This is a genomic window from Lysinibacillus sp. A1 (assembly GCF_000801965.1).
GTDB classification, from domain to species: domain Bacteria; phylum Bacillota; class Bacilli; order Bacillales_A; family Planococcaceae; genus Lysinibacillus; species Lysinibacillus fusiformis.
The window spans coordinates 115343-173013 of sequence record NZ_JSZM01000009.1 but is presented as its reverse complement, the minus strand read 5'-3'; the positions used below and the strand labels follow the sequence as shown (position 1 = coordinate 173013).

68 protein-coding genes (2 of these 68 running past the window's edge) are annotated in these 57671 nt (G+C 36.9%); 7 read left to right on the top strand and 61 right to left on the bottom strand.

The features are described 5' to 3' along the window. The 43 genes from PI85_RS07185 to PI85_RS24400 all read right to left on the bottom strand — a co-directional run. On the bottom strand, positions 1 to 305 hold part of the coding region annotated (locus PI85_RS07185) for a pLS20_p028 family conjugation system transmembrane protein (protein ID WP_039391465.1) (this coding region is incomplete at its 3' end). 1470 nt of the annotated region lie to the left of the window's left edge; 305 of 1775 annotated nt are visible. Positions 306 to 399: 94 nt separating this feature from the next. Further along, positions 400 to 2454, bottom strand: a complete 2055-nt coding sequence (locus PI85_RS07180; RefSeq protein ID WP_036124799.1) for a hypothetical protein — start codon at positions 2452 to 2454, stop codon at positions 400 to 402. Positions 2455 to 2524: 70 nt separating this feature from the next. After that, on the bottom strand, positions 2525 to 3661 hold the full coding sequence (locus PI85_RS07175) for an S-layer homology domain-containing protein (protein WP_036124797.1): 1137 nt from the start codon (positions 3659 to 3661) through the stop codon (positions 2525 to 2527). Between the two features lie 165 nt (positions 3662 to 3826). Continuing rightward, the gene (locus PI85_RS07170) at positions 3827 to 4507 is read right to left on the bottom strand and encodes a Fic family protein (RefSeq protein WP_042737471.1); all 681 of its coding nucleotides are present in this window, start codon (positions 4505 to 4507) and stop codon (positions 3827 to 3829) included. Then, a complete protein-coding gene (locus PI85_RS07165) occupies positions 4485 to 4676 on the bottom strand; it encodes an antitoxin VbhA family protein (protein ID WP_036124795.1) in 192 nt (63 codons plus the stop codon). Before PI85_RS07165 ends, PI85_RS07170 begins: the two co-directional genes overlap by 23 nt. Before the next feature lie 72 nt (positions 4677 to 4748). Next, positions 4749 to 4940: a hypothetical protein gene (locus tag PI85_RS07160; RefSeq protein ID WP_036124794.1), complete on the bottom strand. Its 192-nt coding sequence runs from the start codon at positions 4938 to 4940 to the stop codon at positions 4749 to 4751. 174 nt (positions 4941 to 5114) lie between these two features. Next, the gene (locus tag PI85_RS07155) at positions 5115 to 5855 is read right to left on the bottom strand and encodes a type II secretion system F family protein (protein WP_036124792.1); all 741 of its coding nucleotides are present in this window, start codon (positions 5853 to 5855) and stop codon (positions 5115 to 5117) included. Continuing rightward, complete coding sequence (locus tag PI85_RS07150; protein ID WP_036124790.1) at positions 5852 to 6040, bottom strand: hypothetical protein; 189 nt, start codon at positions 6038 to 6040, stop codon at positions 5852 to 5854. The genes PI85_RS07155 and PI85_RS07150 overlap by 4 nt, the downstream gene beginning before the upstream one ends. A 5-nt stretch (positions 6041 to 6045) precedes the next feature. Then, a complete protein-coding gene (locus PI85_RS07145; protein ID WP_036124789.1) occupies positions 6046 to 7173 on the bottom strand; it encodes an ATPase, T2SS/T4P/T4SS family in 1128 nt (375 codons plus the stop codon). 2 nt (positions 7174 to 7175) lie between these two features. After that, on the bottom strand, positions 7176 to 7415 hold the full coding sequence (locus tag PI85_RS07140) for a YdbC family protein (protein ID WP_036124786.1): 240 nt from the start codon (positions 7413 to 7415) through the stop codon (positions 7176 to 7178). 36 nt (positions 7416 to 7451) lie between these two features. Then, a complete protein-coding gene (locus PI85_RS07135; RefSeq protein ID WP_036124785.1) occupies positions 7452 to 8159 on the bottom strand; it encodes a hypothetical protein in 708 nt (235 codons plus the stop codon). After that, positions 8152 to 10386 carry a VirD4-like conjugal transfer protein, CD1115 family gene (locus PI85_RS07130; RefSeq protein WP_036124782.1) on the bottom strand — a complete coding sequence of 745 codons (2235 nt, stop codon included), beginning with the start codon at positions 10384 to 10386 and terminating at the stop codon, positions 8152 to 8154. Before PI85_RS07130 ends, PI85_RS07135 begins: the two co-directional genes overlap by 8 nt. Before the next feature lie 217 nt (positions 10387 to 10603). Further along, positions 10604 to 10957 (bottom strand): hypothetical protein, encoded by a 354-nt coding sequence (locus PI85_RS23540; protein ID WP_052323477.1) that lies wholly within the window; start codon positions 10955 to 10957, stop codon positions 10604 to 10606. A gap of 85 nt (positions 10958 to 11042) precedes the next feature. Next, a complete protein-coding gene (locus tag PI85_RS23535) occupies positions 11043 to 12224 on the bottom strand; it encodes a hypothetical protein (protein WP_052323475.1) in 1182 nt (393 codons plus the stop codon). Positions 12225 to 12283: 59 nt separating this feature from the next. Then, positions 12284 to 12709, bottom strand: a complete 426-nt coding sequence (locus PI85_RS07115; RefSeq protein WP_036124781.1) for a hypothetical protein — start codon at positions 12707 to 12709, stop codon at positions 12284 to 12286. Positions 12710 to 12729: 20 nt separating this feature from the next. Continuing rightward, complete coding sequence (locus PI85_RS07110; RefSeq protein WP_158499495.1) at positions 12730 to 13995, bottom strand: toprim domain-containing protein; 1266 nt, start codon at positions 13993 to 13995, stop codon at positions 12730 to 12732. Between the two features lie 121 nt (positions 13996 to 14116). Beyond that, positions 14117 to 15094: a hypothetical protein gene (locus PI85_RS07105; RefSeq protein ID WP_036124780.1), complete on the bottom strand. Its 978-nt coding sequence runs from the start codon at positions 15092 to 15094 to the stop codon at positions 14117 to 14119. A 43-nt stretch (positions 15095 to 15137) separates the two neighbouring features. Beyond that, positions 15138 to 15371: a pilin gene (locus PI85_RS07100; protein WP_036124778.1), complete on the bottom strand. Its 234-nt coding sequence runs from the start codon at positions 15369 to 15371 to the stop codon at positions 15138 to 15140. A gap of 3 nt (positions 15372 to 15374) precedes the next feature. Further along, complete coding sequence (locus PI85_RS07095) at positions 15375 to 15578, bottom strand: hypothetical protein (protein WP_036124776.1); 204 nt, start codon at positions 15576 to 15578, stop codon at positions 15375 to 15377. Between the two features lie 90 nt (positions 15579 to 15668). After that, complete coding sequence (locus PI85_RS24630) at positions 15669 to 15830, bottom strand: hypothetical protein (protein WP_164908703.1); 162 nt, start codon at positions 15828 to 15830, stop codon at positions 15669 to 15671. A gap of 85 nt (positions 15831 to 15915) precedes the next feature. Beyond that, on the bottom strand, positions 15916 to 16077 hold the full coding sequence (locus tag PI85_RS24625; RefSeq protein WP_164908703.1) for a hypothetical protein: 162 nt from the start codon (positions 16075 to 16077) through the stop codon (positions 15916 to 15918). A gap of 115 nt (positions 16078 to 16192) precedes the next feature. Then, positions 16193 to 17080 (bottom strand): hypothetical protein, encoded by an 888-nt coding sequence (locus PI85_RS07085; protein ID WP_036124773.1) that lies wholly within the window; start codon positions 17078 to 17080, stop codon positions 16193 to 16195. A gap of 224 nt (positions 17081 to 17304) precedes the next feature. Next, complete coding sequence (locus tag PI85_RS07080; RefSeq protein WP_036124771.1) at positions 17305 to 17940, bottom strand: recombinase family protein; 636 nt, start codon at positions 17938 to 17940, stop codon at positions 17305 to 17307. Positions 17941 to 18731: 791 nt separating this feature from the next. After that, positions 18732 to 19787 carry a hypothetical protein gene (locus tag PI85_RS07075; protein ID WP_036124769.1) on the bottom strand — a complete coding sequence of 352 codons (1056 nt, stop codon included), beginning with the start codon at positions 19785 to 19787 and terminating at the stop codon, positions 18732 to 18734. Positions 19788 to 19828: 41 nt separating this feature from the next. Next, the gene (locus PI85_RS07070; RefSeq protein ID WP_036124768.1) at positions 19829 to 20200 is read right to left on the bottom strand and encodes a hypothetical protein; all 372 of its coding nucleotides are present in this window, start codon (positions 20198 to 20200) and stop codon (positions 19829 to 19831) included. Between the two features lie 64 nt (positions 20201 to 20264). Continuing rightward, on the bottom strand, positions 20265 to 20669 hold the full coding sequence (locus PI85_RS07065; protein ID WP_036124766.1) for a hypothetical protein: 405 nt from the start codon (positions 20667 to 20669) through the stop codon (positions 20265 to 20267). Positions 20670 to 20692: 23 nt separating this feature from the next. Continuing rightward, the gene (locus PI85_RS07060; RefSeq protein WP_036124764.1) at positions 20693 to 21091 is read right to left on the bottom strand and encodes a hypothetical protein; all 399 of its coding nucleotides are present in this window, start codon (positions 21089 to 21091) and stop codon (positions 20693 to 20695) included. A gap of 72 nt (positions 21092 to 21163) precedes the next feature. After that, complete coding sequence (locus PI85_RS25035; RefSeq protein ID WP_255350096.1) at positions 21164 to 21289, bottom strand: hypothetical protein; 126 nt, start codon at positions 21287 to 21289, stop codon at positions 21164 to 21166. A gap of 34 nt (positions 21290 to 21323) precedes the next feature. After that, entirely contained in the window at positions 21324 to 21650 is a 327-nt protein-coding gene (locus PI85_RS07055; RefSeq protein ID WP_036124763.1) for a hypothetical protein, read from the bottom strand. A 41-nt stretch (positions 21651 to 21691) separates the two neighbouring features. Continuing rightward, a complete protein-coding gene (locus PI85_RS07050) occupies positions 21692 to 22207 on the bottom strand; it encodes a hypothetical protein (protein ID WP_144422595.1) in 516 nt (171 codons plus the stop codon). Between the two features lie 75 nt (positions 22208 to 22282). Further along, the gene (locus tag PI85_RS07045; RefSeq protein ID WP_036124759.1) at positions 22283 to 22918 is read right to left on the bottom strand and encodes a hypothetical protein; all 636 of its coding nucleotides are present in this window, start codon (positions 22916 to 22918) and stop codon (positions 22283 to 22285) included. A gap of 39 nt (positions 22919 to 22957) precedes the next feature. After that, positions 22958 to 23629, bottom strand: a complete 672-nt coding sequence (locus tag PI85_RS07040; RefSeq protein ID WP_052323470.1) for a DUF2786 domain-containing protein — start codon at positions 23627 to 23629, stop codon at positions 22958 to 22960. Positions 23630 to 23707: 78 nt separating this feature from the next. Further along, the gene (locus PI85_RS07035) at positions 23708 to 23986 is read right to left on the bottom strand and encodes a hypothetical protein (protein ID WP_036124757.1); all 279 of its coding nucleotides are present in this window, start codon (positions 23984 to 23986) and stop codon (positions 23708 to 23710) included. A gap of 9 nt (positions 23987 to 23995) precedes the next feature. After that, on the bottom strand, positions 23996 to 24361 hold the full coding sequence (locus PI85_RS07030; RefSeq protein ID WP_036124755.1) for a hypothetical protein: 366 nt from the start codon (positions 24359 to 24361) through the stop codon (positions 23996 to 23998). Further along, the gene (locus tag PI85_RS07025) at positions 24358 to 24657 is read right to left on the bottom strand and encodes a hypothetical protein (RefSeq protein WP_036124753.1); all 300 of its coding nucleotides are present in this window, start codon (positions 24655 to 24657) and stop codon (positions 24358 to 24360) included. The genes PI85_RS07030 and PI85_RS07025 overlap by 4 nt, the downstream gene beginning before the upstream one ends. 130 nt (positions 24658 to 24787) lie before the next feature. After that, entirely contained in the window at positions 24788 to 25099 is a 312-nt protein-coding gene (locus PI85_RS07020) for a hypothetical protein (RefSeq protein ID WP_036124751.1), read from the bottom strand. Between the two features lie 21 nt (positions 25100 to 25120). Continuing rightward, positions 25121 to 25546 (bottom strand): ArpU family phage packaging/lysis transcriptional regulator, encoded by a 426-nt coding sequence (locus PI85_RS07015; protein WP_036124749.1) that lies wholly within the window; start codon positions 25544 to 25546, stop codon positions 25121 to 25123. Positions 25547 to 25617: 71 nt separating this feature from the next. Continuing rightward, positions 25618 to 25824 (bottom strand): hypothetical protein, encoded by a 207-nt coding sequence (locus PI85_RS07010; RefSeq protein WP_036124748.1) that lies wholly within the window; start codon positions 25822 to 25824, stop codon positions 25618 to 25620. A gap of 103 nt (positions 25825 to 25927) precedes the next feature. Continuing rightward, a complete protein-coding gene (locus PI85_RS24620; protein ID WP_200886557.1) occupies positions 25928 to 26083 on the bottom strand; it encodes a hypothetical protein in 156 nt (51 codons plus the stop codon). Positions 26084 to 26097: 14 nt separating this feature from the next. Further along, positions 26098 to 26712, bottom strand: a complete 615-nt coding sequence (locus tag PI85_RS23530; protein ID WP_052323469.1) for a Rha family transcriptional regulator — start codon at positions 26710 to 26712, stop codon at positions 26098 to 26100. 15 nt (positions 26713 to 26727) lie between these two features. Further along, positions 26728 to 27105, bottom strand: coding sequence for a hypothetical protein (locus PI85_RS07000; protein WP_036124746.1), 378 nt, complete (start codon positions 27103 to 27105; stop codon positions 26728 to 26730). A gap of 558 nt (positions 27106 to 27663) precedes the next feature. After that, positions 27664 to 27858, bottom strand: coding sequence for a hypothetical protein (locus PI85_RS06995; RefSeq protein WP_036124745.1), 195 nt, complete (start codon positions 27856 to 27858; stop codon positions 27664 to 27666). A 109-nt stretch (positions 27859 to 27967) separates the two neighbouring features. After that, positions 27968 to 28144, bottom strand: a complete 177-nt coding sequence (locus PI85_RS24400; protein ID WP_158499496.1) for a hypothetical protein — start codon at positions 28142 to 28144, stop codon at positions 27968 to 27970. Between the two features lie 194 nt (positions 28145 to 28338). Between PI85_RS24400 and PI85_RS23835 the strand changes: the two genes are divergently transcribed. The 3 genes from PI85_RS23835 to PI85_RS06980 all read left to right on the top strand — a co-directional run bounded on the left by PI85_RS23835 (position 28339) and on the right by PI85_RS06980 (position 31030). Next, complete coding sequence (locus PI85_RS23835; protein WP_036124743.1) at positions 28339 to 28836, top strand: helix-turn-helix domain-containing protein; 498 nt, start codon at positions 28339 to 28341, stop codon at positions 28834 to 28836. Between the two features lie 19 nt (positions 28837 to 28855). Then, positions 28856 to 29044, top strand: coding sequence for a hypothetical protein (locus PI85_RS06985; protein ID WP_036124741.1), 189 nt, complete (start codon positions 28856 to 28858; stop codon positions 29042 to 29044). Between the two features lie 120 nt (positions 29045 to 29164). Beyond that, on the top strand, positions 29165 to 31030 hold the full coding sequence (locus PI85_RS06980; RefSeq protein WP_036124739.1) for a recombinase family protein: 1866 nt from the start codon (positions 29165 to 29167) through the stop codon (positions 31028 to 31030). Positions 31031 to 31040: 10 nt separating this feature from the next. On the opposite strand, the gene PI85_RS06975 is transcribed toward PI85_RS06980, so the two are convergent. The 3 genes from PI85_RS06975 to PI85_RS06965 all read right to left on the bottom strand — a co-directional run bounded on the left by PI85_RS06975 (position 31041) and on the right by PI85_RS06965 (position 34105). Then, positions 31041 to 33335 carry a DEAD/DEAH box helicase gene (locus PI85_RS06975; protein WP_036124737.1) on the bottom strand — a complete coding sequence of 765 codons (2295 nt, stop codon included), beginning with the start codon at positions 33333 to 33335 and terminating at the stop codon, positions 31041 to 31043. Continuing rightward, a complete protein-coding gene (locus PI85_RS06970) occupies positions 33310 to 33693 on the bottom strand; it encodes a YppE family protein (RefSeq protein WP_036124735.1) in 384 nt (127 codons plus the stop codon). The genes PI85_RS06975 and PI85_RS06970 overlap by 26 nt, the downstream gene beginning before the upstream one ends. A gap of 217 nt (positions 33694 to 33910) precedes the next feature. After that, on the bottom strand, positions 33911 to 34105 hold the full coding sequence (locus tag PI85_RS06965; RefSeq protein ID WP_008176489.1) for a hypothetical protein: 195 nt from the start codon (positions 34103 to 34105) through the stop codon (positions 33911 to 33913). Positions 34106 to 34486: 381 nt separating this feature from the next. On the opposite strand from PI85_RS06965, the gene recU reads away from it, so the two are divergent. After that, positions 34487 to 35131 (top strand): Holliday junction resolvase RecU, encoded by a 645-nt coding sequence (gene recU / locus PI85_RS06960; protein WP_036124733.1) that lies wholly within the window; start codon positions 34487 to 34489, stop codon positions 35129 to 35131. A gap of 1 nt (position 35132) precedes the next feature. Then, entirely contained in the window at positions 35133 to 37808 is a 2676-nt protein-coding gene (locus PI85_RS06955; RefSeq protein WP_036124731.1) for a penicillin-binding protein 1A, read from the top strand. A gap of 70 nt (positions 37809 to 37878) precedes the next feature. Here PI85_RS06955 and PI85_RS06950 read toward each other — a convergent pair whose 3' ends face one another. The 7 genes from PI85_RS06950 to PI85_RS06920 all read right to left on the bottom strand — a co-directional run bounded on the left by PI85_RS06950 (position 37879) and on the right by PI85_RS06920 (position 44453). Then, entirely contained in the window at positions 37879 to 38193 is a 315-nt protein-coding gene (locus PI85_RS06950; protein ID WP_036124728.1) for a YpoC family protein, read from the bottom strand. Then, positions 38190 to 38852, bottom strand: a complete 663-nt coding sequence (gene nth, locus PI85_RS06945) for an endonuclease III (RefSeq protein WP_036124727.1) — start codon at positions 38850 to 38852, stop codon at positions 38190 to 38192. The genes PI85_RS06950 and nth overlap by 4 nt, the downstream gene beginning before the upstream one ends. A 12-nt stretch (positions 38853 to 38864) precedes the next feature. Beyond that, positions 38865 to 39593, bottom strand: a complete 729-nt coding sequence (locus tag PI85_RS06940) for a DnaD domain-containing protein (RefSeq protein ID WP_036124725.1) — start codon at positions 39591 to 39593, stop codon at positions 38865 to 38867. A gap of 77 nt (positions 39594 to 39670) precedes the next feature. After that, positions 39671 to 40966, bottom strand: coding sequence for an asparagine--tRNA ligase (gene asnS / locus PI85_RS06935; RefSeq protein ID WP_036124723.1), 1296 nt, complete (start codon positions 40964 to 40966; stop codon positions 39671 to 39673). Between the two features lie 28 nt (positions 40967 to 40994). Then, the gene (locus PI85_RS06930; protein ID WP_008176505.1) at positions 40995 to 42188 is read right to left on the bottom strand and encodes a pyridoxal phosphate-dependent aminotransferase; all 1194 of its coding nucleotides are present in this window, start codon (positions 42186 to 42188) and stop codon (positions 40995 to 40997) included. A gap of 16 nt (positions 42189 to 42204) precedes the next feature. Next, the gene (locus tag PI85_RS06925; protein ID WP_036124721.1) at positions 42205 to 42687 is read right to left on the bottom strand and encodes a DUF5590 domain-containing protein; all 483 of its coding nucleotides are present in this window, start codon (positions 42685 to 42687) and stop codon (positions 42205 to 42207) included. 341 nt (positions 42688 to 43028) lie between these two features. Continuing rightward, positions 43029 to 44453, bottom strand: a complete 1425-nt coding sequence (locus PI85_RS06920) for a tetratricopeptide repeat-containing diguanylate cyclase (protein ID WP_036124720.1) — start codon at positions 44451 to 44453, stop codon at positions 43029 to 43031. A gap of 288 nt (positions 44454 to 44741) precedes the next feature. On the opposite strand from PI85_RS06920, the gene PI85_RS06915 reads away from it, so the two are divergent. Further along, positions 44742 to 46604, top strand: coding sequence for a multicopper oxidase family protein (locus PI85_RS06915; RefSeq protein WP_036124719.1), 1863 nt, complete (start codon positions 44742 to 44744; stop codon positions 46602 to 46604). Positions 46605 to 46655: 51 nt separating this feature from the next. Here the strand turns inward: PI85_RS06915 and PI85_RS06910 are convergent, their stop codons facing one another. Both PI85_RS06910 and PI85_RS06905 read right to left on the bottom strand, forming a co-directional pair. Next, the gene (locus PI85_RS06910) at positions 46656 to 47903 is read right to left on the bottom strand and encodes an MFS transporter (RefSeq protein ID WP_036124717.1); all 1248 of its coding nucleotides are present in this window, start codon (positions 47901 to 47903) and stop codon (positions 46656 to 46658) included. Positions 47904 to 48082: 179 nt separating this feature from the next. Next, positions 48083 to 48967, bottom strand: a complete 885-nt coding sequence (locus PI85_RS06905; RefSeq protein ID WP_036124716.1) for a LysR family transcriptional regulator — start codon at positions 48965 to 48967, stop codon at positions 48083 to 48085. A gap of 127 nt (positions 48968 to 49094) precedes the next feature. Here PI85_RS06905 and PI85_RS06900 point away from each other — a divergent pair, with 127 nt between their 5' ends. Next, entirely contained in the window at positions 49095 to 50267 is a 1173-nt protein-coding gene (locus PI85_RS06900) for a CynX/NimT family MFS transporter (protein WP_052323466.1), read from the top strand. A gap of 240 nt (positions 50268 to 50507) precedes the next feature. On the opposite strand, the gene PI85_RS06895 is transcribed toward PI85_RS06900, so the two are convergent. The 6 genes from PI85_RS06895 to fdrA form a co-directional block, all read right to left on the bottom strand. Continuing rightward, complete coding sequence (locus PI85_RS06895) at positions 50508 to 51743, bottom strand: Zn-dependent hydrolase (RefSeq protein ID WP_036124715.1); 1236 nt, start codon at positions 51741 to 51743, stop codon at positions 50508 to 50510. Positions 51744 to 51907: 164 nt separating this feature from the next. Further along, positions 51908 to 52366, bottom strand: a complete 459-nt coding sequence (locus PI85_RS06890) for a nucleoside deaminase (protein WP_036124714.1) — start codon at positions 52364 to 52366, stop codon at positions 51908 to 51910. 18 nt (positions 52367 to 52384) lie between these two features. Continuing rightward, positions 52385 to 53335 carry a carbamate kinase gene (gene arcC, locus PI85_RS06885; protein ID WP_036124712.1) on the bottom strand — a complete coding sequence of 317 codons (951 nt, stop codon included), beginning with the start codon at positions 53333 to 53335 and terminating at the stop codon, positions 52385 to 52387. Positions 53336 to 53337: 2 nt separating this feature from the next. Next, entirely contained in the window at positions 53338 to 54816 is a 1479-nt protein-coding gene (locus tag PI85_RS06880) for a cytosine permease (protein ID WP_036124710.1), read from the bottom strand. A gap of 31 nt (positions 54817 to 54847) precedes the next feature. Next, the gene (locus PI85_RS06875) at positions 54848 to 56275 is read right to left on the bottom strand and encodes a DUF1116 domain-containing protein (RefSeq protein ID WP_036124708.1); all 1428 of its coding nucleotides are present in this window, start codon (positions 56273 to 56275) and stop codon (positions 54848 to 54850) included. Further along, positions 56268 to 57671: the 3' portion of an acyl-CoA synthetase FdrA gene (gene fdrA, locus PI85_RS06870; protein WP_036124706.1), read on the bottom strand. Its footprint extends 150 nt past the window's final position; only the last 1404 of its 1554 coding nucleotides appear in the window; the start codon falls outside the window, past its right edge — the gene reads right to left on this strand; it ends in the stop codon at positions 56268 to 56270. Before fdrA ends, PI85_RS06875 begins: the two co-directional genes overlap by 8 nt.

The window sequence follows — 57671 nt, the reverse complement described above, 5'->3', positions numbered from 1 at the left end:
TCATTACGTTTATCAATTTTATTGAACATAAATTGAAAGCCCAGGACTACAAGAGCAATAAAAAAAACGATCCATATCAGAGGTCGCGCTTTATCCATAAACTCTCCCATTGCGCCTGTAGCATAAAAGTCATTCAATGTGATAATTTTGGTCACTATGTCTTCTAACAATTGATTCAGCCAGCTTAAAGTGTAGATAATGCCACTACCAATCGCCCTAAACACATCTTGCCAAAGAAAGCCATCACTCACATGCAGAATGGATTCCAGTATCTTATGTTTCTCGATAATTTCATTATCGTCCATATCGAATCCTCCCTTTTTATTTTCTACATACAAACTTTATAATAGAAAAAGGACTCACCATTTTTGGTGAATCCTTATCGATGAATTGTTTTCTTTATTTTGCACCTCTGATTTCTCTCACTTTATCCGGAAAAGTTCGATCCACAAATCGGAAATTATGAATTTTATTATTAGAGTGCTGTCGTTCAGCAGCTGCAAGTGCTTTTACCTGTTCATGTGTCAACTCCACAGTCTCAAATTCTGTCACAGGAAACCTGGACTCTGGCTGCTCAATAATCCAGGCATCATCATATCCTGAGCCGAACAAGAAATGTTCAAAGCTAAAGGATTGATCAAATGTAAAGCTCAAATCACTTAGACCCATATCCACTAACTCTAATTGATTTTTGTATGTTTCTTTTGGTAGCAATTCAGAATTCGGTGTAACTGGTAAAGAATAACGTTGTAAGTGAGGAAAATCCTCTTCAGATTTCGTAAAAACCCAATCATCCTCAAAAGGCACACCCTTTGTAAATTGAACAAATTCGGCTTCCCCTTTAGCTGTACCTTCTTGGACTACTTGCGAGAAACTTGGTAGGGCTTGATCATTCTTAATAGCTTGCTTCACTTTCTCTGCATATTTATAGCCCGACATAAATCCTGTTCCGGAGGCTGTGAAAAACATATCAGAAACAAATTCACTTTCAAATTTACGCTGTTCTGCTTTCATTCCCTTATCCGTTAGTACTTTCTGTTGCAGCTGTACGCCATCCGCAAATTCAGCTTGTAAGCTCTCATCTAACTCAGCTGCTTGATAGGTACCTGAGCTTTGCGTTTTCTTCAGTGGGTAAAAATCACCGTCTTTATGTTTGCCTGAAGGTAGTTCCACGCTATACATAAATTTACCTGGTGTCATAGGCAACGTAGTTTGTGTTTTTAACTTTACCTCATCCTGCCACTCGTTCCCTTCAGCTCGACTATATTGTTCATAATAGGCTTTTGATTCTTTTAATGGACCATACTTATCTTCTCTGCCAACGACCCATTTTTTCACTAAAACATCATCTAATTTGTCAGATTTTTCAGCTTTCCCTTGCTGGTGATCAACAGGAATAGAACCATTCAACTCAAATTTCTGAACGGCCCGCCAATCGGAACGATCATCCCAATGACACCTTTGTTCTTCTCCTGCCCCTGTGCAAACCCAACCAATTTTTTTATTGGTGTACTCATATTCAAAGGCATACTGCATGTTCTTATTTTGTACTTGTTTCGCATTGATATAAAATTCTATAGGCCCTTCTTGTTCAACATGTTTGGTGTCGAGGTCTACTGTATGCTTAATGTTTCGAACCGCAACATGCTTATCATATTCTCCTTTAAAGCTACTGTAGACAGCTACTTCGCTTAACCCATTTTTATCTTTTCTTTCTAATTCCCAATAAGCTCTCCCTAACCCTGTTCCTTGTTTATCTTCAGGCTCCTGCCACTCCACATCAAAAGTTGCCGTGACAAAGAAATCATTATTTCGATAAAAATAAGCTTTCTCCCCATTCTGGCAATGACTATCCGTATACGTTGTATCTTTATAGTAAATTGAATAGCGACCATTTATCCCATTCACTCGTTTGTTATACTCACCAATGTCACCTGTAAGGAAACGAGCAGGAACAGGTGTTGTATCGTCATAATAGAATAAAGCTCCAGCTGCTTCAGCTAATTCATACATTTCTTGTCCAAACTGTTGCACAATCTCTTTTTTAACCTCAACTGGTTGATGGGGAACATGGCTGTCTTCTGTACTCCAAGCTTCTCCTTGTCTCCAGCCAGAAACCGTGTGAACATCCCATATTGGGTTTCCATAGTAGTCATAACCAGCAATGTAATCTGTATCCGTTCTTACACACTCATATAAAATAGCTCCCCATCCTGTTCGTTGAGGATGACTGGAACCTCCTGATTTCACCATTTGATAAATCTCTTCAGGATCCGTAGGTTCTACACCAAATCCTTCGCCCACAGTATCGGGAAATTTCACTGTAAGCGTAATAGTATCCTTAATGGGGGCAGTGGTAGCAGCAGCTACTTCAAGTGGCTTACTACCTTCAAAGTTAAAGTTTGGAAATAATAAAATACCTAAACAAAAAACAGAAATCACCCGTTTTAACACGATAACTTCACCCTTTCTCCATATAAAAAAGACCTCTAAAATAATAAAGGTCTTTTTAAATAATTATTTTTCAATTTGTGTGATTACGAACACCAGAAATATAAATTTTTCCATTTTGATAATTGAAGTACACGGTAAAAGTTCCACCATTATGAACTTCTCCTGTTTCAATCACTTGATTAATAACCTTAACAAATTCCTCATAGGTTGTACCTGCTTGTTCGGCACTTAAACGAAGTTTATCTTCAAATGTTGCTGGAACACCTTCTCTATATTTCTCTGATAAACTAGCATAACTTTCTTCATATGCTTTCTTTTCAATATCGTAACTTGACGTAAATCCATGTCCATTTTCTTTGATGATTTCTTGAACAATCCCTGCATTCTTCTTCTCATGTTCACCTGCTACATAACCAGCTGGACGAGGAATTTTTGTTTTAATATCCTGATAGCTCCAATCACTGTACTTAACTGGACTCTTACTTGTTGGTTTAGGATCTGGTTTTGGTTCTGGCGTTGGTGTCGGAATTGGTTTTGCTACGAAATCATCATCTATATTCATAGCTCGGTGCATGAATAATACATAATGAACACGCGTCAAAGAACCGTTTAATTTAAACGTGTAGTCCTCATAACCTGTCGTTACGCCATTCGAATATAGTGCTTTTACGTATTCCTCGTACTTCGATCCTTTCACATCTCCAAACAAATAATCAGCCTTCACTTCAAGATTGAAAGCAACAGCAATAATCTTCGCCATTTCACCACGAGTTAGGGCTTTATTCGGGTTCACATTGCCCTGGCTATCCATTTCTAAAAGTCCTGCTTCTACTAAGCTCTTGATGTCATCGTAAAAAGGACTGTCTGTACGTAAATCCTTTGGCTGCTTAAATTCCTTTGTTTTTTCAAGTGTTAAATCATTAATTTTCAGCGCACGGTTAACTAATGCCGCAGCATGTTGACGGCTAATTGTTGTATCTGGACGGAAAGTGCCATCTTCATAGCCTTGAATGATCCCAGCATCCCGCATTTCATGGATAATTTTATAGTACGGAGAATTTACTTTTACATCTTTGAAAGGATTATTGGCCAAAACTACAGCTCCTTTTGTTTCTGCAGCCTCAGCATAATGATTTGGAATAGGTGCCACCATCACCGGAATAGCAATAGCAGCTGCCATTGTCGCCATAAATAATTTATTTCTCATATCATTTTCCTCCTTCAAACAAATGGTATTTTTTTGCTTAATCTATACTTCAAACGAATAACTATTAAATAGGAAGTTCCTTTAACTATATTATACCACATTTGTTAAAATAAGCAATTAAATTCCATGAAAAAAGACTCACCTTTTTTTTGGTGAATCCTTGATTTAACGCTCTTGATTGTCTCTTTCATTCTTGCCTTTCATCTGTTGCACTCGTAGTTTAAATCCCTTATCAAAAGAGTGAATTATTTCTTTGTTAGGCTCATGATTGGCAATACATTTATAGATTACTTCACTTAATTTAGTGTCATCAAATTTGGATAAAACGGTTGCTCTTGTATACTCTTCTTTCCCAATTTCGCCCCAATTTAATTCAAAACCATTTTTCATTGCTAGAAGTCTTATGAACTCGGTTTGAGTTCTTCCATTACCTTCTCTAAAAGGATGTAATACATTAATTTCTGCCATAAAATAAGCAGCACGTTTGCAAAATTGGTCCATTGAGAGACCTTCTAAAAATTTCTCATTCTTCAATTCTTTAAATAACGTTTTCCCTTGATCTTCGATATACAATGAATTTGCAAATTGAAAATGATCTTTTGATATGTTTTCATCCCGTATTTCTCCAGCAAAGTCATAAATATCTTGAAAAATATATTTATGAATGGATTTTAAATGAGAAAAATCAAATGTTCCATACAATGGACTTTCGCGCAATTCTTTTAAACGTTTACCGACATAGAGTGCTTCTATTTGATCTAATTTTTGTTGGTCATGAATATTAAATTTATTAATCAGAACAATTGAATTAGGATAACAATATTTAGATTGATTGAACGGTTCCATTGTCCAACTCCAAAATATCCATTGCCTTTTGATGCATCTGTGAAGTTGTAATCTCTCCTTTAGCCTCCATTAAAATTAATTCTTCAAACTCTGGCGACAGTTCCAAACCTTCGAACGCTAGAACAGCTTTTACTTCTTCCATATTTTCTTCGTGGGTTTTTCTTCTCATAGTTTTAGACTCCTTATACTTGTGACTTTAGTTACAAGAGGATACAGCTTACCTCCTTTCAAAATGTAATTTTCATTTTTTGTGTAAATCTTTTTCCACTACTTCTTTAAACCACTTATCAATAGTTTCCTTTTTCCAACCTTTGGTACTACCTATACGAACATCATGTTGAGGAAACTGATTTCTATTGATCAAAACAGCAATTTTACGCTGATCGCCCCATCCAACTTTTTCAGTCAATTTTCCAATATCAGTTTGACTCATATATACCTTCTCCAAGTAACAACACTTCCTTAACGTTCTATACCTGATCCCACTTGTTAGTATAATTATAACACACCATGTTGTTAATCACAACAAAACTAAGAAAGTATATATAATTATAAAATATTATAAGGACTCACCATTTTTGGCGAATCCTCTAATTTGATGAACAAACTAGTAACGAATAGAAATATCCATACTTCTTTTCTGTAAAAAATATAGGTTCAAAAGGGCAAATACTTGTGTTATTAGCAACACACCTATACCAGCATAGCCAACGTTCAAAAATGTGTCCCATAGTTCCCCTACGATAAAACGTAGCATTAATGAGATCCCCATTACCATGCCCAGCAACACGTACACAGCCATCGCAAAACCTCTACGTTTACGGTATAATTCATCACGTTTCTTTAGCTCAAATATCATGTTTTTATGTATTTGGCTAAATAAGTCGTCTGGATTACCGCCATGCTCGTATTGAATCTTTAAATTTTGATGAAACTGATCTAAGGTTGGAAAATCATATTTTTCAAACTGTTTTGTATTTAATTGGGCCTCTTTTTCTAACTGTTGAATACTGACTTCAATTGCTTTTTGTATGTCTGGATGGACAGTTGCTTGCGTTCCCTTGAATGCATGAAGCACATTTTCACCCGTTTGTAGAAAGAATATCATGTTCGTGACATACTTTAATAGCTCACTTAAATGCATTTGATACTTTTTTAATTGACGATTTTGTACCGTAAAGACAAAAAAGAAAAAGAGAGCACCTATGCAACCAACAATAATACTAATGGTGCGCTCTTTTGAAATGAGATAGAAAAACTGATAGTTGGCCAAGAACCATATTAGTAAATAAAATGCGATTTCCCAGCCGTAGAACAAAACACGAACTTCTTTTATTAATTGTTTCATGACTGTTTACTGCCTCCTTTTAGCAAAAAATCTTGTTCTGCCAATATGGGAATCAAGCGAGATGGGATATTCTTGGAACTTTCACCGTGTAAAGTAGTGATAATGGGATGATCGGTTGTAGCACTGTCTAATACATCTTCCCAACCATAGAACAGAACACAAGCTTCTTTTAATACCTGTTTCATGATTATTACCTGCCTCCCTTCGGTAAAAATACGTCGGGTACTAAATGAATTAATTCTTTATCTTCTAATTCTGCCAATGTCTTTTCTGATAATGGGTGATAACGCTGTTCAATACGGTATTCGCCTGTCTTTTGATCCCTTACTTTCACTTCTCTATACACATAATTCCCTACTGGTCCATTAGAGTTAAACCCCGTATACTCGGCCAATTCTTTGATTCTTCGAACTGTTTTTCCTTCTTTGGTCCTTGTCCCTTGTAAATAGCAACCCCAACGCAAAAATTCTACGATTTCATTTCCAATTAATTGATCATCAATAATCGCATAAGCTGGTGATTGTCGAATCATCGGAATTAAGCGAGATGGGATATTCATGGCGCCTTTAGCGTGTAAAGTAGAGATAATGGCATGATCGGTTTTAGCACTATCTAATACATCTGCAGCTACGGCACCTCGGATTTCAGCGATAATGGTCCAATCAGGATTATTTCGAAGGGCTGCTTTCACACCATCGCTCATTTCAAACACACCAGGTATTGTTTTATAACTTGTAATATCCTTTTCAGGATATAATGTTTTTATATGACTATCCCGTGTATCTTCAATTAATACAATGTTTGCATCTTCAGCTGTATATCCAACTAACAGTTTTTGAAATTCTGTCTTTCCTGAACCTGTTCGTCCACAAATGATAAGATTACTTTCGGCAAGCGTTAATACTTTAAACAATTGCTCTACGGGTTCATGATCTCCTGTCACTAAAGCAGCTATGGAACTAATCGCTAAATGAGGACGAGAAACACGAATGGCAAGATTAACACCGTCAATGCTAATACGTTGATGTGTGCCGCTGATTCGTAGAATACCGATTTCGGTATCCAATTGTGGCTCAGCGTGCGAAAAGTTACCTTTTTGAATATCAGATATTTGTTTCACAAGCTTTTGTACGTCTTCTTTACTTGGCTGGTCTGGCGCTAAATATCGTCCTTTTTCATTATCTTGTATCCTCAATTGTGTACCATTAAATCTAATATCTGTGATAGTTAATTGTTTCATATAAGGCCCTAAAAAACTTTGCTCCAATATTTCATTAATTCTTTTTTCTAGACGTTCCTGATCGCTCATTACGTTCATTTTTATACCTCCATTTGTTCAATAGACAAACATTTTTGTAATCCTTCCAACAATAGTCGGGCTTCTTCTATCGTCAGTGATACACCTTTTCCTGCTTTTTCTTTTTGAGGAGACCACCAACGTATATCAATAGTGGTTGGTTTATGATACCAACTTACTTTTGACAATTCCCTTGTCCATCCCGTATCAGCAGTTCGCAAAAGGGCAACATTTTCAATAATTTCAAACGTTTCCTTAGACATTCACCACCATCCTCCTTTGTCATAATGTTTAAAAAGTTATTTAGGCATGGTACTTAATGCATCTGTCACATTCGTCATGTAATGCATGAAAATGACACCAGCAAATCCGATCACTAAAAAAAGCGATATAAGGATTGGAAATAAACCAAACTTATCGCTTGCATTCATCTTATGTTGTATCAATTCATCGACCTTATTTTCCTGAAGGTTTTGGATATATCGCTCTAATTCCTGTATAGACTCCTTTTCTACGCCTTGTTCACTAAATTGGTAAATCATATTCATAACCATGTATGCCTCACTAGAGCCTATATAATCCGCAAATGCTAAATAAGCATTTCGATCATTTCCATTCTCGATTTTTTGAATAAGTTTGATCAATTCTTTATCCAATGGATCGGGCGTATAAATCAACGCCACTTTCAATGTTTGATAGACATTCCCCGAACTAGGCAGTAATGCTATGAAACTCTGCAGGAACTGCGGAAACAAAAAGGAATTCTTTATATCAATATTTTTCTTGGTTGATAGCAATTTTAAATAAGCAAACTTCCATCCTAGATAAAAGGCAGTAGGCAAACCGATTAACCATATTGGCTTTTTAATTACCATTATGACCATTGCATAAAGCATGGTTACAATCACAGCATATAAAATCCGATGGATTAGAAATTTCTTCTTGTCTTTTCTAAAAAACTCCAAATGAGCGTCAAGCAACTGTTCTTTTAACAACTCGTTAATCATCTTCTTCTATACTCCCTTCCATAATCAATTTTTGCATAGTAGTAATCTTTTCATCCTGAATTGCTACCTCTTCATCCTGCATTGTTTTTTCACGTTGTTCTCGCAAAATACCTGTCCATTCCCTCAAAACTTTATCTGGTAAGTATTTTTTTAAATCGGGAAAAATTCTGCGTTCAACAACTGTTGAATCAATAGTTGAACCATAGGTAAGGTAACTAAAGAGCTGTAAAAATGACCACGTAGGGATTTCATCTAAATAATCATCTGTTGTTTGTAAAACCCGATACAAGGTACTTGTCAATTTAGAAAATTCAGCTGTACTCATTGCAAAAGACATGCATACATAAAGATCCCTGTCACTTTTAGAAGTAAAGACCATATCGGACATTTTTAAGTTGTGATACTGAGTAGACATGATTGGCAGTGATAATATAGACCTACTATTATCAAAGTACTCAGCTAGATACTCCCAACGAAACTTAGCAGCTGTAATACCTTTATTAAAAATGGGCTTAGGTTCAATTTTATTTCGTTGATTATCCTGACGTTTGTTAGCACGTACTACTACGGATTCTCCCTCTTTGAGACGCATTAACTCGTCTGGCATGAGTAACGCACGCTCTTTAACAGATTCACTATGTGACTTATCAGTAGAAAGTATTTGCCCACTTCGACTAACATCAGTAATTGTTTTTGTTCCAATTAATGCCGAGAATTGTTCAGCTGTCGCTTTATCTTTCGTTAAAATGTATATTTGGTTAGAGCAGTTACCAATGATTGTATCTGCATCATCACCATATAATGATTTCATTTGAGAATAAGCTTGTATAATTAAATGGAATCTAAACCCTCGGCCTGCACCTACAGTAACCATACCGTCCATTCCATCCACTACTGGCATATTCCCAAACTCATCGAGTAAAGCATGCACATGGCGCTTCATTTTTCCGCTAGGACTCATCGTAGCCTTTTCAGCATTTACTCGATATAATTGACTCACAAAAATACTGGCTAAAACATGATTTGATTTATCATAGTCAGGTGTTACCATAAAGATTGCGATAGGCTTGTCGCCAAAACCGACTTCTGTTAAATCTAAGCTGTTGTAACTTGTTAGTTTCGCATTAGGCTCTAAGGTGAAAATTTGCAATTTATCCATCGCTGAAGAGAAAATTCCTGCACGTGTATTACCAGCAGCAAAGTTACTTGTTGCATACATCATTCGAGCTGGGTTGACCTCATCTCTCGCTTGGAAGAACAGATCTAATGCATTTTCACCTGTTTCCTCATTATTATCACTACCGAGTGTAGAAAGGAAATTAGCCACAGAATATAAGTTAATCGTATCCTCTTTACCAGTCACAAGTGCATCTTCAGTCAATGCCAAAATAATTGCCGTCACCAAAGATTGAGCTGAGTTGGACCAAAACTTATCTTTCGCTGATGGATCATTGTATAACATAAACCCTACGCTATTTGCGTACTGTTGTGCTAAACTCGTATTTCCTGATTTCCACGCATCTATAACTACTTGCAACGGATTAAATCCCATTCCCATGTTTTGTTGAATTAAGTTAAATACATGCACTTCATAACCACGAGCTATTAGTGTGTCATAACTAGCTGCTGCAAGTTCCCCTTTCGGATCGTTGACAACTAAGGATGGCTTATTTTTGGCTCGACTCAGTACATCTATCTCAGGAAACACGAAGGTTTCCCCTTTACCTGATCTTGTAATACCAATAACCATCGTATGAATGGGTCCCTCATCGATTAATAGTCGATACGGACGCCCTTTTTCCTGTAAAGCTGAAATAATTACGCCACCATCACCGTCATATTCCTTTTCTGCTGCAGGTATAATTTTGTATTGCTTTTTTAATTCACGCACTTGTTCAAATTCACTGGTGCCGTGCTGCCCTTTATTCAAATCTACAAAATTCATTCGAATTTTATAGATGAATTTCACAAATCCTATCGTGCTTAGAATCGCAAACCCAATATAAAACGGAATCCAGTTCGATTGAAATTCTAAAAAACTGCGCCAATTAATCGAAAAAGATACACTCTTTGGATCTGCCTGGAATTGCTGGAACGATGCTAGTAAAGATTGAAGGAATGCAAGCACAAAATTTGAAACAAAAAACATGAGTAACCAAAAAACAATTGAGAAAACAAGAAGCCCTTTTGGTTGTGCTAAACGTTGTAAATATCTTGTTTCATTCATAGACCTTACTCCTTTCTTTCAAATTCCAACAAAAAACACGTCCTGGATGTAGTAATTACATCTGAACGTGTTTGATTTCTTGTTCTACTCTTTGAGGGACAATATCTTCATAATTCGTATTTGTATAAGCCATAGCAGCCACACATACAAAAAACAATAACCACAGTACATTTTTGAGATACTTTTTCATAGGCCTCACCTTACTTGTATTGGAAATTCAATTTTTTCCTGCAGAACGCTTCATAATCACGACTTTATCCTGACCATGTAACGTTTTCTTGCCACGCACATTTTGATAATCGTAATTATATTCGATGGCAATTTCTTCCCCAAACTCGACAAGCCCAGGCTTGGAGAAAGTCACCGTTAAATTCTTTTTCTTTAAGCTTTTGGTTACTTGTAAAACATGTTCAGACACACCGCCTTCTTCTTTAACGAGCTCTGTGACCTCTTCTGTCATCTTCAAAAAAGCATGCTGATGGAAAGCATCGATAGACATCATAAGAAGAAAAGGAAAAACCACAGCTGCAAACACCGCTGTGGCCAGAATGGCACCTTTTAAATTTGACATATAAAATTTCTCACTCCCTTCTTGTGAATTGCTAACCATGACAAAGCTTATGGTCCTAGCACTTAAAGGTAGAAACTTTTTGTACTTAATTACCCATATACTCAAAATATAGTTGATATTGATAGTAGTTATTGTAAGTACGTGTGTCTTTTTCTGGTCTTGTTACATTCCCCTGGTAAAGAGAGACTTCAGGTCTCTGAACAGTACCACTATATAACAGTTTTCCGACAACAAAATATTCCCTTCCTGATGCTTGCAAATACATCCAATCTTCTTCTAGATATATTCCTTCTTCTGGATACATTTCTTTACTACATGGTGATTTAAGATTAATTTTTTGAGACGTGTTGTTTAAATAACCATATTCTTCAAAGTAATCTGGGTTGTTTATTACAGTTAGATAATCCATTTCTATCTTTTTAAAAGTACCGCCATATTTTTCTCCAATATACCCTTCATATCCCTCTGAATCAGAATACTTGGTGTAACGATTATAACCAGTTGAATAACCTTCTTTTTCCCATTGGCCATTTTGACAAGCATAAGCCATTTTCCCATAAAGAGGTTGCTCAAAATCATCAACTTTTTTTGACGAAGATGGTATTTTATCATAAAGCTGTAATGTTCCCTTGTAACCATCCTTATTATAATCAAGAGCTTTTTGTTCAGTAACAAACTTCGTATCAGCAGGTATATATTCCCCACCTGTTTGAACTTTTTTTGAGACGTTTCCTTTAGATACCTTCACTGTTACTTCCTCACCGTTAACACGGACAATTTCTGTATTTCCCGTATTTGATGTAACACGTAGTAAATTGTTTAACCCAGGTATCCTAAACGTATATTCTCCATTAGCATTCAACGATTCAGGTGTTGTTATAGTGTATGTTTGAGGTAACTTCGGTGGGGTACCACCACCGCCTGCTACAATACGTTTGGCAATCACTACTTTATTTTGTGTATCTAACTTTTGTTTCCCCCGTACATTTTCATATTCATATTGATAGCGAATAACAATCTCTTCCCCAAATTGAACTAAACTAGGTTTTGAAAAGGTCACTATGTAGCCTTTGCCTTTTAGGTTATTCGCTACCTGTTGTACTTGATCAGAAACACCACCTTCTTGTCTAAGAAGCTCTGCCATTTTTTCTGTTGTACTCAAATAAGCACGCTGTTGCAAGGAATCGATTCCAAAACTTAATAAGAAAGGAAACACTACACCAACCCAAAGTGCCATCGCTAAAATTGCACCTTTAAGATTTGACATGCTTGTGTTTCACCACCTTTCCCTTAAAATAAAAGGCACTCACCAAATTTGGCGAGTACCTACTCCAATTCATTCAGTGTTAAGTGTCGTTCGGCAGTTCCCTTTACTTTACCTTTTTGATCAATATATCGAATCCGATACTGGATACCACGAATATCTTTATCGATAGAGGTTGCTTTTCCTCCTGCATCTACAAAGGCATAACTCACTTGAAGCTTGTAGGTAAGATTTTTTTGAGTTGCTGCAATTTCAGCAAGCAAATTTTCTACTAATTCCTTTTTGTCTACATACAAAGCGTCCTTTTCTGATTGTCCCTGCTCATTTAGACCTGTACGAATGGCACCTACATGAGCTGTTTCCAATACCACTTCAGTTTCAGCCATTGTACGTGTCGTTATATTCTGAATGGATGCCCCGTAGCTAATAAATCCTATAAAAGCTACGAACGCTAATAGTGGTACAAACCATTTCAAAAAAGTTGTCATAATATCTCCTTTCTTGTGTCTTATCGTTCATATTGAAGTTTCCTTACTTGATTTTCTTTTTTGAAAAGTTGTTGATTAACACATTTCTCAAAAGACTTTTGATCATCCAGAGAAAATTTTATTGGCGATAAGGCATCATCAGGATATTTAAAAACTTTGTACTCTAAATTCATTTTCTCAAAAAATCCAATCAATTCATTTGTTTTTTCCTGACCTTCAGCTGTATGTGGCATAGCTAGAATAAATGTTTTATGATGTAAATCCCTGTTTAACATAAGTTTCTGGATAGGCTCTTTAAAATCACCTTTATCCTCCCCCTGTAAAACTAATACACCACATTCTGCATCAACACTTCGGAACGATAAAGCATCCATTCTCGAATGACATATGACTACATGTTGCATGGATTTTTTAATATCAATGTAATTTCTGCTGTTTGTTTCAAATTTTTTTTCAAAAAACTGAACATATCGCTGAAATTTTTCTTTTTCCTTTACTAAAAAGTCATTTCCATCTTTACACGTTTCAGGGTATATAAAAATTTGATAATCAGCATGTATTTCTTCCAGACAACTAGCAATTTCCTTGGAAGCTTTATAGCCAGCAACATCATCGTCCATCGCAATAAGAAATCGCTTATTCTTAAATTTCTCTGGATTATCTTTTATATAGTTGCAGAGAGTTCGGTATTTCCGAGAACCTGTTAAGGCCATAACTCCAACCGTTTTATCGATTTCGCGGAATGATAAACTATCCATTATAGCTTCACCAATAACAATCGTCTTTGCCTCTTCAGGAATATCCACAAAAAAATCCCTCGCATCATTGGAGGGATTCACAACTAATTGTATTTCTTTAGGTTCTAAATTTGGATTTATGGATGAGCGTAATAGAATCCGATCTATGCGCCCATCCTCACCAAATAACGGAAGGACAAGGTTTCTTTGACACATCCAATGATTATCTGCATAATTTTTCGGTAATAATCCATTCGCATATTCAAACATTAATTTTACACCTTCCGGATTCGAAAAATCTGCAATAAATGGGGTAGTAGTTGAACGGGAAAGACCACGATAGCCGTTGTCTAATGTATCACTTTCTATATTTTCAAGAACATGACTCATTAATTTTGTAAATCTGTCCAGCTGCTTAGCTTGTTTAACACTAAGTCCCTTTTTTTCTTCTTGTTCAACGGAATAAAGGTTTTCAGCCTCATTTTCCTCATATGTTAAAATAAAGCGTTCTCCGCAACTATTTTCCCGATTACATTGAATAAAATTCATATTATTTTTATATATAAACGCTTCCTGGTGCTCGCACTCTGGACACGTACAAATGAAATACCTGCCTCGATCCTTTGCATTTAACTCGGCCAACATCTCATTTATATCTTGATAAAGTAACTTATTGTGGCTCATCCTCCTTCACCTCATCCCCCTGTAATTGCTTTTCAATATCCAACTTATATTGTTGTAGAATCGGACTTAGAACAAGAGACTCAATCATTTCATCATTAGCAAGTGAGAAACCTTGTGATAAAATAGCATCATATTTTTCTTTTAAAGCAGTAATTAGTGTCAAATGAATTTCATAAGCTTCCGCAAAACTATTTTGTTCTACAAAAGTTGAAAAAAGAACCAGCTGCACGGTCTGGTACAGTTTAAAATTGGGACATAGAGCCTCAATGCGATGTTTTCCTACAGACTGAAAGCTTGCCCCAGCATATTGAGTAAATTGTTTGAAGGTTATATCCTCTTGTAATATCAAATTTACTTTTTCCTCTAACAATTTTTGCTGTTGAAGAAAGTCTGTTTGTTCACCATCTAGGGACTTACTAGCATCCAGTATTAATTTTTCTAGTGCCGTTTTTATAGCTGCCATCATTTGCTCAAGTTCAGCATAAAAACCTGTTTTAACAAGTGATTGCATAGTTCCAAACATTTGATTTAGTTGTGAACTATCCAAATAAATAGGAAATGGCTTAAAAGCAGAAATACCGAATAGTTGATCGTAACGAATCGCAAATGTAGCAAATTCTTTATTGATAAACAGCTGCTTTTCTTCCTCAACATACTCCTTCAGCGTGTTGACATACTTATGTCGCATATCTTCTTCCCAACTATCAAATGTTCGAATAGTATGCTCCAACTGTTTTTGGAGGCTTTCTTTATTGTCAAAATAAACTTGGCTAATGACTAAACATTGGCCATCAATCCAAAACTCAAAAGACTTGGTAGAGGCTGCTCTTTTTTCTTTTGCAAGCCTGTCACGAATCCTATTTATAATTTCTTCTGCTTCGGTAAAAAAATAGTTTCGCTCTTCGTCAATTTCTCTAAAGTAATCACCGTCATCCTTGAAACGAATCAATAATTTTCGCAACACATCGTTTTCTCCTTCCTCTTCCTTTCCCTAAGAAAAAATCCAATTAGAATCCTGCTACTTTCCCTGTCATCCAAACCACGAAAGATGCAGCAAGATAAACAATACCGAATCCGATAAATACGTTCACCATCCAAGATTGTGCACTTTCTTTCTTTTGTGGATCTTTTGCAAACATCCAGATAAGCCCGATGATAACTAAAACCAGACCAGCTACTGCAGGAGCTAATTTTTGTACATCAGTTGCAATATTATTTATGAGCGTAATGGCATTATCCAAACTTTACACCTCCCTTTCTTTAACTAGAGAAGCAATAATCCCCTTGTTTTCTAAATTAAATTCAAGTATTCGAGCTTGATGTTGTTGATGTAGCCATTCAAAATAAGATTGTCCTTGTGCCTCAAATATTTCTTTTACTAAGGCCTCCATATCAGCAAATCCTTCTGGTTTAGCCTTACTTTGACGCTTTTTTTCAGATTGTGACAATTTACCATTCTCCTTTCGGTAAAATAAAAAAGCAGAAGATAGTTATCTTCTGCTCCCCTTGACTGTCCCAGCTTAGCTAGACTAGGTATTTTAAACACCTATCCCACTAAACACGTTGTCTACCATTTTCGTCCAACCAGCTCCGATTTTTGCCATTAGAGGATCGATTACGCCAGTTGCAAATGCGATCATTCCGCCAAATAAAACTAAAACAATGATAGCTAATGTGATCTCTGCTTTGTAGTTATTCAATTGCTATACCTCCCTTCTAAGATTTAGGGCAATAAAAAAAGAAGAGTCACAAATGTTCTCTTCGAAACTTTAAATTTAGTTATTTTTAAACACCAATCCCACTAAATACATTGTCTACCATCTTTGTCCAACCAGCTCCGATTTTCGCCATTAGAGGATCGATTACGCCAGTTGCAAATGCGATCATTCCACCAAATAATACTAATACGATGATTGCTAGAGTGATCTCTGCTTTGTAGTTATTCAATATTCTCCACCCCCCTTCAAGGCAAAAAAAAAGAGTGGCCATCATACACGCCCTCTTATGAGTTCAATATTGTTTGAAAATAGAATAGAAAGGACTCCCCAAATTTGGGGAATCCTTATCGTTCGTTCATTTGTGCAGTCATAGCTTTATTTTGCTTCCTATCAAGTTGTACTGGCTCATGTTCATTTAATTTTTGATCGATAGCATTTGTAAAATCCTTCAAGCGTTCATTCATGTAAAGAATTGTCTGTTTCACCGTTGATTTAGCTGAGTCTTTTACTTCTGTGATACTATCGCGAACGTCATTACGTAGCCCAGTTACTTTGTCATCCAATTTTTGTTTGGAAGTTACAGTACGTTCAATAATAGAGTCTTTGAAATGCTGACGACATTCCTTTAAAAGATTCTTCATTTCATCGCAATAGTCAGCGAATGTCCTTTTCTTTGACTGCTGCTCCAAAGAGTTGAGCAAATGTTCGAAACCTTTTTCGATACGATTAAATTGTTCGCTTATTAATTGTTCTACTTCTTTCTTAGTTAAGAAAGATTGCTCATTTTCATCACCAACTACCTGCGTTTCAACGACCTTCAGTAATTCTTCACCATGTTGTTCCATTTCATTTTGCAAGTCTTTAGTGAATGCATCCTTCGCAAGTTTTCGTTTTTGGTACTGTAAGTACATGTCTTCATTAGTTAACTTAGGGTTAAGCCCTTCATATGAAAAGCCATGTTCTTCAGCAAGTGCCTTCGCATATTTTTCAGCGCGCCAAAGCTGTTTATATGCCTTTAATAAGAAAGGTTGGTTCTCATCCCTTCCTTCACGCCCTTTATAGCTTACAGCTGCATCTACATGCCACTTTCCGGCATCTCCGTACATGCTCAAATTAACTTTTGGTTTATTGCCATATACTTCTTGCCTACTTTCTACAAAAGACAACACATCTGAAATTTCCACAGGTTCAAGATCATACCCATAGACTTGTTTCTCGGAACGTTCTGTCATTCCTAATTTCCTCCCATCTACTTTAAAATATTTCAAAAGTTAAAAGGACCCTTCCTATTTAATAGAAAAGATCCTTTATGTATCCTAAGAAAATTTGCTTTTTCTCCAGGACATAATCCTTTGATACTAATACTTTACCACAGATTTTCTGAGAAAAAGTCCGAGAAAAGTCCAGAAATAGTCCAGAAATAGTCCAGGAATAGTCCAGGAATTTTCTCATTAGCCTAAGTATCCTTATGATTAACTGCCCTTTCTTCCAATTCTAATTGCCTTTTGATTGAATAAATAGTGTTCCTAGCAAGACCCGTTTCTCTATGAATATTTACTACTGATTTATTTTGTTTTAATAACTGGACCACTACATTATATATAAGACGATCCTTTCCTTTGGCTTCAGCATGATATTTTCTAGGTTTCCCGTTGAAAGCTCCACGCTCTTTTGCAATAGCAATACCTTCTCGCTGTGCCGTTTTAATTCGATTGCGTTCTTCCTCAACCATCCACGAAAGAAGTGTCAAAACTAGATCAGACACCAGCTGGCCAACACCTGCTAATTCTTTATACTTTCGTGTATCAAGGATCGGCATATTTAAAACAACTATATCAATTTCATCTTCAGTTATTTGTTTCCACTCATTAAGAATTTCTTGTTTATTACGGCCAAACCGACTTAAATCATGGACCACTAACACATCACCAAAACGCATTTTTGATCTCATTTCACGATAAACGGAACGAGCAAAATCTTTCCCTGACTTTTTTTCGCTGTATATTTTTTCACATCCAAAAGCTTCAAGCTCCTTCAGTTGGCGATCTAAATTTTGATCAACAGAACTAACCCTTGCGTAACCAAAAATCATTATGTACCCACTCCTTTAATTGAACAACTTATAATGAACAATCTAATACATTGATATTACTACATTTCGTTTTGTTCAACTAGAGTCTACTTAAAATGAACTTTTTAAAACCAAGAATGGCCAAAAGCATAATCTGCGAATTATAATAACACACTCAGTTACAGGATCTGATTTATCATTGAATTTGATAGCAAACAATGACGGATAATCTGTATTTTGTGAGTCACTATTTTTATACTCCTCATAAGATAAGGTAGACATTATTTATAACTTAAAGGTTTTCATTATTTCTTTGATAGAAAGAAAAACATAACTTATTTATTCCATCATCAAAATGATGAGGAAAGTATAATAGAAGAAAACCTAGAGAAAAACAGCGAATAGTAATCAATATAGTACTCATATATTAATAGAAAGCAAATACTAAGCTAACAAAGCCAGTAATACCGGGACTTTCGCAACTTATTATTTTTAGGAAATGGTTTATCCGCTAAAAATGACGAAAAGAAATGGTTCATTCACACAACATTTTCAACTATCAACGAAATAAGCAACCTACGAGATAAGTCATCCACATAACTAAATGGATTTCATTTTCAAAATCCGACTATTCCACAGCTCGAATTGGATCGAAACACCATCAAAAAAGGTAGCTCCTGGATATTCTCCTGGTGCTACCGACAAATTTCTCTATGCTTCTGATTTTTTAAAGACATAATGGTATAGATAAATGTATTCTTGCATGACAAATAGCCCTTTCTGAATACTTTTTTTAGAAAAGGCTCTTACTTTTATTGAAACTGTTCAGGTACATCCCAATTTGCATCTTTGTACGAGCTGGCAATGAGATAGCGTAACGGCTGCTCATCTTGGAAAATACGTTTTGTCTGAAGCCGTAGGGTCTTGCGGAAATACGCCCCTAGAACTTGAATATTACCAGTTTGACTTTCAACCTCTCGCACACTTGCGCTTAAAATGTCGGCCATGACAGCTTTCACTGTAGACATTGCGTTTTCATTCGCTTCCACCGCATAATACATTGGCGTAATGATTTCTTGCTTGCAAGCATACTGCATATCTTGTAACTCATCGCTTGTATAACGTACACTACTAGATCTTAATAAAGAAGATAAGGTATTGTGTGCAGATGCCTGGAATTGGTCGAACTTGGCATCTTGCTTTCTTTCTCTGAAGACTGTTTCTACAAACGCCAATTCGTACATACCTTCTAACTCTTGCTTAACTTGAATCAAACTATTTTTGCCATAGAATACACGTTTCAGCCATTTATTAAACACCTGCTTAGACTGCTTCAATTTATTGAATAACGTGATTTTCTTACGTTTTAACCATTGTTTACTCTTACGCTTAGACTCCCTATACAGGCCGTTTATAAGGTCCAATAACCCTAATAACCCACGCACATCACGTGCTTTAATAAAATCTCTTAAAAAGCCACTGCTAAAAATGGCTTTGGGCACAAGGAAATAACCTGGCATCTTAGGATCTATTGCAGTTGGAACATAAGCAGCCACTACAGGCAATTGAATATATGTGCGACCATTTATACGGGCAATATTTAATAAACCAATATCAAAAAGACGGTGATAACCATTATGTATCGAGCTATACGGAAGATTACGTTTCTCACATTCTCCCTTTAAATTCAAATCTTGTTCCATAATAAGCCCTGCCTCATCACAAAGCGAGCGTAGTAATAAGTAAGTAACTAAAGAAGAAGCAGTCAGTTTTTTTTCTGAACCATGTATATATTCATGTTCATAACGCTTTAAAAATTTTAATTCTACGTCAAAAAACTGCATACCATCTACTACTCTTTCATTCATTCCTGCTCCTCCTTCCGTTCTTAGTCTTAATGCTAAAACAGCTATTTAATATCGAATCGTGACATGAATTTAGTATGGTAGTCTTCCAATCCATAACTATTCATAAAATCTTTAGCAACTTCCTTATACTGGTTATGACATTCTTCAATTGCCTCTTCATATTTGTTATATAATTCTTTAAATTCAGGAATAAATGTAAAACTTTGATGTTGATAATAACCTAATCCTGATACAATTACTTTGATAAATATTGCTGCTACTTTCTGATCCAATTCTGAATTTCTCTTATGTAATAATTTAAGGAACTCAAACATTTTGTCGTAAGCTCGATTACCAAGCCAACCATCCATTCCATTATTCATAACTTGATAATCCATATACTCTAATACTTCAATATCCCTTTCTGTTAACATACCGTTCCTCTCCCTCTCTCGTTACGATTTTCTTTTAATAATGTACTAATATCTCCTCTTAATCTTACTGAACAGTTTCTTTCCTATAAATTTCAGATATATCATTTTCGAATTCTTCAATAATTTTATTTATTTCAGAGGATTCAATCTCTTTAGTGCTGTTATAAATATCCATATATATTGTATTTATATATTTACACATTGAGCGATATCTGGATAAATCTGCTTTTGACTTTTTAGTTTTCAAGGTTTTTAGATATAGCAGAAAATCATCATATTGTATTTCGCATTGGATAATTTTAAAACGGACTACAGTATCATTTGGATGACTTAGTAAATAATTCTGAATTTCTTTATTTGAATAATCACAGTGCATTCCTAATTTCTTTTGTAATTTTAAAAGTTTACCCCAAGCAGGTATCTCTTTTATCAGCCTATATTTATTTATCCTACATTCTAAAATTGCCACAAATATTCACATCCTTTCTTAATTTAGCCTATTGAATTCAACATACCTTGAATTTGTTCTTTCGCATAACCAATCATTGTTTTATGATTTTCCAACTCATTTTCAGCAATTATTCGTTTACTCTTTTCACATTCATACATTTCAAGTATTTGTTCCTTTGTATAAATAACGAATTTGCCGTGATGATAATAATCTGCATCAGCATACTGAAATGCTGCAATAGAAATATCAATACAATCTTTCGTGCCATCTGGATCACCAACATTTTTTAGATATTCATTAACATCAAGTACAACCTTCGATAATTTTTCTATATTTTCATCGCTGTACTCAACATGTACATACACTAGTTCACTTCCTCTACCATCTTGGTCGATAATTTTCATGCTGTTTAAAATATCTAATTTTTCTTGATTCGTCATAATAAATATCCCTCCAAATGTTTTATTGTTTTTTGCTGAACATTATCTTTCGATTGATTTTCAGATTGTAGATTATTTTTTGTTCTTTTTAGGTAACGTAGCAGGGATTTTAAAACCACTACGCTGACCTTTTTTACGTCTGTCATCTCGGTTTAAGTAATCCATTGAATATGAGCTGTATTTATGTTCTGGATTCATTTTAGTTACCACCTTCCTGTGCATTTTCTTTCGATTACTTCTTTTGTTTTTTCCTTAATCCATCAAATCCACCGTTAGCCATAAAATTATTAAAAAAAGTTCCAACTTGTGCTTCAAACCAAATATTTTCAAGCTCCTGCTTATGATCCTTATCTGTGATTTCATGTACATTATCGTTTGTACTGTTTAATTCCAAGAAAACCAATTCAGCATCACCGTTTACTGGAACAGCTCTCACAACAGCAATGCCATTAAAATTTTCGTAACCGTAAACCTGCCCAAGCATATCGAGTTTTGCACCTGTTTCTGTACAATATCCTGCATCGACTTGGTTATATGCAATATGAATGTCTTTAGCCATATCTCCTACCCCTTCCTTTACAATATCTTTCTATTGTGCTGTTATTCTTCTTTATGTTCCGCCTCATATACCTCTATCGAGATAGGTTGTATATGACATTCAGATGTCATTGCTTGTTCAGCTACAAAAGGTACTAGTCTAAGTTGCGCTTCATTATATTTTGTCGTTGCATATTCTTCAGTAACGCCTATCTTGATTTTCACAAATGCAGGTGCAGCATTTCCTTCTGCATCATGAGCTAATTTGGCTGCTGGTGATACTTTATAAGCAAATTCTGTATTCATCAGTATTCCTCCTTTTGAACCTTCTAAAGGGTTATAATAGGATGTAGTGGCAGAGGAAAGATCAATAGTGGCCACTTTGTTAAAAGAATTGATAAAAATTTGTTTGTATGTTTCTATTTTTTTGTCGTTTTCTTCTTTAAATTCTTGCCACTCAGAATATTCCCCAACAGCATCTGTAACAGATTCAGCCACCATATATTCATCTGTACCAAATAAAAACTCATATGCTGCTATGAACCCTAATTTTTTTAATGTTTCTTCACTTAACATCATTAGAACCTCCTTTAAATTCATTAGTTAAAAACTCAATGAGGAACACTAAATAATCTAATGTTCCCTTTTCAGCTTTTAATCTTTTAAATAAACTTCAGTCCATTCCTGAGCAATTTCTGCTTCTCTTGTTTTAATGGCATGGATATGGGCATCTTCATCCCTTTCTATGCTCCCAGCTATTTCCTTCGCTATTTCTTTTGCTCTAAAAGCTGCATGTTCAACCATTGCTAATTCAACTTGTTTTTTATTTTTGATAATTTTACAGATATGCTCAATTTCTATTTCGTAATGTTTAATGGTCTTTTCCGTAATTGGATAATTATGTTCCTCTAGAAATGAACCCTCTATTTTTTCTAGATCTTGTTCTCTCAAAATGAAATGTCTGTTTTCTAAAAACTCTTTAATTGTATTTAATTTTTTAAGTACCGGTATTTTTTTAAAAGAATGATGTTTAGCTATAAGTTCTAACCTATAAGGAAATACAACACCTAACAATAAAAGTGATACATCAAGAATAAATAAACCCATTAAATAATTACGGATACTGATAGGTGCTTCACCTTTTATCATTGCTATTAAGGTTATAAATAAGGTACCCACCCCACCTATAAGTAAGAATAAGTGAAAACAAACTGGTATTAATATAGTTGGACCTATCTCTCCCAAACGACTATTGTATTGGTATAGCCATCTTTTAGTGCGCCATTTCAACGTTTTTCCCTCCTTAAGCCATAATTTCTTCAATTGTTTTTATTCAATCATTTCCCGTCCACTTTCAAACTTTTTCCCATCGTTGTAGCCATTCCGCCAAGCTACATCATCCCCAGCTTTCTTTGCTGAAGGTATATTAAGAGAAGTTAAAGAAAGCGAATTATAATATTGAATTACCAATGGATCTTGGACAACTATAAGCTCCAATGATTCTGATTTATTTTGTTCTAAGAATTTTTGATTTAATCCTGCAAGATAGCCCTCAATATAATCATTTTTGAATTGATGTTTTCTTTTCCATTTTCTTTTGATTTCTGACCTTAGTAAAAAAGCTCTAGAATGGTAATGAATAGATGCCCTAGCAAAGTTGTAAATCATTACAGCAATCTGTACATCTTCTGCCAAACCAACAAAACGAATCTCTGCTTGATAAGAATCTATTGTATTTCGGTAGTAGCTGCATCTAAAGTGACGGCCAATAATGTGGGCCAATTTTCTATGCCACCAAATTAACCTATTTCTATATACTCTTTCATTAACCACTGTTTTATCATTTACATGACTAGAAATAAGTTCTGATTCCTGAATATTGTGTTTCAACATAAGCTTTCTTGCGTGTAACATAGCCGTTTGTGACTCTTCATCCGTAGCATCTTTTGCTAAAGTGAGTAACTTTTGAATTTTTATTTTGATAGATTCGCTCAACTTCATTAGAACCCCCTTTTTATATTTAAAAACCCAATGAGGAACACTAAATAATTTAATGTCCCCTGTTCAGCTTTTAATCTTTTAAAATGTTAATTCGTGCGCTCGCATAATTTGCACCTGTCCAGCAAAGTTGACCCGATATTGATTTTTAGGTAAAATCTCCTCAATCTCCCCTGGCTTCTTTAAAACAATTGGGAAGTAAGCTTCTAAATACGTATACGCCTCATAATCACTTTCTGGTGTAATTGCAACATGTACCTTGTCACCGACAATAAATGTTGGTTGATCTTTTTCATCTTTTTCTAATACATCGTATATTGTGACTTGTCCTAATGCTTCCATTGCTTCAAAATGTGTCATTACGTCACCTCACCACATTAATCCAAAGATATTTCGATAAAGTTCTCTTTCTGCTAAATAGTGATTGTGTCGTAATTTTTTTTGATGATTTTGTAGTATCGATACCATTTCTTCTTGGAAGGTTAATACTCTAGGAAACAAATTATTTTGATTCTTTGGGGCAGGCAGAAATAGTTGTAATTCTCTAGAGCCTGTCCCCATTTCTCCACTGACACAAAGATTGAATGGAATTGACACAATATTTAAAGAGTCAAAGAACGTTTTTCTCAAATGAAAGGCTGCACCTTTCCCCACTTTTCCAATGACAAGGGCATTGGAAGTTCTATCAAAAGTATCCACAAAAAGTAGCTGTCCGTTTTCACCTACTGATTTCATTTGTTGTCCCCCTTGTTTTTTTCGCAATAAGGAATTGGTGTATTATTCACAGTGATATACATTTGCACTAAACCACCACTTGATCTAATATCTTCTGTGCTAATAAAATGGCAGCCTGTTTCTAAGTGTTTTATTTCATGAATTGTTTGTCCGCCAATCTTTGTATCAGAAACTAAAACAAACGCACCAGGTAAGCTTTTTTCTTTCGTTTCAGCTGCAGTTTCAGTCTCTGAAAATAGCAAAATACTCCCGAATAATAAAACAAAAATTAGCATTGCTGATGAACCATTGCTCATGTAGTAGCCTCCTCCTTTACAACTAACCTCTGTCAAATTCCCCATTAATAAATCGCTGTACTCTCTACGAGTAATTGCATTATTGAAGTATTTGAGCTACCTCACTCCTACATATTCTCTTCTTCAAAATTCATTTATGCCATTTATCATCGAACTTAATTTCATACCAAGAAATCAAACCCAAAACATCAGATATTTCTTGTATCGCAAGATCCTCTAAAAGTGTATTTTCCTCAATGTTCCAATGGTCATATTCGTATCTATTAATCTTCATTTTGTAATAAACCTTATTTGTATCATCTGCAAAAATTGCATATGCGTTATCATCCTGTTTTTCTAATTGAAGAAACGTTACTGATACTTTTTCTTCTTTCCCTTCACATCCACTAAGGAAAAATAGTGAGGATAATCCCAAGACTATTAGCATTGCTTTTATCTTCATTTAACCGCCCCTCCCTTTTCATTACTCACTTTGGATAACCGTATCATCTGTAAGTTGAAGCCCTAACCAATAAAGTGCTTCTTTTTTTAAAATGTAGTAGGCAGAGCGACTTAGGTTCAGTTTTGTATAAACAAAATCGTCGCTTAGATATTTACCATCAGAACTTCTTGATAAATATTTAAGTTGAATCAGCTTACGATGTAATTCTGGGAGACAATCTAAATTCGAATGAAAGGCTTCAACCCATTCAGTTGCTGAGGCTTTTTTAATTGCTACGGTTTCTGTAGAGCTATGAAAACCACCTGAATGCATGGGTGTATCGGTCCAACGACTAGTCATACTAGGTAAGTGACTAGAATTAGCTTGCAACTCCATTTCAAAATATTTTTGAAAACATTTACCCACTACCCATTTAATTAATTCATCTTTATTTTCTTGATTGGCCATATCAACAGTGACAGCCCTCCTTGCAAAAAAGTGAAGAACATAACCTTTTCTCTATAGTTTTTAACACTTATTTACCAACCTTTAAAACATGCGTCAAAAAGTGATTGTCCATATCTTGATAAACTACTCTTCTTGATCGCTGCTGTTTGTTGGACTACTGTTGTCAAATCTCCATGTTTTCTACGTTTGGATACAACAAAACCCACTTTATGAACCATTCCATCTGAAAATGTCATAGTCATTAATGAAACGAGCGTAGCTTTTTTAGATTCGGGCATATTTTTAACTCTCCTGACTTTTTATATTAGATATAAATAAAAGCAACAAATTAAAATTATGAGAAAACACAATATATCTAACAACTTCCTCACACCTTTCCGTTTAAGGCGCAGGAATAGCACGTGCATTTCCAGAAATGCGCTCGATTATTACCCATGCAACATTCGTTTTTTTACTCAGTAGCCAATCATTCGGCTCTAATCCCAATGATTGAAGATGCTGACATTGGAAAACTGTTAATCTTTTTCCATTCTTCATTGGACAACCTCCCTTTATTCTGAATATTCAACATCTGGAACCTCTTTGATTTTTTGAGGACTCTCCAATTTTGGTGAATCCCAACCATTAATAAATGCTAACGCTTCAGCAAATGAACTTCTTGGAATATCTTTATATGACAACACTTGATATTGTTGTTTTAGTACCTTATATAAAGTAGTAAAATATTTTCTCTTAGCGTGAGGTGATAGATTTGGATAAATAATAGATAATCTCTCTCTTACCGCACGACTTATAGCTTGTTGTTCACTAAAGATTAAAGTATTTTGTCGATCAGCTAATAATTGATGTGTATGGTTAAATGCAGCTATGTAAAGTTCTTTAAATTGCATTGCCTTTTCACCTGTATAACCCATAGCCAAAATAACAAATCCATCAAATGTTAAAACATACATTGGCATTTTTCGCCCTTGTCCATTTACATAATCCGCCTCTCCAATGTTGGCGAGACGAAAAGCTTCTGAACATTTCAAGTTACGTATATCGCGTAAAACCTTGTCATGCCCTTTTTGAAAGACCTCTGCAATAATCAGACTATCTGTAAAAGCTTTATTATCATTCACATAAACAATTCCTTGTTGCCCTTCCAGCAATTGTTGTAAAGTCAAACTCAATGCTCCTTTCTATGGACAAGTTTGCTCCTTTTGTCTGCAATCTACATTCCACATTTCAATTCCATCAATTGTGACTCTATAGTGTTCAGTAAGCCAATTTTCATTTGTAGTGTCTACATACCAGGGCTGTTGCTGATCCTTTGTTGTAATTGCATAAAAAGCCTCTTTTGTGAGTAATACATTGCCAATTTTATTATTTTGATCTTTAGAAATACTGATAATGCCTATTCTTAGAGCTTCCGTCTGAAGATCCTGTTGTATTCTAACAAAACGCGGATTGAGGTTGAAAAAATAGACATCTTGATTGGTCTTAAAATGTTCCTCGAAGTCTTGCTGTACCTGTAAAACCATATCGATAAATGATCTAATTTGGTTTAACCTTTGCATCAATATTCCTCCCTTTAAAATTGAATAGTCCTCAACAATCATAGGGTAAATTCTGTATTTTCCTAGGACTCTCATTATCAATTACCAATTTTTGGTATTTTAAAAAAATTTAATGTCCTATCCTCTAAAACAATTTTTATTTATTCCATTCCTTACATCAATTTCATCAGTTTCCTTTTACTAACCTGCTATCGAAAATACCTCTTCTCTAAGCAATAAAGGAATCTCTCCCACGTTTTTTAATATTTAACTTGTAATTTCAACATGAGAATAAAGCCCAAATAAAATTGCCGTAAACGGGAGAGAGTAGACACTCTCACCGCCTCTTGATATAATGTTTTGTATCTATAGTCTTTTTTGATAACTGTTTAATCGTTAGAGCGATTAAGCAGTTTTTTTATTGCTCAGTTGTATATGCCCCGTATCTATCATATATTTCGTAGCATATGCCTTTTGTAATTCATCTAACCTGTACATTTAAATCTCCCTTTTTTCTATAAGCTACCAGAACAATTCCATATACCTTTTGAATGGGAGGAACAAGAGAAACCAAAAAATTCAAGACAGAGTATCACCTACATATTCTGTAATTTCTTCCCACAAAGCTTTAATCGTCTTCTTACCCTCACCCCAATCGCGTAATAAAAAAATTGCCTTTTCAGCATCAAGACGTGAAAGTTCTGCTAATTTAGCGGGTAAATTCGCATGTTGACGAATACGCTCTGGAAGGATTGGACAATTTGATTTTGTCATAATTGGATCACCTCCTTTAGAATGGTCTGACGTTGCTACCGTCACAAAGCTATAAGGACCTATGTACCGTCATCGACACGGTATCACAGCACCCGTATAAATAATTTTCTTACGCAGTTTCATTCTGTTGCTCTTTATCTTTTCTCCCCACTACCTGCATAGTCACCATTGCACCTTGAATTAATGTTGCAAATGTCTGTTGCTGTTCTGGTGTCAACATTTTCAAATATGCGCTTACTTGCTCAACTGCTTCTTTTTCTTCCACAGCAATGATTCGATCACTCATTTCACTCACTCCTTTCAATTAGATTGATGTTGCACCGCAACTAAACCTCAAATAAATTACTTAAAATCAACTTACTACGTCTCTTTGAGTCAAATATATTACTCTTTGAGTATTTTGTCAATCGTTTTAGAACACAAAATGTTGCATTGAGTCATAAAGTGATATACGATGTTTACAAGAAAGGGGGATTAAAATTGAATGAACGCCTAAAAGCTATGAGAAAGCATCTAAAATTAAAGCAAGACGAAATGGGTGAAAAAGTAAAGTTATCTCGTTCTCATATTTCTTCCTTAGAAAATGGAACTAGGGAATTAACAGACAGAATAATTAGCGATGTTTGTAGAGAATTCAACGTCAATGAACACTGGCTACGAACAGGCGAAGGTGAAATGTTCATCCAACCAGAAACTTTTTCATTAGATGAGTACGCACAAAAAAGCCAGCTCTCTGAATTAGAGCTGGACATCATTAAAAGCTATATGGATTTAAACAAAGATGTGCGTGAAGCAATTCTTAAAACAGCACAACAACTCTTTGCAAAACACTCTGAAATATCTTCTACTGTTGAGGAAAATAATGATGAAGTTGATATTGAAGCAGAATTGGAACGTTATCGACAAGAGTTGGAAGCTGAGAAAAAAGCTCGAATGTTATCAGCTTCACAAAAGCAAAAAAAAGACTTAATAGGATGAAAGGTGAATGAAATCGTAGATGGATGATAGATTGTTACAGTTATTTAACCAACTAACTCAGAGTAATAAAGAGTATGTACTTAACATCGTTGAATCTCTATTAAAAAATCAAGATTTATTCAAAGATTTTGTGCCTGATTCCCCAATAGAAACAATCACCCAAGAAGAGAAAATTAAAAGAGTAAAAGTATTATTAAATTTAGATTGAATACTTAAACACTTTATGATGATCTCACTATCAAAATCATTAATATTTTGCGCAAAATAGTAATTACAGAAAAGAGCAGGCTCATTTGTCTAGCTCTTTTCTTATGAAAGGAGTACCCATATGACTATAAGAGAAACTGAACCAAGAACTTCACTTAGGGCAGCTATCTATATTCGTGTATCTATTAAAAATTTACAAGAAGATCGTTATAGTTTATCTGCTCAAACAACTGAACTAACACGCTATGCAGAAAGTCAAGGTTGGGAAATCGTTGATATTTTTAAAGATACAGATTCAGGTACAAAATTAAAAAAGCCAGGTCTCGAATCACTATTAGATTATGTAGAAGACGGGAAAATAGATGTTGTATTAGTAATTGAACAAGACCGTTTATCCCGACTTGATGCAGTATCTTGGCATTTTTTAAAAAATGTATTACGCGAAAACAATGTAAAAATCGCAGAGCCTGGGCATATTATGGACTTATCAAATGTGGATGATGAATTTTATTCAGATCTAAAAAATATTTTTGCTCATAGAAATAGACGCGACATTATAAGAAAGATGATGCGTGGTAAGCGACAATTTACGCGCGAAGGGAAAGTTTGGGGAAAGCAGCCAGATGGCTATATTCATGTAAAAGAAACTAGCTCTGTTGTTGTTGATGAAAACCGCTCCTGGATCATCCCTTATATAGATGATTTATTATTAGAACAAGGTATAAGTGCCACAGGTGTTGCCTCTTGTTTAAATCAGCTATGTAAAACGCCAACAGGTAAGGAATGGACGGTCAATCAAGTCCTTCAAAGATATAAGAATAAAGCGTATCACGGTGTACTCGAAAAAACTTTTAGTAATGGTGAAACAATAACAGTAGAAGATGTTTATCCAAAGCTACGTTCACTTGAAACATTTGAAGCAATCACTCAAAGGTTAAAAGAAAATTATAAGGCAAAACCAGCAGAATCACATTTTTTGCGCAATGTCATCATTACATGCGCATCATGCAATCGTCTAGTAAGTGTGAATAAAACTTCCTCCCATTCAAGAAAGAAAGACAAAACGTATCCTGTATTCACATTGAGGCATCTCAATGAATCAACACATGATGATTGCGAAGCAAAGCCTTATGTAAATACTAAACGTATTAAAAATATCCTTATAACTGCGGTAAAGTCTATTCTAATAGACGAAAAAACAGCAAAGAAATATATAGATGCTGAATTTGATGATAAGGAGCTTGATAAAATCAAAAAACAATTATCCGAATTGAATAAACAAAAAAATGATGTGAATTCAAAAATGGATAAAATTTTAAAACTTTATCTTGATGGTAAATGGTCAGAAGAAGTATTGGATAAGGAACGAGATCAACTAGATAGCCGACTTAAACATATTGAAAATTCTATAGATGATTTAAAACGCAAGTATGAATTAGTGAAGACTAGCCAATTCAATTATGATGTTGTTGTTGAATTTTTATCAATTGCTGCACATTTTGATAGTTTATTAGAAGAATCCGAACAACAAAGGCTTATTGGTTCTATCTTTCCTACCGCAACATTAGATGTTTCTAATAATTTATTAATTATGCACGCTAGGTTGCCACAACAAGTCACACTGGACATTCGCATTGATATTGAAACAATGGAAGCTGTTAAAGAAAGAGAAATGTATGCGGCTGCCAGAGAAAAATATAATGCAATTCAAACATACCTAAACAAAAATAAGGGTGCTTCGCTTGAGCGTATACAGAAACATTTCCACAGTAATTACAGCACACTTATAAAGTATCAAGAATGGTTTGGCCCATTTAAGCATTTAGCGCCTAATAGATTGGGACCTGAAATGCGCCAGAAAAGAATAAAAACAATAAAAAAAGCCCTACAATCACATCCAAATGCAACAGGGCGTCAACTCGAAAAAATCACAGGAATAAACAGAAAAATGATATACAAGCTTATACGCGAAGAAAAATTGCGTTGAAGGCGTACCCTCAACGCTCCTTTTCATTATTTAGTTGGGACACTAAATAGCTTAACAATTTTATAACATACCCTTTTGATTCATTCAAGCTGTCTTGAACGCCAATGCAGGATGGGCAACCTGCTTCACAGGGACAACTTGATACATGTTGTAGTGTTTTGTCCAAAAGTTCCTCCCATAAATCGTATACTTTTTCACTTAGACCAATACCACCAGGATACTTGTCATATACAAAAAATGTTGGTAGCTCATTATGTGTTGCCTTTATTTGTGGCACGACAGCTACATCACTACTATCACATCGAATGAAAATCGGAATAAAAGCATTAATGGCATAAGCAGCACCGACCATAGCTCCATCTAACTCTGCTTCTGTCCATTTTGTTGGAGCATCAAATGATAGCCAAGATGAGCTAGTATGCATTTCATCAGGTGGTAAATGGATTGTTCCCGACCCGATATTGTCCTGTTTTCCACCGAACTTTATCTTCTTGAAAATAGTTGCCTGCGCAACCAATCCTACATCCCCAAAGCTAATCGTACCGCCGTTATAAGTTCGGCTTCGATCTTCCTCTAATACCTTCATTTCAACGGCAAGATTGGCATCTGTATAATAGTCAATGTCGACTTCACGGACATAAGCTTTCTTTTCTTCCCAGTCGAGCTTCTCTACTTGGAATTGAATCCCTTGATGTAAATAAATCGCTTCCTCATGTAATAAAGTCATGGCACTATGACGATCCATTTCTCCAATTACCTTTGTTTGGGCAGGAATAGACAGATCAATAATAACCACATTTTCCTGTGAAGCCGACCGTAAGCTAATATCATGTGCTGGGAAACGATCGCTCATCCAATGCCACTTATCGCTCGTCTTAAAGACAACGCCCTCTTCTGCTAAATAATCTAGCAATTCTTGTATGTCATATTCACCATACGTATCTTCTATAGAAAAAGGTAATTCAAAAGCGGCACACTTTAAATGATCCATTAAAATTAACATATTTTCTGGATAAATACGTGCCTCCTCTGGTGCACTACCAAGTAAAAATAAAGGATGATTCACCACATACTGATCCAGTGCGGTCGATTGTGCAACATAGATAATTAATGCCTCATCCTGTCGTCTTCCTGCACGTCCTGCTTGTTGCCAGGCACTTGCAATATTTCCTGGATAACCTGTCATAATACATGCTTGTAACTGGCCGATATCGACCCCTAATTCTAACGCATTGGTACTGACAACGGTTTGAATGGTTCCATCACGCAAGCCTTTTTCGATTACCCGACGTTCAGATGGCAAATAACCACCTCGGTAGCCACGCACGGACTCATCCAGCAGCTTATTGCGAGTGAGCTCCTTTAAATAAGTGACAATCATTTCAACCCGTACTCTGCTTTTAGCAAAAATGATTGATTGAATACCAGCTATATATAACCTCTTAGCTAAATCACTTACCTCTAACACGGCGCTTCTACGCACCCCAAAAGTTTTATGAATAATGGGCGGATTATAGAACAGAAATGTTTTCTTACCGACAGGGGCTCCAGAGTCTGCGATGAGCGCATGTGATTCATTTGTTAATAGCTCGGCCAGCTCCTTAGGATTTTTTATCGTTGCCGATGTACAAATAAACACAGGTTTACTACCATAAAATTCACATATGCGTTTTAATCTACGAATAACATGGGCAACATGGGAACCAAATACCCCTTTATATGTATGCAATTCATCAATCACGATATACTGTAAATTTTCAAATAGTGATACCCATTTCGTATGGTGTGGCAAAATTCCTGAATGAAGCATATCAGGATTTGTCATAACGATATGTCCTGCTTTGCGAACCTTCTGACGAATGCCTGGAGCCGTATCACCATCATAGGTATAACTTAAAATTTCCTCACCACTTTTTTCAATCAGTTCATTCAAATCATTTTTTTGATCCTGCGCTAAAGCCTTTGTTGGAAATAAATAGATTGCACGTGCGTTTTTATCCTCTACTATTTTTTGCAACACCGGCAAATGATAGCAATATGATTTACCTGATGCGGTTGGTGTAACAGCGGTAAAAGATGTACCACTCTGTGCCAAATCAAAGGCCTCTCGCTGATGCGTATAAAGTTGCTCGATTCCCTTTGCCTGCAAAGCCTTCACTAAAGAAGGATGTAAATTTTCTGGGAAAGGAGCATAGCTAGCAGGTCGGCCTTCAAGTGTTTGCCAATGTAGAATACGTTCTTTTAATTCTTCATCATATCTCCACTCATGCAAAAGCTCGCTAATCGTTCGTTTCTTCGATAGCATTTACTGCCTCCTCCTTTACCAATCGTTCAAAGTTTTTCATTGTAAAGGAGGTAGAATGGATCGCATCTAAAAAGCGTTTTTTACTTGTTTCTTTATAAAAAGATTGCACAACAAATTGCTCCATCGATTCTACCGTTGAGGCAATTTGTTGTGTATGCATATATTTCGGTCGATTCTCTTGAATCCATTTATTGGCCTCTTGCTGCCATTCCTTCAACAGTTGGTGAATTTTATCAGCGTGTGGTTTCACCTCTTGAAAAAAGTCAGGTGTACGGTCCTCCTCACGCATTTGCCAAAAACGTGACACACATCGATCACATTCATCTATTAATTTGGATGTTTGCTGAATAACTAACAATTTTGCACCTCATCTCTCATCAATTACTCGTAAGCAAATATTTTTCGTAGCAAGTACATATATATGATGAGTATGTCTTGTCCATCATTTCAACTACGAAAATATGGCACCTCTTGATACCTTTACCTTCCCCTACTTGTTTTGTGGTAAATACTGTATCAATTTTAATGCTATAGAGTTAGTTCAATTGCTTATGAGATAAGTGTACCAAAGTCTATCATTTTTCACTACTAATAGGCGAACAAGCATTCTTTACTTGCCAGTTCTTTTCTGCTAAGCTTACTTTCTGGCTAACTGCTTTGAGCTGCAAAAAAAAGTGCATATTCTGAGCATTGTTCTCCAGTGACACTCTCGTGAAAAGTAATTGATTGACCAGATCTAACTGCGCAACTAATTGTTCTAACTTGTTCAAAATAACGCCCCCTTTGCTTTACTTAAAGTATTCCTCGCATGTATAGAATTACCTTCATGCGTGACAAAATAAGCGTAAGTTAGCTGAAAGAAGAAGATTTTCGATAAATTTTTATAAATGAACCTTCCAACTAAAAAAGCGTCCTGAATGAAAGGTGTAGATAATTCACCATTCTTCAACCATTTTTATGTTTAAATTTATCAGTTATTTTGACGATTCAAGGAAGCCAATCATTAGCTTTTTTTCGACGCAATTTGTTTATTCTTTGCATCCACTGTCTACTACTCTTGTAACAAAGACAACACGGATGGAGGTAGAGAAGAGCCATCAAATCATGGTAAACTAATATATAGGAAAGCAGTTTAATAAAGGGTGAGCTAAATGACAATTCGCTATCCAAATGGGAAATTGTATACCCCCCATACTTCTGTACAGAAAACAGAAAAAAAAAGTAAAAGTAAAGATTTGTCTTTTAGTAATCGTGGAAAGACACTAGAAGATGAAATTAATGAAGCAAACGACTATTATATTAAAAGGCGACTTGCTATCATTCATAAGAAACCTGTTCCTGTACAAATCGTCAAAGTAGAGTACCCTTCACGAAGCGCTGCTGTCATTCGTGAAGCATATTTTCGAACACCCTCTACAACCGACTACAATGGTGTTTGGAATGGGCATTATATTGATTTTGATGCAAAGGAAACTGCTTCCAAAACAAGTTTCCCTTTAAAAAATATTCATGAGCATCAAATGACCCATATGCAGCAAGTGACTGAACAAAATGGTGTGGCTTTTATTATCGTTCGCTTTTCAGCTTTTGAACGATATTTTATTGTGCCATATGAAGTTTTACAAAAAGCCTGGAAAGCAATGGAAAATGGCCATCGTAAATCCATACCCTTTTCAACGATTGTAGATGAGGCGTATGAAATTCCCACTAGCTATTATCCACGGATCGATTATTTACCCATCATCCAACAACTGATCGATGAAAAATGCTGCGGGTTTGAAAGTGAGGAGAAATAGTATGACTGAACGTCGTCGAACACGTGGAGAGCATCAAAAGGCTCTCGCTGAAAAAAATAAAAAAGGTAAGAAAACAACAACAAAGTCGTCAACACCCGCTAAAATGTGGATAAAACGTATTTTCTTAACGTTATTAGTCATCGGTGTCGTAGGCTTCATTGGAGGAGCAGGATTATTTGCTTACTATGCAAGCACAGCTCCTAAGCTTGATGAGGAATTATTGAAAGACCCTGTGTCTTCAGAGTTCTACGATAAAAACGGTGAAATATTCGCAACAATCGGTGCTGAAAACCGTAAATATATAAAATATGAAGATATTCCCGAAGATATGGTGAACGCTATTCTTGCAACGGAAGATGTACGCTTTTTTAAACATCACGGCATGGACTTTTACCGTCTAGGTGGTGCTATACTTGCTAACTTCCGTGATGGCTTTGGTGCACAAGGTGCCTCTACCCTAACACAGCAAGTGGTGAAAAACTCATTTTTACAAAATGAAAAGAAATTAAAACGTAAAGCACAGGAAGCTTGGCTAGCGTTTCAATTAGAACGTAAATATTCAAAAGAAGAAATTTTTGAAATGTATTTCAATAAAATGCTAATGTCTGGCCGTATTTATGGCTTTGGTACAGCAGCTCAATATTTCTACGGAAAAGAATTAAAAGATTTAACATTAGATGAAGAAGCTTTATTAGCAGGGCTCGTACAAAGACCAAATGCTTATAATCCATTGAAAAACCCTGACCTTGCCAAGCAACGTCGTAATACGGTTTTAGGATTAATGTATCAACACGGAAAAATTTCAAAAACGGAAATGGAAGAAGCTAAAAACGTTGATGTCCAAGCAGGTCTTGCTGACGATGCAACACGTCAATCATTTGCTGGCTCTAAATACGATGCCTTCCTAGATGTCGTGATTAATGAATTAGAAAATAATGGCGATGGTTCAGCCATGGCAGAAGGGATTAAAGTTTATACAACACTTGATCCAAATGCCCAAAAAGTTGTTGAAAATGTGATGAACGATGACAGCAATTTCCCAACAGAAGATATTCAGTCAGGTGTAGCGGTCATTGATACGAAAACAGGAGCTATCCAAGCTGTTGGTGGCGGTCGACATTATGGTGCCGAACGTGGCTGGAACTATGCAGATGATTTAACAAAAAATCAACCTGGTTCTACTATGAAACCATTAGTGGACTACGGTCCAGCCATCGAATATTTAAAATGGTCTACAGGTCATACACTTGTAGATGAACCTATGAACTATTCCAATTCAAAGCAGACTATTACAAACTGGGATGGCAGATATATGGGTGCCATGACTGCTCGTAAGGCATTGTATGCTTCACGAAACGTACCAGCTGTCAAAGCATTACAAGAAGTAGGTACTGAAAATGCGAAGGAATTTGTTGGACGTTTAGGGATTGAAACAGAAAACCTTTATGAATCAGACGCAATTGGTGGTGGAGCGATTACTATCTCCCCTATTCAAATGGCGGCTTCCTATGCAGCATTCGGAAATAACGGCGTTTACACAGACCCACACGCTATTACAAAAATTGTTTACCGTGATGGGAAAACATCTAAAAATTATACACCTGAGCCTAATGTAGCGATGAGTGAAGCTACAGCTTATATGGTAACAGATATGCTACGTGATGTAGTTGGCAACAAACCTGACGCATCAGGTACAGCAGCTAATGTCCCTGGACTAGACATCGCAGGTAAAACAGGTACAACCAACTATTCAGCTGAAGATTTCAATAAATATAATTTACCGAACACAAGTGTGCCAGATTCATGGTTTGCTGGTTATACGACAAACTATTCCATCGCTATATGGAGTGGCTATGAAAAACACTTTGATCCAATTACAACGTGGGAAGAACGTCGGTTACCACAAAATCTATTCAAATCGATTATGCAAGACATTTCAGCAAACGTTGAAACAGAAAGCTTTAAAAAGCCAAGTACAGTTGTAGAAGCAACGATTGAAGTGGGCTCTAAGCCATTGAAATTGGCAAGTGACTTTACACCAAGCGAATTACGTCAAACAGAGCTATTCGTTCGTGGTACTGAGCCAACAGAAGTGTCGAATGTTTATGAGGCACCAGAATTGGCTACACCATACAACGTATCTGCAAGCTTAGATTTAGGGGCACAGTCTATCAATATTTCTTGGGAACATGATGCCAGCTTGGATCCAAAAACAGATGAACCACTACCAACTTCATTTGAAGTAACTGCAACCCGTGATGACGGTAAAAAGTTTGACCTTGGTAAAACAGAGAGCAAAGGTTTATCAGTTGCTAATACGTTGGAAGATGGCAATTACACGATTTCAGTCGTAGCCATTGTGGATGGTACACGAAGTGAGCCTGGTACCACAACTTTCCAAATTACAAGTACAACTGAAGAAGAGGATGTAGAAACGGAAGAGCCGGAAGAGCCAAACATTGATTTACCAACAGACCCTGGTGAAGAAGACCAAGATAACGGTCATAATAATGGCAATGGTAACGGCCATGGCAACAACGGTGGTAATAACAATAATAATGGAAATGGGAATAACGGCAACAACGGTGGTAACAATGGCGGTTCAGATGGAAGCCAGCAACCAACTCCTCCTACAGATCCTGTAGACCCAAATAATGAAGAACAAAGCTCAGAATAACCAAAAAGCCGAGACGCATTTAATGCGTCTCGGTTTTTTTCTGTCGGCACAAGTATTTTATTCTGCCACTCTATTTTTTGCTTGCTTGAATTCGTAAACGTGCTGTACGCTTTTTCGTTTCTTTAAATAATTCATCTAGCTGACGGTAACAAGCATATTGCCCTGGCTTCGCTTTGATAAAGGCAAGTCTTTCAACCCCATTAATAGGCAGTACCTCGTCTCCCGCCGCTTGTACCAGCTGTTCAAACAATTGGATCGCCTCTTCCATTAAGCCTTTTGCTGTACCATTTCTAGCATCATGGGCTTCATGGATAGTTGCTTGAAGGGTTGTCCATTGTGCAAACCAAGCATCTACCTGATCTTTTGCGATTGCCTCACTATTCATGCTTCCTTCACCAAGCCTTTCTTCAAACGCTTTTGACCTTCACGACAATCGCTTAGTAAAGGGCAGGTATGGCAGCCAGGGTTTTGGGCCTTACAATGATAACGACCAAAGAAAATTAACTGATGATGCGTTTTCGACCACTTATTCATTGGCGTTTTTTTCATGATTGTTTCTTCCACTTCAAGGACGGAATCCTTCCATCTACATAGACCTAGACGTTTGGAAACACGCTCTACATGGGTATCAACTGCTAGCGCAGGAATATCAAAGGCTACTGATAGCACCACATTGGCTGTTTTGCGACCTACTCCTGGCAATGTTACAAGTGCTTCTCGAGTTGCTGGTATTTCGCCATTATATTCATCTAGCAAACGTTGACATAAAGCCTGAATGTTCTTTGCTTTATTGCGATATAAGCCAATAGAGCGAATATCCTGTTGTAATTCTTCCAACGGGACAGCCAAATAATCTTCAGGCGTTTTATATTTCTGAAATAATGTTTTGGTTACCTTATTAACAAGTACATCCGTACATTGTGCAGATAATAATGTCGCAATTGTGAGCTCAAAGGCATTGTCATGCACAAGCTCACAATGTGCATTAGGAAACATTCGATCCATTTCTTCTAGGCAATGCTCCCACTGTTTTTTGGTTAACAAACTGGATGCCCCCTATTCTCTTTCTTCTAACCAATTATAAAAAGGTACTTTGTTAGTTGGTTGCGCGTCTTGCTGAACTGTCCGTGCTGGAGTCCTGCTAAATGTTTGCTTCTCTCGGAACTGCTCACCTTGCTTTTGTGCCGCTTGAGGTGTCGTAATATTTTTCTTCTTCCACTCTAACAAAATACGATCAATATAGCGAATGCTCAGTTTCCCAGCAAAAACAGCTTCTTTCAATGCCTCTTTAATGAGTGTTGGACTGTGCTTGTCCTCATCAAGCCAACATCCTATTTTTTCAAGCTCTAAAGGAGATAAAAGACGTCCCATTTCTTCTTCAAAGAGTCGGAAAATCTCTCCTTCTTCTTGTTGAAGTGTTGTGGTAGATTTTTGTTGCTCTTTCATCTCGATCATCTGCACAATTCGCTCCCAGAGTGGATAAACCGAATATTTTTCATAGAGCTTGCCACCTGTATCCACATCACGAGTAATTTCAAGGAAGCCCTTTTGCATTAATCGTTGTAAACGGGATGTTAGTTCATTTTCTGGCATTGTGAGACGATTCTTTAGATCATTTGGTGTAGGGAAGTCATAGCCTTCCATATGAAAGGCTAACAAGTGCATAACAATTAGCGCCTCTTCATCCTCTATATTTAACTCCTTATAAAACTGAAAAAAAAGCTGGGGAATGGGAATCATTCTCTGCTCAGTCCATGTACGGAGTCGATGATTATTTGCATTCATATTCCTCTAGACTCCTTCTTTAAGTAAGTAGAAAAGCCGCGTAGATATTTCACTACGCGACTTTTAAATTGATTTGCTTATGGATATAAGCGGTTCAGTAAACGTGGGAATGGGATTGTTTCACGAATATGTTCTGTGCCAGAAATCCATGCCACAGTTCGCTCTAATCCAAGTCCGAAGCCTGAATGTGGAACAGAACCATGTTTACGAAGCTCCAAATACCATGCATATGCATCTAATGATAGGTTATGTTCTTCAAGACGAGATTTTAATAAATCATAGTCATGGATACGCTCAGAACCACCAATAATTTCACCATAGCCTTCAGGTGCGATTAAATCAGCGCATAATACAACGTCATCGCGATCTGGATGTGGTTGCATATAGAAAGGCTTAATGCCTATTGGGTAGCATGTAATGAATACTGGCTTGTCGAATGAATTGGCAATAGCTGTTTCATGAGGTGCCCCAAAATCGTCGCCCCATTCAATATCATCAAAACCTTGTTCATGTAAAAGCTTAATCGCATCATCATATGAAATACGAGGGAATGGCGCTTGAATCTTTTCAAGTTTCGATGTATCACGGTCAAGTCGCTCTAATTCTAATTTGCAGTTAGCCAGAACAGATTGTACAATATGCGTCACATATTGCTCCTGTACTTCTAGATTTTCTTCAAACTCTACAAAAGCCATCTCTGGCTCAATCATCCAGAACTCGATTAAGTGACGACGCGTTTTAGATTTTTCAGCACGGAAAGTTGGACCGAATGAAAATACTTTTCCTAGTGCCATAGCTGCCGCTTCCATATAAAGCTGCCCTGATTGAGAAAGGAATGCATCCTCATCAAAGTATTTCGTATGGAATAGCTCAGATGTACCTTCAGGTGAAGATCCTGTTAAAATCGGTGGGTCCATCTTTGTAAAACCATTGTTGTTGAAAAATTCATAAGTTGCACGAATGATTTCATTACGAACCTTCATAATGGCATGTTGTTTACGAGAACGTAACCATAAATGACGGTTATCCATTAAAAATTCAGGACCGTGCTCCTTCGGTGTAATAGGGAAATCTGTTGCTGTATGTAGAACCTCAATTCCTGTTACAGCTAGCTCACAGCCAAAGCTTGAACGTTCGTCAGCTTTCACCTCTCCTGTAATATACATCGAAGTTTCTTGCGTTAGTCCTTTAGCTGTTGCAAAAATTTCTTCGCCCACTTCTTCTTTCACGACAACACCCTGAACAAAACCAGAGCCATCACGAAGTTGTAAGAAGGCGATTTTACCACTTGAACGTTTGTTAGCTAGCCAAGCGCCCATTTTGACTGTTTCACCGATATGCTGTGGCATATCTTTAATCATAATTTTTTTCATAGAAATCCTCCAAAGTCGTCTAGAGGGATTAGTCTTGCCATTTTGATTTTACAAATGTATCAATACGACGGACTGCCTCTTCTAGTAAGTCTAAAGATGTTGCATAAGATAATCGCATAGTAGTTGGTGCACCAAAGCCAGAGCCTGGAATTACAGCTACGTTTGCTTCTGTTAAAATATCCGCAGCGAATGCGTCTACTGAATCATAGCCAGTGTGAGCCATAGCTTCTGCTACATCTGGTAATAAGTAGAATGCACCCTGTGGTTTTAATACATGGAAGCCAGGAATTGCACTTACCTGTGGGTAAATTTTCTCAAGACGAGATTCGAATGCTTGACGCATTTCCTCTACCGCGTCCTGTGGTCCATTATACGCCTCAACAGTTGCATATTGTGCAGTTGTCGTCGCATTAGATGTTGAATGTGATGCAAGGTCAGTCATTGCTTTCACTACGTCCGCATCACCCGCAGCATAGCCAATACGCCAGCCTGTCATAGAGTGAGATTTTGCTACACCATTTACAACGATTGTACGTGCTTTCACTGCATCAGAAAGTTGTGCAATTGAAAAATGCTCAATACCATTGTATACAAGCTTCTCATAAATTTCATCTGACACGATTAAAATATCCTTTTCTTCTGCAACTGCAGCAAGTTCTGCAAGCTCTTCACGTGAATATATCATACCAGATGGGTTGCTAGGTGAGTTGATAATTACCGCTTTTGTTTTATCAGTCACAGCTGCTCTTAATTGATCAGCAGTAATTTTATAGTTTTGTTCACGTGTACCTTCAACATATACAGGTACTCCGCCCGCTAATTTAACTTGCTCAGGATAAGACACCCAATAAGGGATTGGAATAATAACTTCATCACCCTCGTTTAAAATAACTTGGAATAATGTGTATAAAATATGCTTTGCACCTACACCAACAATCACTTCATTTGGCTGATACGTAAGGTTATTATCGCGCTGTAGTTTATCAATAATAGCTTTTTTTAGTACTGGAAGTCCGCCAGCAGGTGTATATTTTGTATACCCCTTTTCCATTGAATCAATGGCAGCATTTAAAATGTTTTGAGGTGTATTAAAGTCTGGTTCACCAGCTCCAAGGCCAATGACATCAATACCTTGCTCTTTTAATGCTTTTGCTTTCGCAGTAATAGCTAATGTTGAAGATGGTGTTAAAGTTTTTACACGTGTTGCTAATAAGTTTTTCATCCGGGATCTACTCCTCTTATAAATTCGTAATGCGCTTCCACCAGTCGCCATCCTTAAACATAATATAGACATAGTTGAGTTTGTCATGGTCGTTTAGGTATGTAATCTCCCAAACAGCGCCCGGCTCCTCATAGCCCAATTTCATGTGGAGGACCTTTTGTACATTTCCTTCATTTTTAAAAACCGATAATGCTTGCTTTTCCGTAATACCATCTTCTAATAACACTTCCTGAATGGAATCCTTGTCTAGATTCGTGGGAACAAAGACAGCCTTTTTATCACCGTATTCGTCTACCCCGAACACAGTAACATACGAATGTTTGCCATTATATGTGTAGGACTCCGATACAACTGCGAGGGCTTTGGCATCGAGTGCCAACTGTTCAGCCTGCTCTTCAATTGAACGGAACGGAGCCTCGGCTTTCCAGAGTACTAAAATGCTAATGACAAGTGACAACGAAACAATAAAGACAGAAATGAAAATTAACCAGTTTTTCATCTATTCACCTGTTGTTTCATATCGTGCCTTTTTGGCACAACACATAGCGGATGTTTGTGTGTGTTTTTAACTGCATAACAATTCATTTTGCTTTCCATTTTGTCAACCTGCTTTCTTTCCTCATACCACAACATTATACAACAATTTTGTGCTGTCGTGTTTCTTAATTTCATATATTGTACGTTGCTAGAATAACGTTTTCAAATGATCGGTACAGTAAATTTCATTCCGTATCATTTTACCTCGTTGTAATTTGCGATGTCGCTTCAATTTCTCTCAAGAATATTCCCTCAAACAACAGAAAAATTCCTATTCAACACTGTAAATAGGAATCACTCAAATTATAATAGTTCATAGATAACATTGGTGGCACGGCCTTTATCTTTTGCCTCATACAAACAGCGATCAGCTTGATCAAATAAGTCATTATAATGATAATTTTTTCGATCATTTATACAAGCTCCCATACTGACCTTTAATGGATAGCTTTTCTGGTCTTTTTCTAATGCTAACGTAAGCAAATGAGCGTGTGTATTTTGGACAAGCTCTATCATATAATCCTTTTGTGGATGGCGAATACAGATAATGAATTCATCCCCTCCATAACGAATAATTTTTACGTCTTCCTCCCGCAAAAACTCCCTCAAGCCATTAGCTATCAGCTGTAAAACTCGATCGCCAAACAAATGTCCATGCGTATCATTAAATAATTTAAAATTATCAATATCAAGAACTGTAATACATACATAGGATTCCGCCATTTTAGCAGCATGTAACCATTCATCTAGCTCATGATCCAGAAAGTGTCGATTCAAGACACCTGTTAATGGATCATAATGTGCTTTTCTTTCTAATCTCTCTTTTTGACGCTTAAATTCCAAATTCAACACTTGCTGTAATAAATTATCAACGCTCATCTGTTCGGAAAGATCAATATATTCTTTTTGGACATCAAAAATTTCATCTCGCCAATTCAATTGGTACAGGACATTTAACAATAAGCGCATTACTTTTTTTGTAATGGGCTTATCACCATAGGATTTGGCAAGTTCTATTGCTTGTTGATAATATTGCACCGCTTCTTCAAGCTTGTGCTGCTTTTCATATAAAAAGCCATAGCCAAACCAAGCTGCTACTTTTTCAGGTTTATGTTGAGAAATTATGCTAGAGGTTAATGAGTCATCAAGCAATGCCTTCCCTGCCACAAAATCCCCTTCCAAAATATACACATCTGCTAAATTATTATTAATGCGAATATCTAATAATCTTGCTAAATCTGGTTGTGTCTCATATAGCGTTTTATTGTATTCTCTTGCTAACAAACCTGCTTGAAGGGCTTCCTTCGTACAGCCCTTTTCTACCTCTATATAGCATAAATTATTATGACAACGAACAAGCATCATAAAATCTTGTAATTCTTGAGCATAAGCAATTGCCTTTTTCGTCATCTCTGCTGTTTTTTCACGGATTCCTACCATATCGTAAATTAAGGACATGACTAAATAATACTGCATCAAATCTTTGCTAGTACCATATTTTTCACAGATAGCCTCATAGTCGAAAATAAGGCTGACAATGGCTAGAGTATCACCCAAAGAGTGATGTACTAAAATTTTCTGATAGTACAAATCCAATACATACGCATAGTTATTACCCTCTAAAGCTACTAAAAGACCTTGATCTGCCAGTTTCAGCGCATCTGTTAAATACCCCTTTATGCGCATTTCCATGATTGTTTTATTTAATTCCTCTAATGTTAACACCACTGTCTCACCACTTTTCCAAGCCCCTATTTAATCCACTTTCACTTCTTGCTGTAACAATTATAAGACATATTTATTCACTTCGTCTGACTTTTTAGCAATATACCAACTATTACCTCGATTTCAAAAAACTTTTGTAAGACAGCTATATACTGCCCTTTTGTTTTCCCCCTCCATTAAATTTTTATACCTTTACACATTTTTCTCCATTATTGTCCCAGTCAACTGTTGTTTTTACCCATATGATGTGATAACTAGGCATGTTAAGTAATTGAAAAGGGATGTGATGTTTTGAGTTTACCAATTAACCCTTCTGATCCAGCTACCATTCCAAAATTTGTAGATGCTCTACAGAAACCAGTGACAGCAAAGCCAAAGTACTGTAGGGGACAAAAAAAACATGATTATTACGAACTGGTCATGATGGAGGGCGAGCATCGTTTTCACAAGCATTTTCCTAATACATTAATATGGGGGTACAACGGACTTTATCCAGGACCAACTATAGAAGCGACGAAAGATAAACCGATTTACGTTAAATATAAAAATCAATTACCACTACAGCACTTTTTACCAGTGGATTTTACACTTCATGCCGCTAACGATTCCCAAGAGGTAAGAACCGTCACTCACTTACATGGAGCTAATGTGGATTGGGAGAGCGACGGTCATCCAGAGGCATGGTACACCAGAGATTATCGACATACTGGTCCAAAATTTAGTAAAGAAATCCATGAATATACGAACCATCAGCCTGGTACTACAATGTGGTACCATGACCATGCTATGGCTTTAACACGTATAAATGTCTATGCAGGCTTGGCAGGTTTCTATTTACTTAGAGATGCCCTGGAGGAACGTTCCAATTTACCATGTGGAGAATACGAATATCCTATTTTAATTCAAGATAAATCATTTAATGAGGATGGCTCTTTATTTTATCCTGATGAACCACCATTTCCAGTTACTGTACATCCATCAATTACCCCTGGCTTCGTAGGTAACACCATTGTGGTCAATGGAAAGCTTTGGCCATATTTAGATGTTGAGCCTCGTAAATATAGATTTCGGTTCCTGAATGGCTCCAATCGAAGAGGCTATGTCATCAGCTTGTCAAATGAGCAGACTATGATGCAAATAGGCACAGATGGCGGTTTTTTATCAGCGCCTCAAGCGATTCAATCTGTAGAGCTGCTACCTGCTGAACGCACAGATATCATCATCGATTTTTCAGCTTGCGAGGGGCAGGAAATCACCTTACTCAACACAGATACAGATTTTATCGATGAGCATACGAACGTCATTATGCAATTTAAAGTATCACTTCCCTTAAAATGTGAGGATACGAGTGAAATTCCTGAGAGACTGGCAGTCACAATGGATTTACATCCACATCATGCACATATCGATAGACAATTACCTTTGACAGCAACAACGGATGAATTCGGAAGACCTATGCTGTTATTGAACAACCGAATGTATCATGACCCAGCGACAGAAAAACCTTCCTTAGATAGTATTGAAGTTTGGAGTTTTATTAATACTACGCCGTTTATACATCCTATTCATCTGCATCTCATTCAATTTAAAATTCTTGAACGTCGGCCATTTGATTTAGAACTCTATCAAAATGAAGGAATCGTATCTTTTACAGGACCACCAGAGGAGCCTCGGGACTATGAGCGTGGTTGGAAAGATACGGTGAAAGTGGATGCTGGCAAAGTTACGAAAATTATTATGCATTGGAAGGATCATGTGGGGAATTACATGTGGCATTGTCACTTCCTTGAGCATGAGGACCATGATATGATGCGACCTATTCTTGTCATGAAGGATGTCCACGCTGTTCAACAGCCGCATGCTGAAATAGAACAGCCTACCCATCATGAGGCTACTACTACTAGTACGACGACAGCATCTACCCCTACGACCAATACTACTAGTACGACCCATCATAATGAGTCGCCCGCACCATTATTAAATGCTTCTCAAATTCCTTTCACAGAGGAGGAAGAAATTGTGGAATCACTAGCAGAGGAGTCTACACATATCGGAAATAATGATCAACATAGGCCCATCCTGCTTTTCCCAACTACTACGTCCACACGCACTGATACAAATAGACCTAGACCTCGTAGACCTAGAAGATTTTAGCAAGTCAATCACACAAAGAAAACTACCGTTTTAGTGGTAGTTTTTTTGTGTTCAAGCATGTATACGCCATAATCTATGCGTGAGTAGCGCCAAAAGCAGCATCATAACACAAATCATTAAAATCGGTATAAAAAGGTTTGCGCGATAGGTCTCGAATAACAGTCCGTAGCCCATTTGCCCAAGTGGTGCCATGCATTGTGAAACAGCCATCATGATCGCCATGACCTTTCCTAAATTTTCATTCGGTGTTTCCTTTTGCACAAGCGTTATTACGTAGATTGAAATGATTGTCATCATCATCGCCATCACAAGTGCACAACCGGTAAATAATAAATATGAAGCATAATAGCCTATTTGAAGCATGGGCTGAATGACGGCAATGGCCATAGGAATCACCAAAAAAGCAGTCACCAATATCCAAATATATAGCCTTTTAATTTGGAGTTTTTTAGCGAAGTAGCCCATCGTTAAGGCACCAAGTATGGTTGCAAAATCAATTATGCCCATCCCTATTCCGTACAACGAATCACTTACTCCTAACGTGACACGAAGTATGATCGGTACTCCTACGATAAAGAGCGGTGTAAATAATAAATTTAATAAGGCGGCTAGTACCGTGCATTTTAAAATAAAGGGTTGCTTCACAACATATGTAAATCCCTCCTTTATATCCTTGAATAACGTCATGACTAATTGTCCATCATCATCTCGTTTCACAAATGGAATGGTCATATACATTTCTACGATGGCTGTACCGAAAAATAATAGACCACTTACAAGGACCAGAATTTTGATGCCTAGTAATCCATATAGAATTCCACCTAGTACTGGTGCAGCAACACCGGCCAAAGCCTGCACCCCATTCACGATTCCATTTGCCTGCTCAAGATGCTGTTCTCTTACTAATAACGGAATACTAGCCATGACTGCAGGTGAATACATAGCGCTAATAATGGACAGGAGCACCATAACTACGCCTATCCCTAACACTGAATGATATTCAGTCCATAATGAGAGATAGAATATTAAGACAACGACACTATTAATAACATCAAATAAAACCATTAAATGCCGTCGATTAAAACGGTCGGCAAGGGCGCCACCGAATGGCGTAAGAAGAATAGGTATGCTCGAAATGGCAAATAGCACGGCAAAAAGATCGGCCCTGCCCGTCATATCTAAAACAAAAAGCGATAGCGCAAACCTTAATAAGGCAGAACCTAAAATAGAAATAATCTGACCAAATACAAGAATTTTAAAATCTTTCGAAAATCCTTTTTCCTTTACGAATGTATCCATATACTGTCCCCTTTTTATAGACCGACTGTCGGTCATTATTTTTGTATAAAAAAAGTGTAGCAATAAGTTTAGATTTTCGTTGTGACTAAAACTTATACTACACTTTTAGACCGTCTGTCGGTTTATAATTAGTATATGGGAACTCCCCAAAAAAAGGAACTTATATTTTTGGGAAGTTTTCAAAATTCTTCTTTTAAATATGCTTTTATTTGTTCTATAAAAGCTGTGGTGGCGTGACTTACATAGCGATCCACTCGGTAAATAATTGACAAACTTCGACTAGGAATAGCATCTGTTAGACGAATGATACGTAAATCTGAGTCATTCATTTGCTGAATTAATGGATAGGGCTGCACCGTAGCTCCTATATTTGCGCGTACTAGATTCATAATAGACGTAACAGAGCTTGTTTCAAGAATAGTATGGAGCTGGAAACCATGCTTTTTCACTGTCTCCTCGACTATTTCTCTTCCTAAAAAGCCTTCAGGATACATGACCAATGGAAGGTCCTTTAATTCAGCAATAGTGACCGCTTCTCGTTGCGCCCATGGATGCTCCTTTGAAACCGTTACAACGTACTCCTCCTTTCTTAAAGGAATAATGACTAAACGATCATGGGGCTCAACATTCGTCCCAATACCTATATCCACTTCATTTTCAAGAACTTGTCTCATAATATCGATAGAAGCAAGGATTGTAAGCTTTACCCTAGGGAATTTTTGATGAAAATCAATGACAAGTTGTGTAATTCGATAATCTAAATCAGATGGCATAATACCAACCCGTATTTGACCACCTTGAACCTCTTGTAAATCTTTAATAGCATCTTTGACATTTTGTAGTGTATTAAGCATTGCAGTAGCATAGGTAAACAATAAGGTACCAGCCTCTGTCATCACTATTTTTTTGCCAATCCGATCAAATAACGGCATTCCTAGCTCATCCTCAAGCACCCGTATTTGCTGGCTTAACGTTGGTTGAGAAATACCTAGCTTTTCAGCCGCTTTTGTAAAATGTAGCTCCTCACAGACTGCCATAAAATAATGTAGATGACGTATTTCCATATGAATCACAACCAATCATAGTTTGTATCTATCATTGTAATAGTAATAATAGTATTGTCCAATCATTTATGTTGTTATAGACTTCAACTTAGGATTTATTTATTCAAACTTACGGAGTTGATAAAGCATGAAAATGAAGCAAACGATTTTACCTATCATAGCCATAATTTTGGCTTCTTTAAATTTAAGACCTGTCATTACTTCCGTTTCACCTTTGTTAGGAACTATCCGAGAATCATTGCATATGAGTGCGGCAAGCGCTAGTTTATTAACATCATTAGCTGTCTTATGTATGGGTTTATTTGCACCGATCGCGCTCAAACTCGCCAATCGTTGGAGTATTGAACGAGCGATTGCCTACTCCCTCATATTAATTGGGCTTGCAACCGCTTCAAGGTACTTTGCTTACTCTGCCTGGGTCATGCACGTTACAGCCCTATTAGCGGGTATTGGTATTGCCATTGTTGGTCCATTACTTTCAGGTTTTATTAAAGCAAATTTTGCAAATCCTTCTCGTATCGGCGGTATTTATTCACTCGCTTTAGTTGTAGGAGCTGCCTTAGGTTCAGGTCTATCCATCCCATTAAGCACCATTTTTCATTCTTGGCAAATCTCTGCAGCTTCCTGGGCTTTACTTGCGATCATCGCTTTGTTTTTTTGGTGGAAGCCTATTGAACGGAAAGCACATACTACAAGTACTACAGGTAATAAAAATACAATCTCTATCAAGCAAATTTTAACAAGTGAAAAAGCTTGGTTATTAACAGGTTTTTTTGGTTTAATGGCCTTCATGTTTTATACGATTATGGCCTGGTTACCACCAATAGCTGAACATATGGGCTATAGCAAACATGATGCCGGAATGATGCTCACCCTATTAACGGTTGCCCAAATGCCTGCAACGTTTTTAGTCCCTATTTTAAATAATCGCTTCCAGCATCGAGCTGTTTGGCTAGTAGCTTGTTCATTACTTGAATTAATCGGTTTATCAATGCTGCTCTTCTCCATTAACCCTTGGCTAAGCAGTGTTCTTATCGGCATTGGGGCAGGTGGCTTATTCTCATTAGGATTAACTTTACCAATAGATGAAGCCGAAGATATCCAAGAAGCTAGTTTCTTAGCGGCTATGACCCAATCTGTCGGCTTCGTATTTGCTGCTCTTGGCCCCCTATTTGTGGGCCTTGTAAGAGATTACACAGGGAACTTTACAGCTGCCATTATTGGCATGATGATAATCGTGATCGTCATGATCATGATCCAATTAAAAATTGGTAATCAGAAGCCTCATGCTACCCATTAAATTCATACGAAAAAGACGACTACATACTTAAAAGTCGTCTTTCTACGAATGACCTCATTTCCTTCATTCCTAGAATTTTGTCCAGTCATTGTAAGGGGTGTCTCTTTAGTATTCGTTCTTTTACCTGAGTTTCTACTGGGCGATTAGCTGTCATCGCATAAGAATTTGCTATGGTGAGTAATTAAGTAGTGCATGTCTGTACGACAAACCACGCTCCGCTATTGTCTATCACGCAGCATGCTAGATGACTATTGCGGATCTTAAAACCGCTTCTTCTAAAACATCTATGCCAAATAAAATATCTTCAAGGTCAGTATGTTCATCAGGATGGTGACTTAAGCCGTCGACTGATGGGATAAAAATAAGGCCGACTGGTCCAAGTCTAGTCATGTTCATCGAATCGTGTCCCGCACCACTTTGCATATATTGATAGGAGAGATTTTTTTCTATACAAATACTTTCCAACCCTTTCATTAGACTTGGCGAAAGTAGGACAGGCTCCTCGGAGCTAATGACCTTATAGTCAATAGCAAGCATTCGCTTTTGTTGAACATTTGCGATGGCTGTGTAGAAATGCTGAAGAACTCGATCCCTTGATTGTACTGAGGAGGAGCGAATGTCAACTGTTAGCTCCACTTGTCCTGGGACTACGTTCATGGACCCTGCAACAACGTCTAAAATACCTACTGTTGCCACTGTTCCAAACTCTTGCTCGGCTATCGCAGCTTTCTCCAATTCTAGTGCCAATTCTGATGCCCCTAAAAGAGCGTCCTTCCTCATATTCATCGGTGTTGTACCTGAATGGGAGGCTTTCCCGTTTAATGTCATTAATAAACGGACTGGTGCTGCCACCCCCGTAACAATTCCAATTTTTTTCTCATAGTTAATAAGCATTGGACCTTGCTCAATATGTAACTCAAAAAAGGCATGGAAACCTTCCCCTGCTCTATTTGCCTGATCTACACTACTAAAATCTAGCCCACAGTGTGCAAAGGCCTCTTCCATGGAAATGCCATCGCGATCTACGAGATGACGATATTTTTCTTTATCTATAAGCCCTGCCATTGCTTTACTGCCGACCGTTGATACACCAAAACGAGAAGACTCCTCACAGGCAAATGCAATAATTTCAATAGGATGCTTGGTCACAATTGACTTCTCATTGAATCGTTTGATTACTTCCAGGGCTGCCGTTACGCCAACAACTCCATCATACTTTCCACCTTGATAAACTGTATCTAAATGAGATCCCATGACTACAGGCTGTAATCCTGGTACTTTACCTTCTCTTCGAGCAATAAGATTTCCACATGGGTCAATATGAATTTGAAGATGTTCATCTTTACATAAACGAATGAAGGCATGTAAACAAGCCTGCTCTTCATTTGTATAAGCAACTCTCGTAATTCCTTTCTCACCTGAATTATATTGATTCATTTTATTTAGTAATTGTTGATAACGTTCTTTGCCAACCATGTAAACAACTCCTTCTTAAGAATTACGAAGATGAAAATCAAACCAAATTTGCTTTTGCCCTGTATCTTTTTTTATTGTACCAATTATTTCATATCTTATTGGATGAAAAGTAGAAAAGGGATTCTCGATAACGAGATCCCTACTCTAATCTTGATCATAGGCCATTATTTGCTATTAGCCATTTTGTTATTGAAATGATGGAATAGTGCATCACATTCTTCTGGCGTCTCCATTTTATGCATGTTTAGCACACTTTTATCTTTTCCAGTTAAGTAATCACGTACATGCATATCAGAGAAGCCATGCACATGAGCATCTTCTGCTGTATTGCAATAATGCACTTCTTTAATTCCTGACCAAATGATTGCTGAAACACACATCGGACATGGTTCACATGTTGCGTAGATGACACAATCCGATAAATCCATTGTGCCAAGCTTTTTAGAAGCTTCGCGAATAGCTACTATTTCTGCATGTGCTGTTATGTCTGTATCACGCATCATCGTATTTCCGACAACAGCGATGATTTCATCACCTCTAACAATTGTTGCACCAAATGGTCCGCCAATATTTTGGTCGATCCCATCTTTAGTTTTGTCAACGGCTAATTGAATATATTCCATACCGTGATTCCCCCTATGTTAATTAATAATATGAGTACCTGCTTGATTATTGATTGCCTCTTTTAGACTCTCAGGATTTGTAATAATAACTCTGTGACCACCATTTTCTAAGAAGCTCAAACTGGCTTCGATTTTTGGTAGCATACTTCCTGGTGGGAATTGATTGTCTAAAACATGTTTCTTTGTTTCTTCAATTGTAATTTCTTCAAGTGCTTGTTGTTCAGGCTTCCCAAAGTTAATGAATACTCGAGGAACACCTGTTGTAATAATTAATGAATCCGCATTTACTTGAGCTGCTAACAGACTTGTTGCAAAGTCTTTGTCAATAACAGCATCTACACCTTCGTAGATATTGTTTTCTTTTCTAATCACTGGGATACCGCCTCCGCCTACTGCGATAACTACATAATCATTGTCAATCAGTGATTTGATTGCATCCTTTTCAACGATATCAATTGGTAGTGGTGAAGGCACCACACGACGATAACCGCGTCCTGAATCTTCTATCATTTTCCAATCTGGATGTTCCACTAACATAGCATCCGCTTGCTCTTTCGTAAAGAATGAACCTACTGGCTTAGTAGGATTAACAAAGTTCGGATCATTTTCATTGATTTCCACTTGTGTAATCACACTAACTACCTTTTTATTAATTTGACGCTTCGCCAGTTCATTGATTAGGGCTTGTTGAATTAAATAGCCAATTCCGCCTTGTGTATCGGCAACACAGTTCACTAAAGGTACCGCTGGCATGCCAGATATTTCATTAGCAATTTCACTTCTTTGTAGCGTAAAGCCTACTTGAGGACCATTGCCATGTGTGACAACCACTTTATAGCCTTCTTGAATCATATCTGCTATATGTTCGACAGTTTGAGCAACAGCTTCCTGCTGGCTTTGAATAGATTCACTACCGCTATCTTTTACTAACGAGTTGCCTCCGATTGCTACAATTACTAATTTACTCACAACTACACCCCTACTTCATTTTCCGCATTATTTTGAATTTTCCGGTTATTAAATCGATATAACACTGTATATAAAATGAACGATACGATTAGTCCGCTAAAGAAGGCAAAATCATTTAGCTTCACTAGGAAAGGCACACCTTTAAGGAAGGCACCTGACATTGGTAGCATAAAACTAATCAAGAGCACGACACATGCTACGATGTTATAGCCAGATTTATAAGCCCCATTGTTACCTTCTTGCACATAAATTGTAGATAATTCAATACGACGTTTACGTTCGATATAAAAACTTGACAACATAATACCTGCGATTGGACCAAACATAGAGCCAATAAAACTATAGAAGAAGAATAAAGTTTCTGTACTAGATACTAGCTTCCAAGGCAAAATCATTGTTCCAACAATGGCTGTTAAAATTCCTGCTGTTTTTACTGTAAATACTTTAGGGAATAACGTTGTCATTTGTAATCCTGATGGTAGTAAATTACCGAATACGACAAATGCAGTTGCCCCAACATTTAATGCTAAAATTAATACAATAACAGAAAATGGATTTTGGATTTTATCGATTGCATCGACAATATTAAAAATTGGTTGTCCGAATGCAATTTCTGTCCCTGCTATTAAACTAATACAAGTGATGGCAAATAGTAGATACGAACCGATCATACCAATAGATAAACCATAGACCATAGCTTTTGGTGATTTAGCTCTATTTGTAAAGTCTGCAATATTAACGATTGGACCAGCCCAATTGGATACCAATGCGCTGACACAAGCAATAAATACTAATGGACTTTCCATTTTTGTTGCCGGTGTGTAATCTAAAATTGGACCGATACCACCAGCAATATTAATTGCCCAAATCGCTGCTCCAATGATGAAGATATAAACGATTGGAGATGAATATTTACCGAAAACAGTAAGCATATCCATGCCGCCCAAAAATAGTAAAACTGTAACTATCCATAAAATACTATAAGAAATCATTGTCGGAACATCTAAGCCAAAAAGAGTGAAGTCCCCACCAATAGACATATAGTTCGGAATGAATCTAGAGAATAAAACATTTAGAGATTGAGCCCCTACCACTGTGGTTGTACCAAAGAAAACAACCCCAGCAATTAATCCACGACATAAGGCTGGAATAATGGAACCCTTTACTCCGAATGCATCCCTTAGTAATATTGCAAATGGTATACCATATTTAGAGGCAGAATATCCATTTAAGGCGTAGCCTGCAGAAACGATCACTGCTGATAGCATGATGGCTAAGAAAACTTGATTAACAGATAATCCTAAGATGAAAAATCCTGCAACCGTCATATAAGACATAATATTGTGAACTGCGCCCATCCAAACTGTGATGTAGTTAGTGATTCCCCAATCTCTTTCCTGAGGACCCTTTGGTAATAGTTCTTCCGAATAGCCTAGTGCTCTATAGTCTTGATAGGACTGATCAATTTTTGCATGTTCCATTTAAAGCTCCTCCTACTTATAGGAAGTGGGCTTAAGCCCACTTCTCACTAATTGTGATTAATGCTTTTTCAAAAGCTTCCATTGGAGGGTGAGTAATACCGGCACCAATCATACCAATACCAGCGTCTTTATGTGCGATCGCTGTATTAATAATTGGAAGAATACCAGTTTGAATGACTTTACGGATATCAATACCAGTAGCAATTCCCATGAAGTTTAATAATGGAATAGTAATGTTTTGGTTTTCAGTTGTAGTAATTTCTTTCATTTGACGTGAATAACCAATTGCTTCATCCACTGTTCCGCCTACTAGGGCAACGATTGCAGGTGCAGTAGCCATAGCAAAACCACCGATACCGTATGTTTCTGTAATAGCACTATCTCCAATATCTAGACCTGAATCTTCTGGCTTATAACCAGCAAACATTGGCCCGATAACTTGTTGTGCAGGGCCAGTGAACCATGTGTTACCTGCCATCCCACTAATACGAACACCAAATTCTACACCGTTACGTGCCATTGTTGTCACAACTGTACTGTGCTCAATACCGTGTGCAGCATCTAATGCACATTTACAACAAGCCATCCATGTAGGACCTGAGAAATACTCACTACTTGCTACAAAGTCAAATACTTCACGTTTCTGTTCAACAGGGTAATCTGTTTCTAAAATATAAGGTGTTAAAGCTTGAATGAGTAAAGCAGTACCTGCATTATTACGGTTATGACACTCGTCACCCATATGAAGTGCTTGTGCGAGCATTAAACGAAGGTCGATCCCCTCTTTATTGAGCTTCATAGCGTCACGTAAAATGGGTCCTAAAACATCACGCATCCATACTAAACGATCAATAACGCTGTCATCGTTTGCACCCATACGTAAAACTTTAGCCATTTGCTCACTTAAGTTTGTAAATGCACGATTACCGTATGTTTTATTTTCAACAATGTGCACAAACATGGAGGCAGATGTAACACCAGCCATAGATCCTACAGCGTTATGCTCATGACATGGTGAGAATATAATCTCTCCTGATGCTGCAACTGCCGCCGCTTCCTCAAGATCTTTTGCCAAGCCTTCGAAAATGATAGCTCCCATAACGGCACCTTTCATTGGACCATTCATGTTTTCCCATGTAATTGGAGGGCCAGCGTGTAAAATTGTTTTCTTCGTCATGCCTGGTACTACATTAATTGCTTGGTCGAAACCAATTAGAACCGGTTGAGAGTTAACAATTTTTTCGACTGCAAGACGGTTTGCTACTTCAATTTTTTCAGCCAATTCAGCTTTATCGATTTTGTTTAGTGCCGTGATTATTTGTGGCTTCCCTCCACCTGGTGGTGACCATTCTAAGTGTGTAGCACTCGCATTTTGCGCTAAAATATCATTGTTAAAAAGTTCAATACCTACGTTAATTACGTTAATTTTACTTGTAAAAAGTTCATTAATCTTACTCATGATGATCTCCTTTCAAAACCATTTCTCTAGCCAGTAAGCCCGCATTTGTACTGCTGCTTGCATGTGTCACACCTGCATCGGCTAATTTTTTCACTTGATCTTCTAAACTTGGTTTATCTAAATCTGTTCCTAGAACATATCCAATAATCTCTAAGTGTCTGCCTTCTTTTTCTGCCAATTGTTTAGCCTCAATAATAGCCGGAAGCATAACACCAACTGGATCTTCATGTGACCCGAAGCCTAAAACGAAGTCCATTACAATGACACCAACCGATGGATCTTTTGCTTCTTGTAAGAAACGCTCAATACGAGAAGATGGGTCAATCATTGGGTGTGGTTTACCGTTTGTAAAGTCATCATCCCCAAAGTCTATGAAAGTATGTTCCTGGCTCACATTAATATCTTTTAATAGGTAGTCAGGATTTTTTTGGATATTGCTATATACATGATCGAATTTTTCTATTGCTAGATACATAGATTCATCACAAAGCGTTCCACCACAGAATAATCCACGGATATATTTTTGCTCTGGCGATAATTTAGCACGAACTTCTTCAATTAATGGAAGGTTCAGTGCACGTTTGTTAATGCCTGCTTCATCAATACCAGCAAGTAATACCGCTTGTAACGCTGCTTCTTTAGACGTTTTAGCAAACTGTCCACCAGCTGCTACTACTGCTTCTTCATTACCACCGATAAAGTAAACAACAACAGGTTTGCTGCACTCTTTAATTTGTGCTAATACTTTTTTCTCCACGCTAGCTTCAGGTGGCTTTGATACGAGAACGATTACTTTTGTCGCTTCATCGGCATCAAGAGCTTGGATACCATCTAGCATCATAATTCCGCCTACTTCTTTACTTAAATCACGGCCACCCGTACCGATAAGTTGAGTAATCCCACCACCGAAGTCATGAATACGGACACTTACCTCTTGGCTACCAGTACCTGATGCTGCAACGATACCGATACTGCCTTTTCTTACAGCGTTTGCAAAGGCAAGTCCTATATTACTAATGATTGCTGTACCACAGTCTGGACCCATCATTAATAAGCCTTTGTCATGTGCTAATGTTTTTAATTCCACTTCGTCTTCCACGCTTACATTATCGCTGAATAACATAACATGTAAGTCATTCTCAAGAGCCTTGCGTGCTTCACGAACCGCAAAAGCACCATTTACAGAAATGACAGCAAAGTTTGCATCAGGAATACCTTGTGCAGCTGAATCAATCGTTGCGTATTTAATATCACTTTTTGCTTGTGCTGAATTTTTATTTGTAAATAATTCCTCCACCGCTAAGTAAGCGCTTTCTGTTTCATCCGCATTAGCAGTTTTCACAATAATCATTAAGTCCCCTGCTGTTGCTTCCTCTACTTCAGGAGTCATTAAACC

What these genes read in the sequence shown, in the direction of transcription:
- PI85_RS07175 (WP_036124797.1), bottom strand. Translation starts at nt 3,661, where the DNA reads ATGAGAAATAAATTATTTATGGCGACAATGGCAGCTGCTATTGCTATT.
- PI85_RS07170 (WP_042737471.1), bottom strand. Translation starts at nt 4,507, where the DNA reads ATGGAACCGTTCAATCAATCTAAATATTGTTATCCTAATTCAATTGTT.
- PI85_RS07165 (WP_036124795.1), bottom strand. Translation starts at nt 4,676, where the DNA reads ATGAGAAGAAAAACCCACGAAGAAAATATGGAAGAAGTAAAAGCTGTT.
- PI85_RS07160 (WP_036124794.1), bottom strand. Translation starts at nt 4,940, where the DNA reads ATGAGTCAAACTGATATTGGAAAATTGACTGAAAAAGTTGGATGGGGC.
- PI85_RS07155 (WP_036124792.1), bottom strand. Translation starts at nt 5,855, where the DNA reads ATGAAACAATTAATAAAAGAAGTTCGTGTTTTGTTCTACGGCTGGGAA.
- PI85_RS07150 (WP_036124790.1), bottom strand. Translation starts at nt 6,040, where the DNA reads ATGAAACAGGTATTAAAAGAAGCTTGTGTTCTGTTCTATGGTTGGGAA.
- PI85_RS07145 (WP_036124789.1), bottom strand. Translation starts at nt 7,173, where the DNA reads ATGAACGTAATGAGCGATCAGGAACGTCTAGAAAAAAGAATTAATGAA.
- PI85_RS07140 (WP_036124786.1), bottom strand. Translation starts at nt 7,415, where the DNA reads ATGTCTAAGGAAACGTTTGAAATTATTGAAAATGTTGCCCTTTTGCGA.
- PI85_RS07135 (WP_036124785.1), bottom strand. Translation starts at nt 8,159, where the DNA reads ATGATTAACGAGTTGTTAAAAGAACAGTTGCTTGACGCTCATTTGGAG.
- PI85_RS07130 (WP_036124782.1), bottom strand. Translation starts at nt 10,386, where the DNA reads ATGAATGAAACAAGATATTTACAACGTTTAGCACAACCAAAAGGGCTT.
- PI85_RS23540 (WP_052323477.1), bottom strand. Translation starts at nt 10,957, where the DNA reads ATGTCAAATTTAAAAGGTGCCATTCTGGCCACAGCGGTGTTTGCAGCT.
- PI85_RS23535 (WP_052323475.1), bottom strand. Translation starts at nt 12,224, where the DNA reads ATGTCAAATCTTAAAGGTGCAATTTTAGCGATGGCACTTTGGGTTGGT.
- PI85_RS07115 (WP_036124781.1), bottom strand. Translation starts at nt 12,709, where the DNA reads ATGACAACTTTTTTGAAATGGTTTGTACCACTATTAGCGTTCGTAGCT.
- PI85_RS07110 (WP_158499495.1), bottom strand. Translation starts at nt 13,995, where the DNA reads ATGAATTTTATTCAATGTAATCGGGAAAATAGTTGCGGAGAACGCTTT.
- PI85_RS07085 (WP_036124773.1), bottom strand. Translation starts at nt 17,080, where the DNA reads ATGACAGAACGTTCCGAGAAACAAGTCTATGGGTATGATCTTGAACCT.
- PI85_RS07080 (WP_036124771.1), bottom strand. Translation starts at nt 17,940, where the DNA reads ATGATTTTTGGTTACGCAAGGGTTAGTTCTGTTGATCAAAATTTAGAT.
- PI85_RS07075 (WP_036124769.1), bottom strand. Translation starts at nt 19,787, where the DNA reads ATGAATGAAAGAGTAGTAGATGGTATGCAGTTTTTTGACGTAGAATTA.
- PI85_RS07070 (WP_036124768.1), bottom strand. Translation starts at nt 20,200, where the DNA reads ATGTTAACAGAAAGGGATATTGAAGTATTAGAGTATATGGATTATCAA.
- PI85_RS07060 (WP_036124764.1), bottom strand. Translation starts at nt 21,091, where the DNA reads ATGACGAATCAAGAAAAATTAGATATTTTAAACAGCATGAAAATTATC.
- PI85_RS25035 (WP_255350096.1), bottom strand. Translation starts at nt 21,289, where the DNA reads ATGAATCCAGAACATAAATACAGCTCATATTCAATGGATTACTTAAAC.
- PI85_RS07055 (WP_036124763.1), bottom strand. Translation starts at nt 21,650, where the DNA reads ATGGCTAAAGACATTCATATTGCATATAACCAAGTCGATGCAGGATAT.
- PI85_RS07050 (WP_144422595.1), bottom strand. Translation starts at nt 22,207, where the DNA reads ATGATGTTAAGTGAAGAAACATTAAAAAAATTAGGGTTCATAGCAGCA.
- PI85_RS07040 (WP_052323470.1), bottom strand. Translation starts at nt 23,629, where the DNA reads ATGAAGTTGAGCGAATCTATCAAAATAAAAATTCAAAAGTTACTCACT.
- PI85_RS07035 (WP_036124757.1), bottom strand. Translation starts at nt 23,986, where the DNA reads ATGACACATTTTGAAGCAATGGAAGCATTAGGACAAGTCACAATATAC.
- PI85_RS07030 (WP_036124755.1), bottom strand. Translation starts at nt 24,361, where the DNA reads ATGAAATCAGTAGGTGAAAACGGACAGCTACTTTTTGTGGATACTTTT.
- PI85_RS07025 (WP_036124753.1), bottom strand. Translation starts at nt 24,657, where the DNA reads ATGAGCAATGGTTCATCAGCAATGCTAATTTTTGTTTTATTATTCGGG.
- PI85_RS07020 (WP_036124751.1), bottom strand. Translation starts at nt 25,099, where the DNA reads ATGAAGATAAAAGCAATGCTAATAGTCTTGGGATTATCCTCACTATTT.
- PI85_RS07015 (WP_036124749.1), bottom strand. Translation starts at nt 25,546, where the DNA reads ATGGCCAATCAAGAAAATAAAGATGAATTAATTAAATGGGTAGTGGGT.
- PI85_RS07010 (WP_036124748.1), bottom strand. Translation starts at nt 25,824, where the DNA reads ATGCCCGAATCTAAAAAAGCTACGCTCGTTTCATTAATGACTATGACA.
- PI85_RS24620 (WP_200886557.1), bottom strand. Translation starts at nt 26,083, where the DNA reads ATGAAGAATGGAAAAAGATTAACAGTTTTCCAATGTCAGCATCTTCAA.
- PI85_RS07000 (WP_036124746.1), bottom strand. Translation starts at nt 27,105, where the DNA reads ATGCAAAGGTTAAACCAAATTAGATCATTTATCGATATGGTTTTACAG.
- PI85_RS06995 (WP_036124745.1), bottom strand. Translation starts at nt 27,858, where the DNA reads ATGACAAAATCAAATTGTCCAATCCTTCCAGAGCGTATTCGTCAACAT.
- PI85_RS24400 (WP_158499496.1), bottom strand. Translation starts at nt 28,144, where the DNA reads ATGAGTGATCGAATCATTGCTGTGGAAGAAAAAGAAGCAGTTGAGCAA.
- PI85_RS06985 (WP_036124741.1), top strand. Translation starts at nt 28,856, where the DNA reads ATGGATGATAGATTGTTACAGTTATTTAACCAACTAACTCAGAGTAAT.
- PI85_RS06980 (WP_036124739.1), top strand. Translation starts at nt 29,165, where the DNA reads ATGACTATAAGAGAAACTGAACCAAGAACTTCACTTAGGGCAGCTATC.
- PI85_RS06975 (WP_036124737.1), bottom strand. Translation starts at nt 33,335, where the DNA reads ATGCTATCGAAGAAACGAACGATTAGCGAGCTTTTGCATGAGTGGAGA.
- recU (WP_036124733.1), top strand. Translation starts at nt 34,487, where the DNA reads ATGACAATTCGCTATCCAAATGGGAAATTGTATACCCCCCATACTTCT.
- PI85_RS06955 (WP_036124731.1), top strand. Translation starts at nt 35,133, where the DNA reads ATGACTGAACGTCGTCGAACACGTGGAGAGCATCAAAAGGCTCTCGCT.
- PI85_RS06950 (WP_036124728.1), bottom strand. Translation starts at nt 38,193, where the DNA reads ATGAATAGTGAGGCAATCGCAAAAGATCAGGTAGATGCTTGGTTTGCA.
- PI85_RS06940 (WP_036124725.1), bottom strand. Translation starts at nt 39,593, where the DNA reads ATGAATGCAAATAATCATCGACTCCGTACATGGACTGAGCAGAGAATG.
- asnS (WP_036124723.1), bottom strand. Translation starts at nt 40,966, where the DNA reads ATGAAAAAAATTATGATTAAAGATATGCCACAGCATATCGGTGAAACA.
- PI85_RS06930 (WP_008176505.1), bottom strand. Translation starts at nt 42,188, where the DNA reads ATGAAAAACTTATTAGCAACACGTGTAAAAACTTTAACACCATCTTCA.
- PI85_RS06925 (WP_036124721.1), bottom strand. Translation starts at nt 42,687, where the DNA reads ATGAAAAACTGGTTAATTTTCATTTCTGTCTTTATTGTTTCGTTGTCA.
- PI85_RS06910 (WP_036124717.1), bottom strand. Translation starts at nt 47,903, where the DNA reads ATGGATACATTCGTAAAGGAAAAAGGATTTTCGAAAGATTTTAAAATT.
- PI85_RS06905 (WP_036124716.1), bottom strand. Translation starts at nt 48,967, where the DNA reads ATGGAAATACGTCATCTACATTATTTTATGGCAGTCTGTGAGGAGCTA.
- PI85_RS06900 (WP_052323466.1), top strand. Translation starts at nt 49,095, where the DNA reads ATGAAAATGAAGCAAACGATTTTACCTATCATAGCCATAATTTTGGCT.
- PI85_RS06895 (WP_036124715.1), bottom strand. Translation starts at nt 51,743, where the DNA reads ATGGTTGGCAAAGAACGTTATCAACAATTACTAAATAAAATGAATCAA.
- PI85_RS06890 (WP_036124714.1), bottom strand. Translation starts at nt 52,366, where the DNA reads ATGGAATATATTCAATTAGCCGTTGACAAAACTAAAGATGGGATCGAC.
- PI85_RS06880 (WP_036124710.1), bottom strand. Translation starts at nt 54,816, where the DNA reads ATGGAACATGCAAAAATTGATCAGTCCTATCAAGACTATAGAGCACTA.
- PI85_RS06875 (WP_036124708.1), bottom strand. Translation starts at nt 56,275, where the DNA reads ATGAGTAAGATTAATGAACTTTTTACAAGTAAAATTAACGTAATTAAC.